At 59.6% G+C, this 57,378-nt stretch carries 53 protein-coding genes and 2 tRNA genes (1 of these 55 only partly in view); 30 read left to right on the top strand and 25 right to left on the bottom strand.

The window, feature by feature from the left end; genetic code table 11:
• From Q7C20_RS09200 to Q7C20_RS09185, 4 genes are all read right to left on the bottom strand, one after another.
• Positions 1-780, bottom strand: the 5' portion of a protein-coding gene (locus Q7C20_RS09200) for a class 1 fructose-bisphosphatase (protein ID WP_003237460.1). It extends 231 nt beyond the left edge of the window; the window shows 780 of its 1,011 coding nt (coding positions 1-780); the start codon lies at positions 778-780; its stop codon lies beyond the left edge, outside the window.
• Between the two features lie 96 nt (positions 781-876).
• Positions 877-2,223 (bottom strand): DUF3999 domain-containing protein, encoded by a 1,347-nt coding sequence (locus Q7C20_RS09195; protein WP_375066846.1) that lies wholly within the window; start codon positions 2,221-2,223, stop codon positions 877-879.
• Positions 2,223-5,306, bottom strand: a complete 3,084-nt coding sequence (locus Q7C20_RS09190; protein ID WP_375066845.1) for a DUF2339 domain-containing protein — start codon at positions 5,304-5,306, stop codon at positions 2,223-2,225. Before Q7C20_RS09190 ends, Q7C20_RS09195 begins: the two co-directional genes overlap by 1 nt.
• A gap of 190 nt (positions 5,307-5,496) precedes the next feature.
• Positions 5,497-7,947, bottom strand: coding sequence for a glycogen/starch/alpha-glucan phosphorylase (locus Q7C20_RS09185; RefSeq protein WP_375066844.1), 2,451 nt, complete (start codon positions 7,945-7,947; stop codon positions 5,497-5,499).
• A gap of 239 nt (positions 7,948-8,186) precedes the next feature.
• Here Q7C20_RS09185 and Q7C20_RS09180 point away from each other — a divergent pair, with 239 nt between their 5' ends.
• The gene (locus Q7C20_RS09180; protein ID WP_049710458.1) at positions 8,187-8,621 is read left to right on the top strand and encodes a YkgJ family cysteine cluster protein; all 435 of its coding nucleotides are present in this window, start codon (positions 8,187-8,189) and stop codon (positions 8,619-8,621) included.
• A gap of 193 nt (positions 8,622-8,814) precedes the next feature.
• Here Q7C20_RS09180 and typA read toward each other — a convergent pair whose 3' ends face one another.
• Together typA and thiI are read right to left on the bottom strand one after the other, a co-directional pair.
• On the bottom strand, positions 8,815-10,635 hold the full coding sequence (gene typA, locus Q7C20_RS09175) for a translational GTPase TypA (protein WP_375066843.1): 1,821 nt from the start codon (positions 10,633-10,635) through the stop codon (positions 8,815-8,817).
• 139 nt (positions 10,636-10,774) lie between these two features.
• Complete coding sequence (gene thiI / locus Q7C20_RS09170; RefSeq protein WP_375066842.1) at positions 10,775-12,229, bottom strand: tRNA uracil 4-sulfurtransferase ThiI; 1,455 nt, start codon at positions 12,227-12,229, stop codon at positions 10,775-10,777.
• Between the two features lie 333 nt (positions 12,230-12,562).
• On the opposite strand from thiI, the gene glnA reads away from it, so the two are divergent.
• Positions 12,563-13,969: a glutamate--ammonia ligase gene (gene glnA, locus Q7C20_RS09165; protein WP_017138628.1), complete on the top strand. Its 1,407-nt coding sequence runs from the start codon at positions 12,563-12,565 to the stop codon at positions 13,967-13,969.
• Positions 13,970-14,040: 71 nt separating this feature from the next.
• Here glnA and Q7C20_RS09160 read toward each other — a convergent pair whose 3' ends face one another.
• Positions 14,041-14,280, bottom strand: a complete 240-nt coding sequence (locus tag Q7C20_RS09160; RefSeq protein WP_375066841.1) for a DUF6124 family protein — start codon at positions 14,278-14,280, stop codon at positions 14,041-14,043.
• Positions 14,281-14,655: 375 nt separating this feature from the next.
• On the opposite strand from Q7C20_RS09160, the gene Q7C20_RS09155 reads away from it, so the two are divergent.
• The 4 genes from Q7C20_RS09155 to ntrC all read left to right on the top strand — a co-directional run bounded on the left by Q7C20_RS09155 (position 14,656) and on the right by ntrC (position 18,782).
• Entirely contained in the window at positions 14,656-15,249 is a 594-nt protein-coding gene (locus tag Q7C20_RS09155; RefSeq protein WP_375066977.1) for a chorismate mutase, read from the top strand.
• Positions 15,250-15,383: 134 nt separating this feature from the next.
• Positions 15,384-15,989 carry a hypothetical protein gene (locus Q7C20_RS09150; protein ID WP_375066840.1) on the top strand — a complete coding sequence of 202 codons (606 nt, stop codon included), beginning with the start codon at positions 15,384-15,386 and terminating at the stop codon, positions 15,987-15,989.
• 274 nt (positions 15,990-16,263) lie between these two features.
• Entirely contained in the window at positions 16,264-17,349 is a 1,086-nt protein-coding gene (gene glnL, locus Q7C20_RS09145; RefSeq protein ID WP_034117295.1) for a nitrogen regulation protein NR(II), read from the top strand.
• Positions 17,346-18,782: a nitrogen regulation protein NR(I) gene (gene ntrC, locus Q7C20_RS09140; RefSeq protein ID WP_348054848.1), complete on the top strand. Its 1,437-nt coding sequence runs from the start codon at positions 17,346-17,348 to the stop codon at positions 18,780-18,782. The genes glnL and ntrC overlap by 4 nt, the downstream gene beginning before the upstream one ends.
• Before the next feature lie 553 nt (positions 18,783-19,335).
• Here ntrC and Q7C20_RS09135 read toward each other — a convergent pair.
• Positions 19,336-19,776 (bottom strand): hypothetical protein, encoded by a 441-nt coding sequence (locus Q7C20_RS09135; RefSeq protein WP_348054850.1) that lies wholly within the window; start codon positions 19,774-19,776, stop codon positions 19,336-19,338.
• Here Q7C20_RS09135 and Q7C20_RS09130 point away from each other — a divergent pair.
• Positions 19,775-20,230: a tRNA (cytidine(34)-2'-O)-methyltransferase gene (locus tag Q7C20_RS09130; protein ID WP_003171120.1), complete on the top strand. Its 456-nt coding sequence runs from the start codon at positions 19,775-19,777 to the stop codon at positions 20,228-20,230. The genes Q7C20_RS09135 and Q7C20_RS09130 overlap by 2 nt on opposite strands.
• 126 nt (positions 20,231-20,356) lie before the next feature.
• On the opposite strand, the gene secB is transcribed toward Q7C20_RS09130, so the two are convergent.
• From secB to Q7C20_RS09115, 3 genes are read right to left on the bottom strand one after another with little or no spacing between them, the layout of a single operon-like run.
• On the bottom strand, positions 20,357-20,836 hold the full coding sequence (gene secB, locus Q7C20_RS09125) for a protein-export chaperone SecB (RefSeq protein ID WP_348054851.1): 480 nt from the start codon (positions 20,834-20,836) through the stop codon (positions 20,357-20,359).
• A 34-nt stretch (positions 20,837-20,870) separates the two neighbouring features.
• Entirely contained in the window at positions 20,871-21,122 is a 252-nt protein-coding gene (grxC, locus tag Q7C20_RS09120; RefSeq protein ID WP_375066839.1) for a glutaredoxin 3, read from the bottom strand.
• Position 21,123: 1 nt separating this feature from the next.
• Positions 21,124-21,537 (bottom strand): rhodanese-like domain-containing protein, encoded by a 414-nt coding sequence (locus tag Q7C20_RS09115; RefSeq protein WP_348054853.1) that lies wholly within the window; start codon positions 21,535-21,537, stop codon positions 21,124-21,126.
• 151 nt (positions 21,538-21,688) lie between these two features.
• Between Q7C20_RS09115 and gpmI the strand changes: the two genes are divergently transcribed.
• The 5 genes from gpmI (at position 21,689) to Q7C20_RS09090 (ending at position 28,280) form a co-directional block, all read left to right on the top strand.
• Positions 21,689-23,215: a 2,3-bisphosphoglycerate-independent phosphoglycerate mutase gene (gpmI, locus tag Q7C20_RS09110; RefSeq protein ID WP_375066838.1), complete on the top strand. Its 1,527-nt coding sequence runs from the start codon at positions 21,689-21,691 to the stop codon at positions 23,213-23,215.
• A gap of 258 nt (positions 23,216-23,473) precedes the next feature.
• Positions 23,474-24,769, top strand: coding sequence for a murein hydrolase activator EnvC family protein (locus Q7C20_RS09105; protein WP_375066837.1), 1,296 nt, complete (start codon positions 23,474-23,476; stop codon positions 24,767-24,769).
• A 30-nt stretch (positions 24,770-24,799) separates the two neighbouring features.
• The gene (locus Q7C20_RS09100) at positions 24,800-26,116 is read left to right on the top strand and encodes a S41 family peptidase (RefSeq protein ID WP_348054856.1); all 1,317 of its coding nucleotides are present in this window, start codon (positions 24,800-24,802) and stop codon (positions 26,114-26,116) included.
• A 1-nt stretch (position 26,117) separates the two neighbouring features.
• Positions 26,118-26,903 carry a divergent polysaccharide deacetylase family protein gene (locus Q7C20_RS09095; RefSeq protein ID WP_375066836.1) on the top strand — a complete coding sequence of 262 codons (786 nt, stop codon included), beginning with the start codon at positions 26,118-26,120 and terminating at the stop codon, positions 26,901-26,903.
• 63 nt (positions 26,904-26,966) lie between these two features.
• The gene (locus Q7C20_RS09090) at positions 26,967-28,280 is read left to right on the top strand and encodes a Vps62-related protein (RefSeq protein WP_375066835.1); all 1,314 of its coding nucleotides are present in this window, start codon (positions 26,967-26,969) and stop codon (positions 28,278-28,280) included.
• On the opposite strand, the gene Q7C20_RS09085 is transcribed toward Q7C20_RS09090, so the two are convergent.
• The 7 genes from Q7C20_RS09085 to Q7C20_RS09055 form a co-directional block, all read right to left on the bottom strand.
• Entirely contained in the window at positions 28,233-28,988 is a 756-nt protein-coding gene (locus Q7C20_RS09085; RefSeq protein ID WP_375066834.1) for a substrate-binding periplasmic protein, read from the bottom strand. The genes Q7C20_RS09090 and Q7C20_RS09085 overlap by 48 nt on opposite strands.
• 66 nt (positions 28,989-29,054) lie before the next feature.
• Positions 29,055-29,825, bottom strand: a complete 771-nt coding sequence (hisF, locus tag Q7C20_RS09080; protein ID WP_017138643.1) for an imidazole glycerol phosphate synthase subunit HisF — start codon at positions 29,823-29,825, stop codon at positions 29,055-29,057.
• Positions 29,826-29,834: 9 nt separating this feature from the next.
• A complete protein-coding gene (gene hisA, locus Q7C20_RS09075; RefSeq protein ID WP_029295899.1) occupies positions 29,835-30,572 on the bottom strand; it encodes a 1-(5-phosphoribosyl)-5-[(5-phosphoribosylamino)methylideneamino]imidazole-4-carboxamide isomerase in 738 nt (245 codons plus the stop codon).
• A 39-nt stretch (positions 30,573-30,611) separates the two neighbouring features.
• Complete coding sequence (locus Q7C20_RS09070) at positions 30,612-30,869, bottom strand: DUF2164 domain-containing protein (RefSeq protein WP_375066833.1); 258 nt, start codon at positions 30,867-30,869, stop codon at positions 30,612-30,614.
• Positions 30,870-31,508, bottom strand: a complete 639-nt coding sequence (gene hisH / locus Q7C20_RS09065; protein WP_375066832.1) for an imidazole glycerol phosphate synthase subunit HisH — start codon at positions 31,506-31,508, stop codon at positions 30,870-30,872.
• Entirely contained in the window at positions 31,508-32,101 is a 594-nt protein-coding gene (gene hisB, locus Q7C20_RS09060; protein ID WP_375066831.1) for an imidazoleglycerol-phosphate dehydratase HisB, read from the bottom strand. Before hisB ends, hisH begins: the two co-directional genes overlap by 1 nt.
• Before the next feature lie 306 nt (positions 32,102-32,407).
• Complete coding sequence (locus Q7C20_RS09055; protein WP_375066830.1) at positions 32,408-34,069, bottom strand: OFA family MFS transporter; 1,662 nt, start codon at positions 34,067-34,069, stop codon at positions 32,408-32,410.
• Positions 34,070-34,393: 324 nt separating this feature from the next.
• Between Q7C20_RS09055 and Q7C20_RS09050 the strand changes: the two genes are divergently transcribed.
• From Q7C20_RS09050 to Q7C20_RS09020, 7 genes are all read left to right on the top strand, one after another.
• A complete protein-coding gene (locus Q7C20_RS09050) occupies positions 34,394-36,610 on the top strand; it encodes an AsmA family protein (RefSeq protein ID WP_375066829.1) in 2,217 nt (738 codons plus the stop codon).
• Complete coding sequence (gene mutY / locus Q7C20_RS09045) at positions 36,607-37,674, top strand: A/G-specific adenine glycosylase (protein ID WP_375066828.1); 1,068 nt, start codon at positions 36,607-36,609, stop codon at positions 37,672-37,674. Before Q7C20_RS09050 ends, mutY begins: the two co-directional genes overlap by 4 nt.
• Positions 37,671-37,943 (top strand): oxidative damage protection protein, encoded by a 273-nt coding sequence (locus Q7C20_RS09040; protein WP_375066827.1) that lies wholly within the window; start codon positions 37,671-37,673, stop codon positions 37,941-37,943. The genes mutY and Q7C20_RS09040 overlap by 4 nt, the downstream gene beginning before the upstream one ends.
• 103 nt (positions 37,944-38,046) lie before the next feature.
• Positions 38,047-38,122 (top strand) — tRNA-Phe (locus Q7C20_RS09035).
• Between the two features lie 326 nt (positions 38,123-38,448).
• Entirely contained in the window at positions 38,449-38,910 is a 462-nt protein-coding gene (locus tag Q7C20_RS09030) for a hypothetical protein (protein ID WP_375066826.1), read from the top strand.
• Positions 38,911-38,964: 54 nt separating this feature from the next.
• The gene (locus tag Q7C20_RS09025; protein WP_348054868.1) at positions 38,965-39,264 is read left to right on the top strand and encodes a hypothetical protein; all 300 of its coding nucleotides are present in this window, start codon (positions 38,965-38,967) and stop codon (positions 39,262-39,264) included.
• 91 nt (positions 39,265-39,355) lie between these two features.
• Positions 39,356-39,676 (top strand): hypothetical protein, encoded by a 321-nt coding sequence (locus tag Q7C20_RS09020; protein ID WP_375066825.1) that lies wholly within the window; start codon positions 39,356-39,358, stop codon positions 39,674-39,676.
• 105 nt (positions 39,677-39,781) lie between these two features.
• On the opposite strand, the gene Q7C20_RS09015 is transcribed toward Q7C20_RS09020, so the two are convergent.
• Together Q7C20_RS09015 and Q7C20_RS09010 are read right to left on the bottom strand one after the other, a co-directional pair.
• Positions 39,782-41,389, bottom strand: coding sequence for an ArnT family glycosyltransferase (locus Q7C20_RS09015; RefSeq protein ID WP_375066824.1), 1,608 nt, complete (start codon positions 41,387-41,389; stop codon positions 39,782-39,784).
• Positions 41,390-41,477: 88 nt separating this feature from the next.
• Positions 41,478-42,443, bottom strand: a complete 966-nt coding sequence (locus tag Q7C20_RS09010) for an arsenic resistance protein (RefSeq protein WP_375066823.1) — start codon at positions 42,441-42,443, stop codon at positions 41,478-41,480.
• Positions 42,444-42,678: 235 nt separating this feature from the next.
• Between Q7C20_RS09010 and Q7C20_RS09005 the strand changes: the two genes are divergently transcribed.
• Positions 42,679-43,092, top strand: a complete 414-nt coding sequence (locus tag Q7C20_RS09005) for a hypothetical protein (RefSeq protein WP_375066822.1) — start codon at positions 42,679-42,681, stop codon at positions 43,090-43,092.
• Between the two features lie 116 nt (positions 43,093-43,208).
• Here Q7C20_RS09005 and gabP read toward each other — a convergent pair whose 3' ends face one another.
• Positions 43,209-44,600 carry a GABA permease gene (gene gabP, locus Q7C20_RS09000; RefSeq protein WP_375066821.1) on the bottom strand — a complete coding sequence of 464 codons (1,392 nt, stop codon included), beginning with the start codon at positions 44,598-44,600 and terminating at the stop codon, positions 43,209-43,211.
• Between the two features lie 554 nt (positions 44,601-45,154).
• Between gabP and Q7C20_RS08995 the strand changes: the two genes are divergently transcribed.
• From Q7C20_RS08995 to Q7C20_RS08975, 5 genes are all read left to right on the top strand, one after another.
• Complete coding sequence (locus Q7C20_RS08995) at positions 45,155-45,928, top strand: ABC transporter ATP-binding protein (RefSeq protein ID WP_375066820.1); 774 nt, start codon at positions 45,155-45,157, stop codon at positions 45,926-45,928.
• Positions 45,929-45,941: 13 nt separating this feature from the next.
• On the top strand, positions 45,942-46,694 hold the full coding sequence (locus Q7C20_RS08990) for an ABC transporter substrate-binding protein (RefSeq protein WP_375066819.1): 753 nt from the start codon (positions 45,942-45,944) through the stop codon (positions 46,692-46,694).
• A 74-nt stretch (positions 46,695-46,768) separates the two neighbouring features.
• Positions 46,769-47,464 carry an ABC transporter permease gene (locus Q7C20_RS08985; protein WP_375066818.1) on the top strand — a complete coding sequence of 232 codons (696 nt, stop codon included), beginning with the start codon at positions 46,769-46,771 and terminating at the stop codon, positions 47,462-47,464.
• Between the two features lie 38 nt (positions 47,465-47,502).
• A complete protein-coding gene (locus Q7C20_RS08980) occupies positions 47,503-48,192 on the top strand; it encodes an ABC transporter permease (RefSeq protein ID WP_375066976.1) in 690 nt (229 codons plus the stop codon).
• The gene (locus Q7C20_RS08975; protein WP_375066817.1) at positions 48,173-49,360 is read left to right on the top strand and encodes a methyltransferase; all 1,188 of its coding nucleotides are present in this window, start codon (positions 48,173-48,175) and stop codon (positions 49,358-49,360) included. The genes Q7C20_RS08980 and Q7C20_RS08975 overlap by 20 nt, the downstream gene beginning before the upstream one ends.
• A gap of 241 nt (positions 49,361-49,601) precedes the next feature.
• Here the strand turns inward: Q7C20_RS08975 and bcsQ (Q7C20_RS08970) are convergent, their stop codons facing one another.
• Complete coding sequence (gene bcsQ / locus Q7C20_RS08970) at positions 49,602-50,501, bottom strand: cellulose biosynthesis protein BcsQ (protein WP_375066816.1); 900 nt, start codon at positions 50,499-50,501, stop codon at positions 49,602-49,604.
• A gap of 188 nt (positions 50,502-50,689) precedes the next feature.
• Positions 50,690-51,640, bottom strand: coding sequence for a cellulose biosynthesis protein BcsQ (gene bcsQ, locus Q7C20_RS08965; RefSeq protein ID WP_375066815.1), 951 nt, complete (start codon positions 51,638-51,640; stop codon positions 50,690-50,692).
• A 289-nt stretch (positions 51,641-51,929) separates the two neighbouring features.
• On the opposite strand from bcsQ (Q7C20_RS08965), the gene Q7C20_RS08960 reads away from it, so the two are divergent.
• From Q7C20_RS08960 to Q7C20_RS08940, 5 genes are all read left to right on the top strand, one after another.
• Positions 51,930-52,097 carry a hypothetical protein gene (locus tag Q7C20_RS08960; protein ID WP_348054878.1) on the top strand — a complete coding sequence of 56 codons (168 nt, stop codon included), beginning with the start codon at positions 51,930-51,932 and terminating at the stop codon, positions 52,095-52,097.
• A 138-nt stretch (positions 52,098-52,235) separates the two neighbouring features.
• Positions 52,236-52,311, top strand: a tRNA-Thr gene (locus Q7C20_RS08955).
• 172 nt (positions 52,312-52,483) lie between these two features.
• The gene (locus tag Q7C20_RS08950) at positions 52,484-53,806 is read left to right on the top strand and encodes a tyrosine-type recombinase/integrase (RefSeq protein WP_375066814.1); all 1,323 of its coding nucleotides are present in this window, start codon (positions 52,484-52,486) and stop codon (positions 53,804-53,806) included.
• 905 nt (positions 53,807-54,711) lie between these two features.
• Positions 54,712-55,692 carry an integrase gene (locus tag Q7C20_RS08945; protein WP_375066813.1) on the top strand — a complete coding sequence of 327 codons (981 nt, stop codon included), beginning with the start codon at positions 54,712-54,714 and terminating at the stop codon, positions 55,690-55,692.
• The gene (locus Q7C20_RS08940) at positions 55,689-55,964 is read left to right on the top strand and encodes a hypothetical protein (protein ID WP_375066812.1); all 276 of its coding nucleotides are present in this window, start codon (positions 55,689-55,691) and stop codon (positions 55,962-55,964) included. The genes Q7C20_RS08945 and Q7C20_RS08940 overlap by 4 nt, the downstream gene beginning before the upstream one ends.
• A gap of 234 nt (positions 55,965-56,198) precedes the next feature.
• Here the strand turns inward: Q7C20_RS08940 and Q7C20_RS08935 are convergent, their stop codons facing one another.
• Entirely contained in the window at positions 56,199-56,792 is a 594-nt protein-coding gene (locus Q7C20_RS08935; RefSeq protein WP_375066811.1) for a hypothetical protein, read from the bottom strand.
• A gap of 215 nt (positions 56,793-57,007) precedes the next feature.
• Positions 57,008-57,268 (bottom strand): effector-associated domain EAD1-containing protein, encoded by a 261-nt coding sequence (locus tag Q7C20_RS08930; protein ID WP_375066975.1) that lies wholly within the window; start codon positions 57,266-57,268, stop codon positions 57,008-57,010.
• Positions 57,269-57,378 lie beyond the last annotated feature (110 nt).

Raw genomic sequence — 57,378 nt, 5'->3', positions numbered from 1 at the left:
ACCACGGGTGAGGATGCGGTGCACGTCAGCGACCATCGCGGCGACCCAGCGCATGTTGAAGTTCTTCTTCAACGGGCCTTCTTCGCCAGCCATCAACTCGCCGACATAGCGGGTAACCGGCTCTTCCCAGTGGCGCTGGTTGGACATGTTGATCGCGAATTCCTGGGTGGACGCAGGAATGGTGATGTCTTCGTGGGTGAGTACGAAGCTGCCCATTTCGCGGTCCAGGGTGAAGCCTTTTACGCCGTCGCCCAGGGTGAGTACCAGCATGGTCTGTGGGCCGTAGATGGCGTAACCGGCAGCGACCTGCTCGGTGCCTGGCTGCAGGAAGGCCTTTTCGTTCAAGGCTTCGTTCTGGCTCAGGTATTCGTTCGGGCAACGCAGTACCGAGAAGATGGTGCCGACCGGTGCGTTGATGTCGATGTTGGACGAACCGTCCAGTGGGTCGAACACCAGCAGGTAGGCGCCTTTGGGGTACTTGCCCGGAATCTGGTAGGCATTGTCCATTTCTTCGGACGCCATGCCGGCCAGGTGACCGCCCCATTCGTTGGCTTCGAGCAGGATCTCGTTGGAGATCACGTCGAGCTTCTTCTGCACTTCGCCTTGGACGTTTTCAGTGCCCATGCTGCCCAGGACACCACCCAATGCGCCTTTGGACACGGCGTGGCTGATTTCCTTGCAAGCACGCGCCACCACTTCGATAAGGAAGCGCAGATCGGCAGGCGTGTTGTTGCTGCGGGTCTGCTCGATCAAATAGCGACTCAGGGTAACGCGGGACATGTAAGGCTCCGGAGAATGGGGGGCTTGAAAACCCGCGCAGTTTAACGCGAGTCGAGGGTTATTTCCTCTAATCAGAGGATTTAACCCCAATAGAGTTCACGGTCTGGCCATAGGCTTGCGCAACAAACTGTAGGCCATCGCCCCCAGTGCTGCCACACCCAGCAGGAGCACGGCCCATAAGCCGAGCTTCTTCCAGTCGGTGCCGACAGCGGGCGACGCGGCAACAGCGGGCGGCTTGACCATCACCTCCCCCGCTAAGGCAGCCGTGCCCAGGGTTTTGAGACGCTCGGCGCTGGCGTCAGGGATCAGCGTGGACAGCGGCAGGTTCGCCGCCTTCACCGACGCATTGCCCACTGCCAGGGTAAACGGCGGCTCACCCCGCGTCAGGAACACCAACTGCGTGGCGCGCACGGCAAATCGCAGTGCCGGCGCTTCGACGCCCAAACCGCCTCCGCGCTCGTCCACTTGCAACTTGAGTTCGGCCACCGTCTGACCCGGCAACTGCAATTCATCCTGCACCACGTCCTGGCCGTTCTGGGTCAGGCGGTACAGCAAGCCATTGCTCAGCGGTTGCCAAGCTTGACCGGCTTCACGGCGGCCCGACAGGCTCACCGGCGCCAGCGTGTTGGGTTGCTTGAGGTCGATGCGCAAACGCTCGACATTCAGCCCGGTGGGCAACTGCCAGCTGTATTCCCCGGCCTTGAGCGGCGTGCCCGCCAACGGCTGCGACCACATCAACGGCGCCGGCAAACGGCTGCTGGTGGCGCTTGTCAGTTTGGCGGAGGTCAGTTGCGGCGCTTCCTGGCCCTGCCACACCAGGCGCAAGTAGCGTGCCGATTGGCCCGGCAAACTCACGTCGTGTTGCTCCACCCGTTCCTCGGCGAAGGACAGACGCGCCACCTGGCCATCGCCCCAGGATGCCCAGTGCTGCAAGTCATCGCTGGCTTCAATGCTGAAGCGCTGAAAGCCGTCGCGCTCGCGGCTCCAATCCAGGCTCAATTGCTGCAACGGCGCCTTGATCGCGCTGGCGTCCAACACCCAGCCGCGCAGCACCTGCTTTCCTGATGTGGAGGGGCGCACTTCCAGCAGCGTGCCCTCGGCAGTCGACTTCATGACCACATCCGGCAACGCCTCGCGGGTATCGGCGGCGTACAACGCAAACCACTTCACATCCGCCACGTTACGACTCTCCGAGCGCTGCGCGGATTGGCGGGATAACGCATAGGCCTGTGGCTCGCCGGCCGCGTTGAACACGCGCACATCGCTGAGATCCGCCTGGCGCGCACTCAACTGCACGGCCAACGGCAGCTCAAGGCGATACCAAGGGCCGCTGCCACTCACAGTCAGCGGCACGTGCGTGGTGAAGTCCGCCGGACCTTCCTGGGCGTAAGCCGCCGAACACACCAGCCACACCGCCAACCCGCTCAGACTCAGCTTGCCCATCAAGAAGACGCTCCTTCGGTTTCAATCACAGGTTCGGCACGTTTGGGCGGCAGCGGCGCAAAGTAACCCACCACCAGCAACAGCCCGCCCACGCCGATAAACGACACGATCCGCGCCAGCCCGCCGCGGTTGCTCAGCTCGACAAAGAACAGCTTGGCCACCACCAGCGCAATCAGCGCCGCGCCAATCAGCCACACTTCGCGACGATGGCGCAGGTGACCGCCGATCATCAGGCCGAGTGCGATCAGGGTCCACACAATCGACAGGCCCGCCTGCACCAGCATCGACGCCAGCAATGCATCCAGGTCAAACGGCACGCCACCCCAGTGGTGAGCCGTGCGCATCACCAGCGCGGTAAAGAACGCGAACAGCGAGATACCCGCAACGCCCTGGGCAATCAGCTCGGCACGCGGCCCGCGCTCCGGCGCCACGCTGCGCGACCACAGGTAAATGCCCAGCAGCGCGAACAGCAAGCCCAGGTCCAGCGGGTTGAGCAGCGGCACATACGGCAGCGGTTCTGCCGTGCCGTCACTGAAGATATTCGCCAGCCAGAACCAGCCGAGCATCAGCACCGCCAGCGGCAAGGCCGCCAACACGCGGTATTCACGCGGGTACGCCGACACCGGCCACGGCCACGTACGCGGCGCGGCGGCCAGCACCAGATACAGGCTTGGCAGAATCGCCCAACCCAACCAGCGCCACGCGTTGTACTCGCTCGACAGCAACAGCAGGCCGTAACGCAGCTCCAGCGCCAGCACGCCGGTCAACATCCAGCAGCCCAACACGTGCGCCACACCCAACACCTTGGCCGGAACCAACGCGGCCAAACGGAGCAGCGAAATAAAGTGCACAGCAAACACCGCCAGCCAGGCCAGCCAGCCAAAGTGCGCCGCCGGGTGGTAAAACTCAGTCCACGCACCCCACAACACGAGACCCGCCGCTGGCATCAGCAACGTACTGGCGACACCCAGAGCCACCCAGCGCAAACGCAGTGCCAGTGCCGTCCAAATCGCCACGCTCAGCGCAGCCGCCAGCACCAACAGCGGAGCGTGCAACGCCGCAGGCGCCAGGCGCCACACTTCAATGATCACCGCCAAGGCCCACCAGGCCACGCCCCAAGCCAGCAAACCTGTAGACAGCCGGCCACGGGGCAAGCGCCACGCGCCGAGCATGGCTGCCAAGGCAATGATCAGCGGCGTCCAGGCGTTGGCCACTGGGTCGAGCGCAAAGAGCGCGCCGCCCAGCACCTGCCCAACCACACCACAACGCACAACCGCTGGCGAGCCGATACGCTGGCCCGCCCACAGGGTCGCCAGGCCAGCAACGGCCCAACTGACGATGCTGCCTTGCGTCGAAAATAACAGCGGCGCCAGCAAGTAAGCGCAGCCCAGGCCAAGTACGGCGAGCCAGGGCGCACCCAGCCGTTCCCAGCGCCGGGTATGTTCCGGCGCAGCGGTGTGGAGTTGATAAAAGCTGAACAACAGCGCCGCGCCCAACAACAACGCCCCCAATGGCGGCCCCTGCAGCAACGTGTCCTGGCTGTCGCGCAGTTCGCCGAGGAAGGCGAGCAATGAACCCAGTTGCAGCAATAAAGCGAACGCCCGCGCCAATGGCCGCTGCTGACGCAAGCCGAGCCAAAAAATCCCGGCGCCTTCCACGGCCCAGGCGGCGGCGGTCCAGCGTGCGTCGAAGCCTAACGGAATCGCGAGGCTGGCAAAGATCACGCCCAGCGCCAGGCAGGTTTCGGCCAACAACAAAGCGCGGCCACCACTGAGCAGTCGCGCCAGCCCCATGTAGATAATGCCAAGGCCAAGCGCACTGAACGCGGCGGCAAACTCAAGGTGCTGCACCAGCGCGAACTGCAAGCCAAAACCCACCAACGGCGGGCCGAACAACATGCTGCCGTCGACGTAATCGCCCTTGGCCGCCGACCAGCGCAGCAATGCGTCACGGCCTTCAGGCGCGTCGCCCCGCTCCAACAACTTGCGCCGGGCGAACAACAAACCGATGGCCAGGTACATCAGGAAAAACAGCATGAGGAACGGCTCGGTACTCCACAGCAACTCCGGCGTGTAGGACCGCATGCCCCAGGCGAAGCCGATGCCGAAGGTGCCGACAAAGCCGATCAGGTTGAGCAAGCGCCAGGCCTTGAACCAGGCGATGGCGAGGATGCCGGCGTTGAGCAAGGCGAAGTAGCTGAACAGCGCGACGTGATTGCCAGCGCCGGTGGACGCCAGGATCGGCGCGGCGAACCCGCCGAGAGCCGCCGCGCACGCCAGCCCCAAGGCATCCTGGGTAATCGCCAGAATCGCCGAAAACACCGTGACGGCCACCAGCAATCCCAGCGCCGCGCCGGGATCGATCAGCGGGTGCAAACGCATCGCGGCAAACACAGTGAGGTACAGCACTGCGATGCCGGCGCCTTGCAGCATCAGGCCGTAATTGCTGTTACGCAGGCGCAACCACCAGCCCAGGCCCAACAAGGCGATGGCGGCTGCGGCCACACCGGCATAACGCAGTTCGATCGGAACTACCACGCCTTCGGTGGCATACCGCAGCAGAAAAGCCAGGCCGAGGAACAACAGCACCACGCCGACGCGCAGCACGGTATTGCCGCCAAACAGCCACGCGCGCGCGCCGCTGATGGCGCGTTCGATCAGGTTCGGGCCGCGCGGGATGGCCGTATCAGTAGGGCGAGGGGTTGCAGCAGGTGCCCAAACGTCAGCCGGCAGTGGCTGGCTGGGGGCGGTTTCCATGGCGACAGGCGCCAGTTCGGCGGGCAGCTCCCAAACCAGGTCGGGCACCTTGGCAGCAGTCGTCGGTTCAGGGGTAGGCGGTTCGACGATGACGTGGTGTGTCGTCGCGGGCACTTCCAGCAGCCGCAGGCGTTCACCCAGGGCTATCAGCGCCTTCTGCGTGGTTTCCAACTGGCGGGCCTGCTGTTCTGTTTTGGTCGACAGCATCGACAGGCGAATCGCCTGGCCAATGCCCAACCCCAACAGCGCACCGAAACCGGCATCGGTGAACGACTCATCGAGCGTCCAGCCGAGCGCCAGGCCAATCAGCATGAAAATCCATTGCATGGTCGATATCCCTAAGCAAACCGAGGCCTAGTATATCGACGCGGACCTAATGTGGGAGCAGCCTTTTGTGGCGAGGGAGCTTGCTCCCGCTGGGGTGCGCAGCGGCCCCAAAAAACGGGAGCGCTACGCACTCCAGCGGGAGCAAGCTCCCTCGCCACAAGAGCCCGCTCCCACAGGGGTTACTCGGTGTTTAATCGAGCGCTTTCCAGATCTCGGTGGCGTATTCGCGGATGGTGCGGTCAGAGCTGAACCAGCCCATCCGCGCCGTATTCAGTACCGCCGAACGCCACCACGCCTTGGAGTCATGCCAATGCTTCTCGACCGCCACCTGGGCGTCCCAGTAGGAGTCGAAGTCGGCACACACCAGGAAGCGGTCGTAGTCGATCAGCCCGTCGATCAAACCCACGTAACGGCCCGGATCATCCGGTGAGAACACGCCGCCACGAATCGCTTGCAGCACATCGTTCAACCGATGGGACGCGGCAATGTCCGGGCCGGCGTTGAACTCGCCGGCGTGCTTGCGGGCTTCCACCTGCTGCGCGCTGAGGCCGAAGATAAACATGTGCTCGGCGCCGACGCGCTCGTGCATCTCCACATTGGCGCCGTCCATGGTGCCGATGGTCAGCGCGCCGTTGAGGCCGAACTTCATGTTACTGGTGCCCGAGGCCTCAAAGCCGGCGGTGGAGATCTGCTCCGACAAGTCCGCCGCCGGAATGATGCTTTCCGCCAGGCTGACGTTGTAGTTGGGCAGGAACACCACCTTGAGCAAACCGCGCACGGTCGGGTCGTTGTTGACGGTGCGGGCGATGTCGTTGGTCAGCTTGATGATCAACTTGGCCTGGTGATAACTGGCCGCCGCCTTGCCGGCGAAGATCTTCACGCGAGGCACCCAGTCGGTGCCCGGCTCGGCACGGATCGCCTGGTACAGCGCCACGGTGTGCAGCAGGTTCAACAGTTGGCGCTTGTACTCGTGGATACGCTTGACCTGCACGTCGAACATCGCCGCCGGATTCACCGAAATGCCCAGGCGCTCGTGAATGATGTCGGCCAGCGCACGCTTGCTGTGCAGGCGTTGATCGGCGAAGGCTTTGCGGAAGGATTGCTTCTCGGCGAAGGTTTCCAGCTCCGTGAGGCGGGTTTCCATGGTGTCGAGAATGTCCGGGCCCAACGCCTCCACCAGCATTTCGGTGAGTTGCGGGTTGGCCTGGTACAGCCAGCGGCGGAAGGTGATCCCGTTGGTTTTGTTGTTGATTCGCTCCGGGTAGAGCTTGTGCAGTTCGGAGAACACGGTGCTGCGCATCAGCTGGGTGTGCAACCCGGACACGCCGTTGACGCTGTGGGAGCCCAGGAATGCCAGGTTGCCCATGCGCACGCGGCGGCCGTTGTCTTCTTCGATCAGCGACACGGCGCGCAGTACGTCGAAATCGTGGATGCCTTTGGCGCGCAGCGAATCGATGTGCTGGGCGTTGATCAGGTAGATGATCTGCATGTGCCGCGGCAGCATGCGTTCCATCAGGCCTACGGGCCAGGTTTCCAATGCTTCGGGCAACAGCGTGTGGTTGGTGTAGGAGAGGGTTTCGACGGTGACGTCCCACGCCGCTTCCCACGGAATATCGTGCAAATCCACCAACTGGCGCATCAACTCGGCCACGGCGATGGACGGGTGAGTGTCGTTAAGCTGGATCGCGGCGTGTTCGCCCAGGCTCAGCACTGAGCCGTGCATGTTCTTGTGGCGGCGCAGCAAATCCTGCAGCGAAGCAGAGACAAAGAAGTATTCCTGGCGCAGGCGCAGCTCCTGCCCCGCTTCGGTGCTGTCGGCCGGGTAAAGCACACGGGAAATACTTTCGGCGCGGGCCACTTCGGCAACGGCGCCAAGGTGGTCACCGGCGTTGAAGCGCTCCAGGTGCAGGTCTTCCACGGCTCGCGCACGCCACAGCCGCAGGGTGTTGACGCTGGCACCGCGCCAACCGACCACTGGGGTGTCGTAGGCGACGGCGCGTACGGTTTCGCCGGGCGTCCACACTTGGATCATCTTGCCGGAGGTGTCCGGCAGGGTTTCAACGCTACCGCCAAAGCCGATCGGGTAGATCACTTCGGCCCGCTCGAACTCCCACGGGTTGCCGAAATCCAGCCAGCGCTCGGTTTGCTCCTGTTGCCAGCCATCGACAATCGCTTGGCGGAACAAGCCGTGCTCGTAACGAATGCCATAGCCGTGACCGGCGATGCCCAGGGTCGACATGCTTTCCATGAAGCACGCCGCCAGACGGCCCAAGCCACCGTTACCGAGCGCCGCGTCGGGCTCCAGCAGGCGGATGCGCTCAAGGTCCACACCCAGTTCAGCCAGCGCCTCGCGAGCGATCTCCAGCACGCCGAGGTTGCTGAGGCTGTCGTAGAGCAAACGGCCGATTAGAAATTCGAGGGACAGGTAGTACACCCGCTTCTGACCTTTGCGGTAGATGCGTCGGGTGTGGTTCATCCAGTGGTCGACCATCTGGTCGCGCGCGGCCAGGGCAATGGCTTCAAACCAGTCGTGGTCGAAAGCGTGGTCGGGGTCTTTACCCACCGCGTAAGTGAGTTTGGTCAAGACAGCCTCGCGAAATGCGGCTACCTCTGCTTCTCGTGCAAGCGGTTCCTGAGACATCAATGCGACCTCGAGCGAGATTGAAGGAGTTGCTAGAGCCTAGTCGGTCTGACAGACGGTAGACGCGCTGGTTCGGCAGTTTTTTAACTCATTCACGTTTATCGTATTTAGATGCAGGGGCCGTGCCCGATCACACACTTGCGGCGCCTTTGAGCTGAAATCCGCAAAATATTGTTCAAAAAACCACCAATCCCGGTATGATCGCGCGCCCAGATACAGCACCACCTTTTGGAACCCTGATGAAGCCTCAACTGATCGCCGCCGCGGAACTCGACCGTCTTGAAACGTGGCAGAAATACTCCGCACACATGTGCGGCGGCTGCGTGTCCAGCTGCTGCACGCTGCCGGTCGAAGTGAAGATCAAGGACCTGATCCGCATTGGCATCGTCGATGAATTCGAACTCGGCGACCCGGCGAAGAACATCGCCAAGCGTTTGCAGAAAGAAGGCATCGTGGAGCGCTTCAATTCCAAATCCGAAATTTTTACCCTGCAGCGCATGAGTAACAACGACTGCCTGTACCTGGATCGTAAGACGCGCTTCTGCACTATTTATGACAAGCGCCCGGATACCTGCCGCAACCACCCGAAAATCGGACCGCGGCCTGGGTATTGCGCGTATAAGCCAAAGGAAGTGGTGCGCGAGACCAAGTTCAAGACCCTCGACAAGTTCTGATCCGGATTTTGTGGGGATCTAACTGGCCCTATCGGGAGCAAGCCCCCTCCCACATTTTGAAGCGTGAACACAGTCAAATGTGGGAGGGGGCTTGCTCCCGATGAGGCCAGCACCGTCACCGCTTAATCTGCAGGCATAAAAAAACGCCCCCGGCCTTTCGACCGGGGGCGTTTTTCATTCAGCCTGAGTTAACTCAGTTCTTGGCTTTCTTGGCAGCGCGGGTACGCTCGCCTTCGTCCAGGATCTTCTTACGCAGGCGGATCGACTTAGGCGTAACTTCGCACAGCTCGTCGTCCTGGATGAATTCCAGAGCTTGTTCCAGGGTGAACTTCACCGGTGGAACCAGAGCGATGGTTTCGTCTTTACCCGAAGCACGCATGTTGTCGAGCTTCTTGCCTTTGGTTGGGTTGACGCCCATGTCGTTGTCACGGCTGTTCAGACCAACGATCTGACCGTTGTAGATCTCTTGACCGTGTTCAACGAACAGCTTGCCACGCGCCTGCAGAGTTTCCAGGGAGTAGGTCAGCGCCTTGCCGGTTTCTACCGATACCAGAACACCGTTCTGACGGCCGGACATGTCGCCGGACTTCATGGTGTCGTAGCGATCGAAGATCGAGGTCAGGATGCCAGCACCGTTGGTCAGGGTCAGGAACTGGTTACGGAAACCGATCAGACCACGAGCAGGGATGTTGTATTCCAGACGCACACGGCCTTTGCCATCCGGCACCATGTTGGTCAGGTCGCCGCGACGCAGGCCCATCTCTTCCATGACCTTGCCCTGGGATTCTTCCGGGGTGTCGATGGTCACGTCTTCAAACGGTTCCTGCTTCACGCCGTCAACCTGACGGATGATAACTTCTGGACGACCAACGCCCATTTCGAAGCCTTCGCGACGCATGGTTTCGATCAGTACCGAGAGGTGAAGCTCACCACGGCCGGAAACCTTGAACTTGTCAGCCGAGTCGCCTTCTTCAACGCGCAGAGCAACGTTGTACAGCAGCTCTTTGTCCAGACGCTCCTTGATGTTACGGGAGGTCACGAACTTGCCTTCTTTACCGCAGAAAGGCGAGTCGTTTACCTGGAAGGTCATCGAAACGGTTGGCTCGTCAACGGTCAGAGGCTTCATCGCCTCGACGGTGTCCGGCTGGCACAGGGTGTCGGAGATGAACAGCGAGTCCATACCGCTCACGCAAACGATGTCGCCGGCGAACGCTTCTTCAACGTCAATACGGTGCAGACCGTGGTGACCCATCAGCTTCAGGATACGACCGTTACGCTTCTTGCCGTCGGCGCCGATAGCCACAACCGGGGTGTTCGGCTTGACGCTACCGCGAGCGATACGGCCAACGCCGATAACACCCAGGAAGCTGTTGTAGTCCAGTGCCGAGATTTGCATCTGGAACGGGCCTTCACGGTCAACCTTCGGCGGTGGAACGTGGTCAACAATCGCCTGGTACAGCGGGGTCATGTCTTCAGCCATGTCGGTGTGTTCCAGACCGGCAATACCGTTCAGGGCCGAGGCGTAGATAACCTGGAAGTCCAGTTGTTCTTCGGTAGCACCGAGGTTGTCGAACAGGTCGAAGATCTGGTCCAGAACCCAGTCCGGACGCGCGCCTGGACGGTCAACCTTGTTGATGCACACGATCGGACGCAGGCCGGCTTCGAAGGCCTTCTTGGTCACGAAACGGGTTTGCGGCATAGGGCCGTCTTGAGCGTCAACCAGCAGCAGAACGGAGTCAACCATCGACATTACGCGTTCTACTTCGCCGCCGAAGTCGGCGTGGCCCGGGGTGTCCACGATGTTGATGTGGTAGCCGTTCCAGTTGATAGCGGTGTTTTTAGCCAGGATGGTAATACCGCGCTCTTTTTCCTGGTCGTTGGAGTCCATCACGCGCTCGTCGTTGAGCTCGTTGCGCTCCAGGGTGCCGGATTGACGCAGGAGTTTGTCTACCAGGGTGGTTTTACCGTGGTCAACGTGAGCAATGATGGCGATGTTACGTAGATTTTCGATCACTTGTGTATCTCGATCAGAGGATTCGGTGTGCTGACAGGTCGTGGCAGCGATTAACAGTAGAGTCAGGCCTTGCCGTTACAGCTTGACGGCAGAGTCGGGGGGCCGGTGACGCAGGCCACAGGCAAACAGCCCCGGGCTCTTAGCTCGGTCGATAAACGCGCACATTGGCATGCCCCTCACTGAGCAAATGGTGGGCATGCAGGCGACTCATCACGCCTTTGTCGCAATACAACAGGTACTGACGGCTGTTATCCAGTTCCTTGAAACGCGCGTTCAGTGCGTAGAACGGCAGCGTTTGCACGTCGATGCCAGCGATTTCCAGCGGCTCATCTTCCGTGGCATCCGGGTGACGGATGTCGACGACGATCTGGCCCGCCAGGGCTTCGCTGACTTCTTCGATTTTTACGTCCTGGCCCAATTCGTCGATAACGCGATCGATCGGGACCATTTTGGCGTTCTCGAGCGCACGCTCCAGAACCGCCATATCGAACTGTTGTTCTTCATACTCCACGCGGTTGCGCTTGGCGTGGGTCTTGGGGTTCACCGAGATGACCCCGCAATATTCAGGCATGTGCTTGGCGAAATCCGCCGTGCCGATTTCTTCGGCCAGGTCGATGATGTCCTGCTTGTGACTGGCGATCAGCGGGCGCAATACCAGCTTTTCGGTCACGCAGTCGATCAAAGACAGGTTCGGCAGCGTCTGGCTGGCCACCTGGGAAATCGCCTCACCGGTCACCAGTGCGTCGATCTGCAACTGATCGGCGATCCTGGACGCGGCGCGCAACATCATACGCTTCAATACGACGCCCATATGACTGTTATCGACTTTGCCGAGAATTTCGCCGAGGACTTCCTCAAACGGCACACTGACAAATAACACGCGCTGGGAGCTGCCGTACTTCTTCCAGATGAAGTGCGCGACTTCCATCACGCCCAATTCATGTGCACGCCCGCCCAGGTTGAAGAAGCAGAAGTGACTCATCAGGCCGCGGCGCATGATCTGGTACGCGGCCACCGTGGAATCGAAACCGCCGGACATCAATACCAGGGTCTGTTCCAGGGCGCCCAGCGGGTAGCCGCCGATGCTGTTGTGCTGGCTGTGAATCACGAACAACCGTTGGTCGCGAATTTCCATGCGCACTTCAATTTGCGGTGCTTTCAGGGAAATTCCGGCGGCGCCGCACTCGCGACGCAGCTTGCTGCCGACGTATTTTTCGATGTCCATGGAGCTGAACGAGTGCTTGCCGGCGCGCTTGCAACGCACTGAAAAAATCTTCCCCTCAAGCTCACTGCCAAAGTGCTGTTTGCACTTTTCGGTGACGTCGTCGAAGTCGCCCAGCGGGTACTCGTCGACCTGCAGAAAATGCGCGATGCCCGGCATGCAGCTCAGGCGTTCGGTCATGTCCTTCAAGGCTTTGGCGTCGGTCAGGCGGGTTTCCAGCTCGAGGTTGTCCCACACGCCATTCACCACCACAGCCGGGTCCAGGTCTCGGAGCACGGCACGGATGTTCTTGGCCAACTGACGGATGAAACGCATCCGTACCGGTCGGCTCTTGATGGTGATCTCGGGGAAGACTTTTACGATTAATTTCATGGAAACAGTGCGCGCTGGGCCTGCCGAAAAAGGGGGGCGCGGATTATAGCGGAAATCGCTCAAGGTTTAACCAGTTAATATGCACTGCACGTCACGCGCACCAAAACGGGTCATTTGCGCAAATAAGCGCTACATTGCAGTGCGCTTTTTATTCCGTTTCAACGGATTGCACCTTTATAGGGGCCATTTTGACGCAATAAGGCCATGTTGGCGCACTGGCATGCAATTTGCTCTCTTGTGAGGCAGGTTGCCTTGGTCGAGTATTCGCGCCGGCATCACCAACATTCTAAGGGCTAACTCCACTACCCAGCCCGAAGCCACCCGGAGGACACCATGTCGAAGTCGGTTCAACTCATCAAAGATCATGACGTTAAGTGGATTGATCTGCGCTTCACGGACACAAAAGGCACTCAGCACCACGTGACCATGCCGGCTCGCGATGCGCTGGATGATGCTTTCTTCGAAGAAGGCAAAATGTTCGACGGTTCCTCCATTGCTGGCTGGAAAGGCATCGAAGCCTCCGACATGATCCTGATGCCGGACGACAGCACTGCCGTTCTCGACCCGTTCACCGAAGACCCAACTCTGATCATCGTCTGCGACGTGATCGAGCCTTCGACCATGCAAGGCTACGACCGCGACCCACGTGCGATCGCCAAGCGTGCCGAGGAATACCTGAAGTCGACCGGTATCGGCGACACCGTATTCGTAGGCCCGGAGCCAGAATTCTTCATCTTTGATTCGGTCAAGTTCAAGTCCGACATCTCTGGCTCCATGTTCAAGATTTTCTCCGAGCAAGGTTCGTGGATGTCCGACCAGGACATCGAAGGCGGCAACAAAGGCCACCGTCCAGGCATCAAAGGCGGCTACTTCCCGGTTCCTCCGTTCGACCACGACCACGAAATCCGTACCTCCATGTGCAACGCCATGGAAGAAATGGGCCTGGTCATCGAAGTTCACCACCACGAAGTGGCGACTGCCGGCCAGAACGAAATCGGCGTGAAGTTCAACACCCTGGTGGCCAAGGCTGACGAAGTTCAAACCCTGAAGTACTGCGTACACAACGTGGCTGATGCCTACGGCCGTACCGCTACCTTCATGCCTAAGCCGCTGTACGGCGATAACGGTTCGGGTATGCACGTTCACCTGTCCATCGCCAAAGATGGCAAGAACACCTTCGCTGGCGAAGGCTATGCCGGCCTGTCCGACACCGCCCTGTACTTCATCGGCGGCATCATCAAGCACGGTAAGGCCCTGAACGGCTTCACCAACCCGTCGACCAACTCCTACAAGCGTCTGGTCCCAGGTTTCGAAGCGCCGGTAATGCTGGCCTACTCGGCCCGTAACCGTTCCGCCTCGATCCGTATTCCTTACGTGTCCAGCCCGCGCGCTCGCCGTATCGAAGCTCGCTTCCCGGACCCGGCAGCCAACCCGTACCTGGCCTTCGCTGCCCTGGTAATGGCCGGCCTGGACGGTATCCAGAACAAGATCCACCCAGGCGACGCCGCCGACAAAAACTTGTACGACCTGCCGCCTGAAGAGGCCAAAGAGATCCCACAAGTGTGCGGCAGCCTGAAAGAAGCCCTGGAAGAACTGGACAAGGGCCGTGCGTTCCTGACCAAGGGCGGCGTATTCAGCGACGACTTCATCGATGCTTACATCGAGCTGAAAAGCGAAGAAGAAATCAAGGTTCGCACCTTCGTACATCCACTGGAATACGAGCTGTACTACAGCTGCTGATCCGGTAGCGCCGCGTAAAGTGGCGTGATGAAAAAAGACCGCCTTCGGGCGGTCTTTTTTTTGCCCGGAATTTAGCTGGCCGGGACGTGGCGATCGAGCATCCTGGCGGCTATCTGCGTGCCCATTGCACTGAGTTGGTGAATGGCCAGGGCAGCATCGCGGTGCTTGCCGTGCAGGTTTTCGGACAGGTCCAGCAGCAGGGTGCTGACGGAGGAGAAGGTTTCAAAACTGTTGATCATCAAGGCTTCGTCGTCGGCGTCGGGGGCGATGATGAAGACGGATGGGGGTGGATTGGGTGTTGGCTTGAACATGTCTTAACTTCCTCAATGAGGCCGCCAAACACTCGCTACTAAACGATAGGTGGCAGCTGTGCGCAGGTTAGTAGACCGGGGAAGTTAAGCAAAACCGGCGCACCCGAAGATGCCCTGCGCACAGCCGCCATAAAGATCGGCGCTGTACGAGCTTAACTTTACCCTCAGGCTACTAAACCTGATCGCTGATGAGCAGCGACCGAGCAACCTTAGAGACGACAAGCCAGTCGTACAAGCCGGCGGATTCTGGCGTAACTGTAGGCAACCGCGCAAGGCAGAGTAGCCCGCGCCTTACACCCCTACCCCAGCACGTGTAGGAACGCGTTCGATTATGAAACTTTCAAAGCCAACGCATTTCTTCAATATTTACGCGTTATCGTTAGTCACCTTCGCGAGCAAGCTCGCTCCTACAGGAGATTAACGTTGAAACATCAACTTTTATTTGCCTTGCTGTTCGCCACTGTCAGTGCAAACGCCGTCGCTGCACCGCCTCCCACTCTCGCCCCGCTGCTGGACAGTATCGTCGAGCGCCTGAGCATCGCCGACCAGGTGGCCCTGAGCAAATGGGACAGCCACAAACCGGTGGAAGACCGCCCACGGGAACTGGACGTGATCGCCAGCGTAAAAGCCCAGGCCCCAAGCTACAACCTGGCGCCAGAGGTGGCCGAGCAGTTTTTCGCCGCTCAAATGGAAGCCAACAAAATGGTGCAATACAGCCGCCTCTCCGATTGGCACTTAAAGGGCAAGGCACCTGACACCCCGCGCCCGGACCTGGTCGGAAAAATTCGCCCGCAGCTCGATGAACTGCAAAAACGCCTGCTGCAACAACTCGCCGACTTCAGCCCGGATCGCAGCAACCCACAGTGCCCGCTATGGGTGGCGATGGCCGTGCACGAAGCGCGTCACGACCCACTGATTCAAATAGCAATGGCCCGCGCCACCGGCGAACTGTGCATTTACCAGCCTTGATGCGAACAGGGCCTGCGTCATTCCAGGCCCTTTCCCACATGATTATTGGAACACCGGAATTGTCTGATTCATCTCGGGCATTCATCCCTCTACGATGCGGCCCCCTCAACCGCCAACCGCTGACGGATTTTGTGATGAACCTCACCTGCAAGGCCCTATGCTCACTGGCGTTTGTGTGTAGCCCGCTGAGCGCAGCACAACCCGACAGCGACTCCGACGCCTGGACGGTTGAAGCGCCTTACCCCGGCAGCACAATAATCAATGCGCGCATCATCGGCGCCGCCGGTCACGCCGACAAAACCAGCATCGCAATCCTGCAGGTCGCCTGCTACAGCTCGCCGCCACGCCCGATGATCTCGTTGCTCACCCACACCGACAAGCTGCACTTCAAGCCCGACATTTATGAAGGCCCCGACGCCCGCTCCACCGGCCCGCTGAGCCTGACCACCGGCTCCCTGCCCACTCGCACCTATCGCGTCAACGGCTACTACAGCGCAGAGCCCAGCCAGCAACATGGCGTACTGTTCAAACTCACTATGCCCGCCAATCGCCAAGAGTTGCACGAGTGGATAGCCGGCGACATGCGCGGCCAACGCATCAAGATGACATTACCCTCCGCCATCCCCGGCGACTTTCCTTTGACCGCCGAGTTTGTCCTGCCCCATGACAATGACGACCTGCACGACGTCATCAAACCCTGCCTGAACGATCGCAAAAAGACCCCCAAAAAACCGTCCTGAATGCTCACAACCGCCTCAACCCCTCCCATGAGCTGTTCCTGAACAGACTTCTTCAAACTGCACTATATTGGTGCGGCGCGTTGCACCCTTCCCACCTGATCAGCCCATTTTGGTTCGAAACTTCCCGAGCAGGCTGGCAGAACGCCACAGATTCGCGCTCAAAACAGCCATTTCAGGGCTTTCGCGCTTCTTTTCGGAGCCTTGGTTTGGTTTTTGCATTTTCCTTGTATCAGCGTGTGCCTCAAGCCCGCGCCTTGCTCCAAAAGAGGTCCTGATGACCATTAGCGATGCACTGCACCGTTTGTTACTCGACAACCTGACCACCGCGACCATCCTGCTCAATGCCGACCTGCGCCTTGAGTACATGAACCCGGCGGCGGAAATGCTCTTGGCCATCAGCGGCCAGCGCAGCCATGGGCAGTTCATCAGCGAATTGTTCACCGAGTCGGCCGAAGCCTTGAGCTCGCTGCGCCAGGCGGTGGAGCAGGCACACCCGTTCACCAAGCGCGAGGCGATGCTCACCGCCCTCACCGGCCAGACGCTGACCGTCGACTACGCCGTGACCCCAATCCTGAGCAACGGCGCGACCCTGCTGTTGCTTGAAGTGCACCCGCGCGACCGCCTGCTGCGCATCACCAAAGAAGAAGCGCAGCTGTCCAAGCAGGAAACCAGCAAGATGCTGGTGCGCGGTTTGGCGCACGAGATCAAGAACCCGTTGGGCGGGATTCGCGGCGCGGCGCAGTTGCTGGCCCGCGAGCTGCCGGAGGAGCATCTCAAGGACTACACCAACGTCATCATCGAAGAGGCCGACCGCCTGCGTAACCTGGTGGACCGCATGCTCGGCTCCAACAAGCTGCCGTCGCTGGCGATGACCAACGTGCACGAAGTGCTGGAGCGCGTCTGCCAGCTGGTGGAAGCCGAAAGCCAGGGCTGCATCACCCTGGTGCGCGACTACGACCCAAGCATTCCCGACGTATTGATCGATCGTGAGCAGATGATTCAGGCGGTGCTCAATATTGTGCGCAACGCCATGCAGGCCATCAGCAGCCAGAACGAACTGCGCCTGGGCCGCATCAGCTTGCGCACCCGCGCCCTGCGCCAGTTCACCATCGGCCACGTGCGCCATCGCCTGGTGACCAAGGTCGAGATCATCGACAACGGCCCGGGCATTCCCGCCGAACTGCAGGAAACCATTTTCTTCCCCATGGTCAGTGGCCGCCCGGACGGTACCGGGCTGGGCCTGGCCATTACCCAGAACATCATCAGCCAGCACCAGGGTTTGATCGAATGTGAGAGCCATCCCGGCCACACGACCTTTTCGATCTTTCTGCCACTGGAACAAGGAGCCCCATCGACATGAGCCGTAGTGAAACTGTCTGGATCGTCGATGACGACCGTTCTATCCGCTGGGTCCTCGAGAAAGCCTTGCAACAGGAAGGCATGACCACCCAGAGCTTCGACAGCGCCGATGGCGTGATGAGCCGTTTGGCGCGCCAACAGCCGGACGTGATCATCTCTGATATCCGCATGCCCGGCGCCAGTGGCCTGGACTTGCTGGCGCGGATTCGCGAGCAGCACCCGCGCTTGCCGGTGATCATCATGACCGCGCACTCGGACCTGGACAGCGCGGTAGCGTCCTATCAGGGCGGCGCCTTTGAATACCTGCCAAAACCGTTCGACGTGGACGAGGCGGTGGCACTGGTCAAGCGCGCCAACCAGCACGCCCAGGAACAACAGAGCCAGGAAGCCCCACCGGCCCTGACCCGCACCCCGGAAATCATCGGCGAAGCGCCGGCGATGCAGGAAGTGTTTCGCGCCATCGGGCGCTTGAGCCACTCCAACATCACCGTGCTGATCAACGGCGAGTCGGGCACCGGTAAAGAGCTTGTGGCGCATGCGCTGCACCGCCACAGCCCGCGAGCGGCTTCGCCGTTTATCGCGCTGAACATGGCGGCTATCCCGAAGGACTTGATGGAATCCGAGCTGTTCGGCCATGAGAAAGGCGCGTTCACCGGTGCAGCCAACCTGCGTCGCGGCCGCTTTGAACAGGCGGACGGCGGCACGCTGTTCCTCGACGAAATCGGCGACATGCCAGCCGACACCCAAACCCGCTTGCTGCGTGTATTGGCAGACGGCGAGTTCTATCGCGTTGGCGGGCATACGCCGGTCAAGGTGGACGTGCGCATCATCGCGGCGACTCACCAGAACCTCGAAACCCTGGTGCACGCGGGCAAGTTCCGTGAGGATTTGTTTCACCGCCTCAACGTGATCCGCATCCACATCCCACGCATGTCGGACCGCCGCGAAGACATCCCGACCCTCGCCCGCCACTTCCTCAGCCGCGCCGCGCAAGAACTGGCGGTTGAGCCGAAGTTGCTGAAAAGCGAGACCGAGGAATACCTGAAGAACCTGCCGTGGCCGGGCAACGTGCGCCAGCTGGAGAACACCTGCCGCTGGATCACCGTGATGGCGTCCGGCCGCGAAGTGCACGTCAGCGACCTGCCGCCGGAGCTGTTGAGCCTGCCGCAGGATTCGGCCCCGGTGACCAACTGGGAACAGGCGCTGCGCCAATGGGCCGATCAGGCCCTGGCACGTGGCCAGTCGAACCTGCTGGACAGCGCCGTGCCGGCCTTCGAGCGGATAATGATCGAAACCGCCCTGAAGCACACCGCCGGCCGCCGCCGCGACGCCGCCGTGCTGCTGGGCTGGGGCCGCAATACCCTGACGCGCAAGATCAAAGAGTTGGGGATGAAGGTGGATGGTGGGGATGATGATGAGGGTGATGAGGCTTAACACCTCTTCCTGATCCACTGAAGATCTAATGTGGGAGGGGGCTTGCTCCCGATGGCGGAGTGTCAGTCGACCTCTATTTGACTGATACACCGCCATCGGGAGCAAGCCCCCTCCCACATTTGGATTTCCTACAGTTTTCGATCTGTACAAGGTTTCAGGAGCGTGCACCGCTTCAACGCACCACGAACCGGCATTGGGCACGCACTCACTGCCTGAAATCTCAGCCGGACTGAAAAAACCCTGAAACTCAAAAACACCAAAGCCCCGTATTCCGGGGCTTTGCGCTTTCTGGCGAATTTTTTTGGTACGCATTGCCAACTCTGGCACGCGCCCTGCAACAAACCCGGTACTACCCAGTTTCGGGGACCTTGGTACAGGCAGGCCGAGACTCCCCTCTTTACACCCGGGGTGCTTGATGCGGATCGCGTCGCGCCCCACACCCGTTTCGGGAACCTCGGTACAGGCAGGCCGGGGATTCCCTCTTTAACACCGAAGCCTTTGGCTTCACCCCGTTTTGGGAGCCCTGGTACAGGCAGGCCGGGAACTCCCTCTTTTATTGCTCTTGGAGATGGACCTCCAGCCGCCAGCGGCCATCGACTTTTTCCCCCTTCCATTCCCCGCGCAACGGCCGAGCCGCCACCAGGTTCAGCAGCAAGCCGCCATCGGTCTTGCGCACGCGCCAGTTCACGTCCTTGTAATTGACCTTGAGTTGCCCTGCGGCGGCCTTGCCCTGCGCGTCGAACAGCAGCGCCACGGTGCCATCAATATGCTCGCCGTGCAGCTTGGGTTCGTTGTTGAACCACACCACCACGCCGTCCACTGCGGTCTCGACCTGTTGCAACTCGGTGGGGTCAGGCGTGGTCAGGCGGCCGATCATCAAGCCGATCATCAGCCCAACAATCGCCAAAGAACCCAACACCCTGGGCAATAGCTTCGGCCTTGGGTCGTCTTCAGGGGTAGAATGCAGCGCATCTTTGCCTTCGGAGCCGTGCATGTTTCACGTCATCCTTTTTCAACCAGAAATTCCGCCGAATACCGGCAACGTTATCAGGCTGTGCGCCAACAGTGGCTGCCACCTGCATTTGATCGAGCCTTTGGGCTTCGACATGGACGACAAGCGCCTGCGCCGCGCCGGGCTGGACTACCACGAGTACGCCACGCTCAAGCGCCATGCCGACCTGGCGAGCTGCCTGGAAAGCCTGGGCCACCCGCGACTGTTCGCGTTCACCACCAAGGGCTCGCGGCCGTTTCATGATGCCAGCTTTGCCGAGGGCGACGCCTTCCTGTTCGGCCCCGAGAGTCGCGGCCTGCCAGCCGAAGTGCTTGACGCACTGCCCGACGGCCATCGGCTGCGTTTGCCGATGCGCGAGGGTTGCCGCAGCTTGAACCTGTCCAATACCGTGGCGGTTGCCGTCTATGAAGGATGGCGCCAACTGGGCTTCAAATAACACACATAACAAATGTGGGAGGGGGCTTGCTCCCGATTGCGGTCGCTCAGTCAAATAGAGATCGACTGACACACTGCTATCGGGAGCAAGCCCCCTCCCACATGGGGTTCTACGTCAGGTTCGAGATTACTGAACCGTCGACGAACCTTCGGTTTGCATGCGCTGCAGCTCTTGCGCGTACAGGGCATCGAAGTTCACCGGAGCCAGCATCAGTGCCGGGAACGAGCCACGGGTGACCAGGCTGTCCAGGGTCTCACGGGCATACGGGAACAGGATGTTCGGGCAGAACGCGCCCAGGGTGTGGCTCATGGACTGCTCGTCCAGGCCCTGGATCAGGAAGATACCGGCCTGTTGCACTTCAGCAATGAACGCCACTTCTTCACCGTTCTTGACGGTAACCGACAGGGTCAGCACGACTTCGTGGAAGTCGCCTTCCAGGGCTTTTTGACGGGTGTTCAGGTCAAGCGCAACGCTTGGGGTCCATTCCTGACGGAAGATGGCCGGGCTTTTCGGCGCTTCGAACGACAGGTCACGCACGTAGATGCGCTGCAGCGAGAACTGTGGGCCTTGGTCTTGCGCAGCGTCGGTGTTCTGTTGGTCAGTCATCGCAGATCCTTGTGATCTTGGGGTCTTTTAGGGATTAGGCGAGCAGCGCATCAAGCTTGCCGGCGCGCTCCAGGGCAAACAGGTCGTCGCAGCCACCGATGTGCCTTGCGCCGATCCAGATCTGCGGCACGGATGTGCGCCCCGCCTTCTGGGCCATTTCGGCGCGCACCTGGGGTTTGCCGTCGACCTTGATCTCTTCGAAGGCAATGCCCTTTTTCACAAGCAAGGCCTTGGCCCGCATGCAGTAAGGGCACCAATCGCTGGAATACACGACAACCTGGCTCATATCACTTCACCAGCGGCAGGTTATCGGCCTTCCAGCTGCCGATACCGCCGGACAGTTTGGCGGCGGTGAAACCGGTCTTGAGCATTTCGCGGGCATGGGTACCGGCGTGCTGGCCTTGGGCGTCGACCAGAATAATGGTCTTGGCCTTGTATTTTTCCAGCTCGGGCAAGCGCGCGATCAGCTTGTCTTGAGGAATGTTCAGAGCGCCGACGATATGGCCAGCGGCAAAATCCTTAACCGGGCGAATATCCACGACAACGGCCTCATCCTTGTTGACCAGTGCGGTCAGCTCCGACGTGCTCAGGCTGCGGCCACCGCGGCTCATTTCGTGAGCGATCAGCAGCGCCAGCAGGATGACAAAGGCACCCGCGAGCAGGTAGTGGGCAGTGGCAAATGCAATCAGGTGATCAACCATCAAGGAGGTTCCAGGGCGTTAAAATGGCGGTAAGTATACACAGCCGTCCGGGGGGGCCAACCCCCGTAAAGCGGTGACGTGGTCGGAACTTCGCTTTAAACTGCTACTCCCTTTTCAATTGCCTTTCTTTATTACCGCCTCGAGAGGATCTATGACTACTACGCCCAAACCTTTGGTCCTGATAATTCTCGATGGCTTCGGACACAGTGAAAGCCACCACGACAACGCCGTGTACTCGGCCAGCAAGCCGGTACTCGATCGCCTGGCCGCTACCGTACCGAACGGTTTGATCTCCGGTTCCGGCATGGACGTAGGCTTGCCGGACGGCCAGATGGGCAACTCGGAAGTCGGCCACATGAACCTGGGCGCCGGACGAGTGGTATACCAAGACTTCACACGCGTGACCAAATCGATCCGCGATGGCGAGTTTTTCGAGAACCCGGCCATTTGCGCAGCGGTCGATAAAGCTGTCGCCGCCGGCAAAGCCGTGCACTTTATGGGCCTGCTGTCCGACGGCGGCGTCCACAGCCACCAGGACCACTTGGTCGCCATGGCCGAACTGGCCTTCAAGCGCGGTGCCGATAAAATTTACCTGCACGCCTTCCTCGATGGCCGTGACACACCGCCGAAAAGCGCGCAGTCGTCCATCGAATTGCTCGACGCCACCTTCGCCGCCCTCGGCAAAGGCCGCATCGCCAGCCTGGTCGGCCGCTACTTCGCCATGGACCGTGACAACCGCTGGGACCGCGTGGCCCAGGCCTACAACCTGATCGCCGAGGGCCAGGGCGAATTCCACGCCGCCACCGCCCAGCAAGGCCTGGAAGCTGCCTACGCCCGTGGCGAAAGCGATGAATTCGTCAAGGCCACCACCATCGGCGAGCCGGTCAAAGTCGAAGACGGCGACGCTCTGGTGTTCATGAACTTCCGCGCCGACCGTGCCCGTGAGTTGAGCCATGTGTTCGTTGACGCCGGTTTCAAAGACTTCGAACGCGCGCGCCAGCCCAAAGCCGAGTTCGTGATGCTCACCCAATACGCCGCCAACATTCCGGCCCCGTCGGCGTTTGCGCCGGGCAGCCTGGAAAACGTGCTGGGCGACTACCTGGCGAAAAACGGCAAGACCCAACTGCGCATTGCCGAAACCGAGAAATATGCCCACGTAACCTTCTTCTTCTCCGGTGGCCGTGAAGAACCGTTCCCGGGCGAAGAACGCATCCTGATCCCGTCGCCAAAAGTCGCCACTTACGACCTGCAGCCGGAAATGAGCGCGCCTGAAGTTACCGACAAAATCGTCGACGCCATCGAGCACCAGCGTTACGACGTGATCGTGGTCAACTACGCCAACGGTGACATGGTTGGCCACAGTGGCAACCTGGAAGCTGCGGTGAAGGCCGTGGAATGCCTGGACCTGTGCGTCGGTCGCATTGTTGAGGCGCTGGAAAAAGTCGGCGGCGAAGGGTTGATTACCGCTGACCACGGCAACTGCGAGCAGATGTCCGACGAATCCACGGGCCAGGCGCACACCGCGCACACCACCGAGCCGGTGCCGTTCATCTATGTGGGCAAACGCGATTTTAAAGTGCGCCAAGGCGGCGTGCTGGCAGATGTGGCGCCGACCATGCTGATGCTGATGGGGCTGGAGAAGCCTGCCGAGATGACCGGCACTTCGATTCTGGTCTAAATCTCGGATACACCACAAAACAGTGTGGGAGGGGGCTTGCTCCCGATTGCGGTGGATCAGTCGAATAGATCTCGACTGACACTCTGCTATCGGGAGCAAGCCCCCTCCCACATTGGTTTTGCGCTGTTTGGAAGATATCTTTTCGTTATACCATCGCCACTCGGCGCCTAACTTGGCCTCCAGCCCGAATTGGGCGTTTTTTTTGCCGCGCTTGCCGGGCATACTAGGCCGTCCATTTCCCTGGTGTCGCCCGCCTCTATGCTTCGCGCCTTGATTACCCTTGCTCTTGTCTGCCTGCTCCAACCGGCATTTGCCGATGAGCGCGCACAAACCCAACAACAGTTGGACGCTACGCGTCAGGACATTACCGAGCTGAAGAAACTGCTCGGCAAGCTCCAGGAAGAAAAATCCGGTGTGCAGAAAGACCTGCGCGGCACGGAAACCGAGATGGGCAAGCTGGAGAAGCAGGTCCAGGAGCTACAAAAAGAATTAAAGAGGAGCGAGTCGGAACTGGAGCGACTCGACGCTGAGAAAAAAAAACTCCAGAGCGCACGCGTTGAACAGCAACGCCTGATCGCGATCCAGGCCCGCGCCGCTTACCAGAGCGGCCGCCAGGAATACCTCAAGCTGCTGCTCAACCAGCAGAACCCGGAAAAATTCGCCCGCACCCTGACTTACTACGATTACCTGAGCAAAGCGCGCCTGGCGCAATTGAAGGGGTTTAACGAAACCCTGCGTCAGTTGGCGAACGTGGAGCAGGAAATCACTGACCAGCAGTCACAACTGAATGATCAGAAAATCGCTCTGGACGCTCAGCGCGACCAGCTCGACAAGGTGCGTAAAGAGCGCCAGGTGGCACTGGCCAAGCTCAATGATGATGTAAAAGCCCGCGACGCCAAGCTGCAAGCCCGCGAGCAAGACCAGGCTGACCTGGGCAAGGTGCTCAAAACCATCGAAGAAACCCTGGCCCGCCAGGCACGTGAGGCCGAAGAAGCGCGGCAGAAAGCGCTGATCGCCCAGCAGGAAGCGGAAAAAAAGCGCCAGCGTGAGGCCGAACTGGCAGCCACTACCGACGCGCCGGCCCCTCGTAAACCGGCGCATGCAGCGCCTGGCCCGGTGGTTTCCAGCAGCGGTGAGTCGTTCGGCGGCCCTTTTGCTTCAGCCCGCGGAAAACTTCCATGGCCTGTTAATGGTCGACTGCTGGCACGCTTTGGTGAAACCCGTGGTGATGACACCCGCGCCAAGTGGGACGGGGTGATGATCAGCGCCGCCGCCGGCAGCCAGGTGCACGCCGTTCACGGTGGGCGCGTGGTGTTTGCCGATTGGCTGCGCGGTGCCGGTTTGTTGGTAATTCTCGACCACGGTAATGGCTATTTGAGCCTTTACGGCCACAATCAGACTTTACTCAAGTCGGCAGGTGATGTTGTAAAAGCCGGTGAATCCATCTCCACTGTCGGTAACAGTGGTGGCCAGGACACCCCGGCGCTGTACTTCGCTATTCGTCAGCAGGGTCGCCCGAGCGATCCCGCACAATGGTGCCGTTCCCAAGGATAGGGCCGCATCTACATTAGGAGTTCGTTCGACATGCTGGATTTGTCCCGCCTCACTTCGCTGGCCCTGACGATCGCCCTGGTGATCGGCGCGCCTTTGGCTTTCGCTGACCAGGCCGCACCGGTTGCGCCCGCCGCTACAGCCGCGACCACCAAGGCGCCGCTGCCGCTGGACGAGCTGCGCACCTTTGCCGAGGTCATGGACCGGATCAAGGCAGCCTATGTCGAACCCGTAGACGACAAGACCCTGCTGGAAAATGCCATCAAAGGCATGCTCAGCAACCTCGACCCGCACTCCGCCTACCTGGGCCCGGAAGATTTCGCCGAGCTGCAGGAAAGCACCAGCGGTGAGTTCGGTGGCCTGGGCATTGAAGTCGGCTCCGAAGACGGCCAGATCAAAGTGGTCTCGCCGATCGACGACACTCCGGCTTCCAAGGCGGGCATCCAGGCGGGTGACCTGATCGTGAAGATCAACGGCCAGCCGACCCGTGGCCAGACCATGACCGAAGCTGTCGACAAGATGCGCGGCAAGCTCGGCCAGAAAATCACCCTGACCCTGGTGCGCGACGGCGGCAACCCGTTTGACGTGACCCTGGCCCGCGCGACCATCACGGTCAAGAGCGTGAAGAGCCAGTTGCTGGAGTCGGGCTACGGCTACATCCGTATCACCCAGTTTCAGGTCAAGACCGGCGACGAAGTGGCCAAGGCCCTGGCCAAACTGCGCAAAGACAACGGCAAGAAGCTCAACGGCATAGTGCTCGACCTGCGTAACAACCCGGGCGGCGTGCTGCAGGCGGCGGTGGAAGTGGTCGACCACTTCATCACCAAAGGCCTGATCGTCTACACCAAAGGCCGTATCGCCAACTCCGAGTTGCGCTTCTCGGCCACCGGCAACGACCTCAGCGAGGGCGTGCCACTGGCAGTGTTGATCAACGGCGGCAGCGCCTCGGCCTCGGAAATCGTCGCCGGCGCCCTGCAAGACCAAAAACGCGGCGTGCTGATGGGCACCACCAGTTTCGGCAAAGGCTCGGTGCAAACCGTGTTGCCGCTGAACAACGAGCGCGCGCTGAAGATCACCACGGCGCTGTACTACACGCCGAACGGTCGCTCGATCCAGGCTCAGGGCATCGTGCCCGACATCGAAGTGCGCAAAGCCAAGATCACCAACGAGATCGACAGCGAGTATTACAAAGAGGCCGACCTGCAAGGTCACCTGGGCAATGGCAACGGCGGCGCCGACGAGCCTACCGGCAGTCGCGCCAAAGCCAAGCCGATGCCGCAGGATGATGACTACCAATTGGCCCAGGCGCTGAGCCTGCTTAAAGGCCTGAGCATCACGCGCGGCCGTTGATATGCGCGTTGCCCTGATCATCGCTGTGTTATGCAGCCTGGCCGGCGTCGCCCACGCGACGCCGGCCAGCGAGCCACGCAAGGCCTACCTCACCCTCATCATCGACGACCTGGGGCAAAACCTGCCCCGGGATCGTCGCGTGCTGGCCCTGCCAGGGCCGGTGACCACGGCGATCATGCCCGACACGCCCCACGCCGCTGAATTCGCCCGCGAAGCGCACAAGGCTGGCAAAGTCGTGATCCTGCACATGCCCATGGACCCGGCCACCGGCCCTTTTGCGTGGCACCCCGAGTTGCCCATCGAAGAACTCGGCAAACGCCTCGATGCCGCCTTCAAGGCCGTGCCCTACACCGCCGGCATCAACAACCACATGGGCAGCCGCATGACCGCGCAGCCGCAAGCGATGGCCTGGCTCATGGCGGAGCTGCAGCGGCGCAACAAGTTCTTTGTGGACAGCCGCACCAGCGCGCAAACCGTCGCCGCCGCCGAGGCTCAAAAGATCGGTTTGGCCCACCTTTCGCGGGACGTGTTCCTCGATGACGAACGCACCGAAGCGGCGATTACCACTCAGCTGCAAACCGCGATCAAACTGGCGCATAAACAGGGTTCGGTGGTGATGATTGGTCACCCCTATCCGCAGACGCTGGCGGTGCTGGACCGCGAGTTGCCGAAGCTCAAGGCCCAGGGCATCGACTGGATTGATATCAAGTTGATGATCAGCGTGCGCAGCAATCAGGCGATGGCGGCCCATGGCAAAAACGGCACGTATCTTCCGGCGCATAGATAGATACCGCTCGGCACCGCGCTCGCTGCTCGATAGTTGAGGCTCCAATCAACTGGAGAGTCCTCCATGAAGCCTCTGCAATTCAAAGACCTGCTCATCAGCTTCACCAGCGAATTTTTACCTCTGTGGAACGACAAGGGCTCGGGCGCACACAATGCCGTTGGCCTGTGGCGACCGAGCACGGCATCCGATGCACTGAGCCCGTTTTTTTGCCTGGGCGATATTGCGGTGGGTCACTATCGCAACATCAACCACAGCAAAGTCGTCGCAGTCGTCAGTGATGCGAACAAGACCGGCGGCACCGCATTGCGTGCGCCGCTGGATTATCAACGGGTGTGGCATGACGAGGGCACGGGGGCACGAAGTAATGCCTCCATCTGGCGCCCGGTGCCGCCAGAGGGCTATGTGGCGCTGGGGTTGGTGTACGGCGTGAACTACGAAAAACCCTCGCTTCATGCCGTGCGCTGTGTACGAGAAGACCTGGTGATAGCCTCCCAAGTGGGCTTCCTGATCTGGAACGATAGGGGCAGCGGCTCCGCCCACGATTTAAGCGCTTGGTCGATTACCGCTCCCGATGCATCCGCCGGGGAAATCTACCTGGCCCCCGGCACGTTCATCGGCAGTGACAGCTACGCCAAGCCAAGCCTCACCGCCTATTCGCTGCGACTGACGCTCACAGCGCAGCTCAACGAGCTGCCGCGACCGCCCGCCCTCGCAGGGCCTGAAGGCCCAACGCTGGATGAAGTCAGCCCCACGATTCAGGTGTGCGAGCTGCCGTGGTTCTGTGTAAGAGACCCGGAATTGACGCCGGTCGAACAGTTTCAGTCCTCGCCCACCTATCGACTGGAGCGCGCGGACCGCCACCTGTTCGCAGGCTTCGGGCGTAACACTGAAGCGACCAGTCAGCCGGTCATGTGGACGGCCACCAAAGGCGAAATCGGCGCACATGCACGGGCTCTGGCCGCTAACACCTGCATCGATCTTTGCAAGGAATGGCCGGCGTATGCACAGGCTTTCGAGTTGAATTTTTCGGCGCATCTGGATCGCGACTTCACCCATACGCAACGCTCGGCAAAAGGCTGGAGCCAGGCCTCGCCACTGGAAATCATCACGTATGTTCCGCCCAAGAAAGCCGTGGCGGCTTACCTTCTGCACAGCGAATACCGCCTGTTGCGCCAGGACGGCAGCCAGGTCTCAAGCACGGTCAGCTACACCAATGGCGATCACGTGTACATGAGCGAGTCCGCCGATGCAGAGCCGCTGCCGGACGAGGTGCCTGCAGCTGAAGCGCCTCAATTGCAGCCGGAGGAACCCACTCAAGCGGCCCCTGAGCTAGAGGTAACGGGCCATGATTTGATCGACAACACCGTCATTGCGTAACCCGTCGAGCGCCGCCTGAAGCTTCGCGACCACGGCGTCCGGCACGTCTTTGTTCAGCGCCAGATACAGCTGGGCACTGTTAAAGCGCAACACGGTTTTGAGTTGGGTCACCCCGACCTGACGGGCCAGATAACGGCCCGCCGGGTCGCCGGTGGCCCACAGGTCGATCTGGCCCTCGACCAGTTTTTGCGCGTTGTCCTGGTCACGCAGCGCAACGATCGGGTTGAGCCCCTCCTTCTCGAGGGTCTCGGCAATCGCATCACCTTTATAGGCGCCGATCTTGTAGCGACGGGCTTGCTCAAGGTCGGCGAGCTCGATCTTGCTGTCAGCCTTGGCCAGCATCACCCAATCATCCGGGCCGATGGGGCCGACCCATTTGAACAATGCTTCGCGATCCGGCAGGCGCGCCATCACGAATACGCCGTAACCGGGTTTTTCCAGGGCGAGTTTGTAGATTCGCTCCCAGGGAAAACGCAGGGTCAGGTTGTAGGAGATGCCGGCACGCTTGAAGGTCTCGCGCACGATGTCCACGGCGATGCCTTCGATGTTCTCGTCTCTGGCGAAGTTCTTGCCGTTTTTCGCCATGTTGTAGGGCGGGAAGTTTTCCGTCAGCAACACCAGTGAGGCGTCAGACGGTTCTTCGGCACGGGCCGAGCCTGCCAACAAAAGGCAAGAACTGGCGAGCGCGAGCAGCAGGTGTTTGAACATGAAGGTTACCGAAATCCATGGCAAGCGCAGAGAGTGCCGCGCGCCTGCCATGGTGTCCAGCAGCGTTTAGCGAACGACAATACCGCGCGCCGCCATGTAGGCCTTGGCCTCTGGGACGGTGTATTCGCCGAAGTGGAAAATACTCGCCGCCAGCACTGCGCTGGCGTGGCCTTCGATCACGCCGTCGGCCAAGTGCTGCAGGTTGCCAACGCCGCCGGAGGCGATCACCGGAATACCCAGTGCATCGCTGATGGCCCGCGTCACACCCAGGTCAAAGCCGTTTTTCATGCCGTCCTGGTCCATGCTGGTCAGCAGGATTTCACCGGCGCCCAGCGCTTCCATCTTCATCGCCCACTCCACCGCGTCCAGGCCGGTCGGCTTGCGACCGCCATGGGTGAAGATCTCCCAGCGCGGGGTTTCGCCCGGGCCGGAGACTTTTTTCGCGTCGATGGCGACCACGATGCATTGCGAGCCAAAGTGCTGCGCGGCTTCACCGACGAACTCGGGGTTGAACACGGCAGCGGTGTTGATCGAGACCTTGTCCGCGCCGGCGTTGAGCAGGTTGCGGATGTCTTGCACGGTGCGTACGCCACCGCCCACGGTCAGCGGGATAAACACCTGGCTGGCCATGCGCTCCACGGTATGCAGCGTGGTGTCGCGGCCGTCGACGCTGGCGGTGATGTCGAGAAAGGTAATCTCGTCGGCACCTTGCTCATCGTAGCGACGGGCGATTTCCACCGGGTCGCCGGCGTCGCGGATGTTCTCGAACTTGACGCCCTTGACCACGCGACCGTTGTCGACGTCCAGGCAAGGGATGATGCGTTTGGCCAGCGCCATGGTCAGTCCTCAGCCGTTGTAGGCATCGCAGTAAGCCTGGGCTTCCGCGACGTCCAGAGTACCTTCGTAAATTGCACGGCCAGTGATGGCGCCGATGATACCGGGGGCCTTGGCGTCCAGCAGCGACTTGATGTCGCCCAGGTTGTGAATGCCGCCGGAAGCGATCACCGGAATCTTCGTCGCTGCCGCCAGTGCTGCGGTGAACGGCACGTTGCAGCCCTGCATCATGCCGTCTTTGGCGATGTCGGTATAAACGATGGCGGACACGCCGTCGGCCTCGAATTGTTTGGCCAGGTCGATCACCTGGATGGTGCTGATTTCAGCCCAGCCGTCGGTGGCGACGAAGCCGTCTTTGGCGTCCAGGCCGACGATGACTTTGCCCGGGAACGCGCGGCAGGCTTCAGCAACGAACGCCGGGTCTTTCACGGCCTTGGTGCCGATGATCACGTAGCTCACGCCAGCCTTGACGTAATGCTCGATGGTCTCCAGGGAGCGAATACCGCCGCCGATCTGAATCGGCAGGTTCGGGTAGCGCTTGGCGATTGCGGTGACCACTTCACCGTTAACTGGCTGGCCTTCGAAGGCGCCGTTCAAGTCCACCAGATGCAGACGACGGCAGCCCCCTTCTACCCATTTGGCAGCCATGCTCACCGGGTCATCGGAGAACACGGTGGAATCTTCCATGCGGCCTTGGCGCAGGCGTACACAAGCGCCGTCCTTAAGATCGATAGCGGGGATAATCAGCATCTGGCAAACCTTATTCGATAGTCAGCAATGCTTGGGAAATCAGGGTTTCTCAAGCGACCACAAGTCGCTTTCGATGCTTTCGAACCTTTCTTTAAGGAGCGTCTGCGTGTCGAAAATCGCCTTGTTGTAATAGTGCGGCGCAACTTCGGTGGTAAACAGCTCAAGAATCTCGGCGACTTCGAACGAACCCAGCTTGAGTTCGAAACGGTCCTCCATGAAGCGCTGGATCTTGAGGGTAGCTTCACTCTCCTGTTCAGGCGTGAGGCTCAAGACCGGCACCTTCGGCTTCCTGGCCACTTACCAGCGACCATCCCACGCGGCGAAGTTCTGCAACAATTGCAGGCCGTGGGTATGGCTCTTCTCCGGGTGGAACTGCACGGCAAAGCGCGAACCTTCGGCCAGCGCTGCGGCGAAATCGACACCGTAATGCCCGCCGCCCACCACCTGGCCCGGCTTGCCGGCGGCGATGTAGTAGCTGTGCACAAAGTAGAAACGCGCCATGTCCGGCACGTCGTGCCACAGCGGGTGATCCACGGTTTGGCGCACTTCGTTCCAGCCCATGTGCGGGACTTTCAGGTGTTCGCCGTCTTCGTGCAGGTCTTTGCCGAAGAACTTCACCTGGCCCGGAAACAGGCCGATGCAGTCCACGCCCTCGTTCTCTTCACTGCTGTCGAGCAAGGCTTGCATGCCCACGCAGATGCCGAGAAACGGGCGGTCCTGGCTGACTTCGCGCACCAGGCTGTCAAAGCCCAGGCGGCGGATCTCGGCCATGCAATCGCGAATCGCGCCGACGCCCGGAAACACCACCCGGTCGGCTTCGCGAATCACGTTGGCATCGCTGGTGATCAGCACCTTGCCGGCACCTACGTGCTCGAGGGCCTTGGCCACCGAGTGCAGGTTACCCATGCCGTAATCGATAACCGCGACCGTCTGCATTACAGAACGCCCTTGGTCGACGGCATTTGCCCGGCCATGCGCTCATCCAGCTCCACGGCCATGCGCAGCGCGCGGCCGAAAGCCTTGAACACGGTTTCGATCTGGTGGTGGGTGTTGGTGCCGCGCAGGTTGTCGATGTGCAGGCTGACGAGTGCGTGGTTGACGAAACCCTGGAAGAATTCCTGGAACAGGTCGACGTCAAAGCCGCCCACGGTGGCGCGGGTGTAGGGCACGTGCATCTGCAGGCCTGGGCGGCCGGAGAAGTCGATGACTACGCGCGACAGCGCTTCGTCCAGCGGGACATAGGCGTGGCCGTAGCGACGGATGCCTTTTTTGTCGCCGATGGCCTTGGCAAATGCCTGGCCGAGGGTGATGCCTACGTCTTCCACCGTGTGGTGGTCGTCGATATGCAGGTCGCCCTTGCTGACGATATCCAGGTCGATCAGCCCGTGGCGGGCGATCTGGTCCAGCATGTGCTCAAGAAAAGGTACGCCGATATCAAATCGGGCCTTTCCGGTGCCATCCAGGTTGATCGAGACTTTAATCTGGGTTTCCAGAGTGTCGCGCTCGACGGATACCTTACGTTCGGCCATCACCAGCTCCGCAAAATCATTGGGCGAAAAAGGCAGCCATTATAGGGGCGCGGGCGCTAAACAGAAACATCGGAGGGGATAAGACTGACGAGTTGAAGAGAGGAATGTCGGGGATAGACATGTGTGTACATGTGGGTACCCGCTTATGTGGCGAGCGGGCTTGCCCCGCGTTGGGCTGCGAAGCAGCCCCAAAACTTACCTACGCGTTTTGACTGAAAAAACGCGCCGGGCTCATTGGGGTCGCTTCGCGACCCGACGCGGGGCAAGCCCGCTCGCCACAAAAAGCCGGTCCCTACAGACATTGCATCAGTGGAACAGGACAGCCGTTTTCTGCAGGGTCACCCACACACCCCACGCCAACGGAATACCCACCACCAGCCAGGCAGCGATCGCCATTGGCACAGTGCCGGATGCCGCTTTCCACTCAAGCGAGGTGGAAGCGTCAGCGCCCTTGTCATGGCCCAGCGCTTGTTCAGCCGCCAGTTCGGCGTCGGTCATGAAGTACTTGTCGGCCACCGGGCGCACCAGCAGGTTGCAGATGAAACCCAGCACCAGCAGGCCAGAGAGAATGTACAAGGTGATGTCGTAGGCCGCAGCGCGTTCAACGCCGATGCTCAGCTGATACTCACGCAGGTAGTTCACCAACACCGGGCCGAGCACGCCGGCTGCGGCCCAGGCGGTCAACAGGCGACCGTGGATCGCGCCGACCATCTGCGTACCGAACAGGTCGGCCAGGTAAGCCGGAACCGTCGCAAAACCACCGCCGTACATCGACAGGATGATGCAGAACGCCGCCACAAACAGCGCCACGTTGCCCAGGTGACCCAGGTTCGGGATCAGCGCGTACAGGGCAAAGCCCAGGGCGAAGAACACGAAGTAGGTATTTTTGCGGCCCAGGTAGTCGGAGAACGACGCCCAGAAGAAGCGGCCACCAATGTTGAACAAGCTCAACAACCCGGTGAAGCCCGCCGCGATGGCCGCAATTGAAGCCAGTTGCCCGGCATCAAGCTGACCGAACGGCACATCAACTCCCAGCAACTTGCCACCGAATACTTCCTGCAACAGCGGCGAAGCCATGCCGAGGATGCCGATACCGGCGGAAACGTTCAGGCACAACACCAGCCATACCAGGCGGAATTGCGGGGTTTTCCAGGCCACGTTCACGTGCACGTGACGGTGAGTGATCATCGCGTTGCTGGCTTTTTTCGCCGGTGCGGTCCAGCCCTCAGGCTTCCAGCCGGTCGGCGGAACGCGGTACGAGAGTGCGCCGCCGATCATGAACACGAAGTAGATCACGGCCATGACCGCGAAGCTCTGCCACACGCCCACGCTGGTCGGCGAAGCAAAGTGGCCCATCAAGGCTGCAGCCAGTGGAGCACCTACCATCGCGCCGCCGCCAAAGCCCATGATCGCCATGCCAGTGGCCATGCCGCGCTTGTCCGGGAACCACTTGATCAGCGTCGACACCGGCGAGATATAGCCCAGGCCCAGGCCGATACCGCCGATCACGCCGGAGCCGATCCACATCAGCCAGATTTGGTGGGTGTACACACCCAACGACGAGATCAACAGGCCGCCACACCAGCACAGCGCCGATACAACGCCAGCCTTGCGCGGCCCGGCATGTTCCAGCCAGCCGCCCCAGATAGCTGCCGAGCAGCCCAGGAAGATGAAGAACAGGGTGTAGATCCAGCCCAGCATGGAGATGGGCCAGTCGCACTGGGACGAAAAGACTTGGGTGATGAAGCTCATGTCCGGCGCGCAGGCGACCGGTGCGGTGATACCCAATGCTTTGGAGAGTGGCAGCCAGAACACGGAGAAACCGTAGGCCATGCCGATGCACAAGTGAATGGCCAGGGCGGCCGGTGGAACCAGCCAGCGGTTGAACCCGGGCTTGGCGATAATGCGCTCCTTGGACAGGAACGCAGGCTGTGCGGCAGTGGAACCTGCCACAGTGCTAGTGCTCATTAGTGTTTACCCCAGTTATTAGTATGTGCCCGTCATGCGCTCTCTCCCTCGGCCTTGCACGCAGAGCGTGGCCGTTGTTGTTGAGTAAAGCTCCATTTAACGCGACGTTGTGTCGCAGACGACAGACGAACCTGCGCAGATTAGCACCTGTGAGTGACAGAAAAACCAAACTGACATCACCTTTTTCATGTCGCCTGATTTTTTTGACGTCAAATTCCCGTTTTGCCGGCGCTGGATACAATGTAACGATGGAAGAACCGACGCAGGCCACCTGGCGTTATACTCTGCGGCTAATTTTTGAAATCGACATACAAGGACTCGCCCATGAAAGCGTTCGGCAAAATCCTGGGTCTGGTACTTCTCGGGCTGTTGCTGATCATTGTGGCCCTGGGCTTTGCCCTGACCCACCTCTTCGATCCCAACGATTACAAAGACGAGATTCGCCAGATTGCCCGCGACAAGGCCCACATCGAGCTGACGCTCAATGGCGATATCGGCTGGAGCCTGTTCCCCTGGCTGGGCCTTGAGTTGCATGAAGCCAGCGTGGCGACCATGACCAACCCGACCCAACCGTTCGCCGACCTGCAGATGATTGGCCTGTCGGTGCGCGTGCTGCCACTGCTGCGCCGCGAAGTGCAGATGAGCGATGTTCGCGTGGAAGGCCTGAACCTGCGCCTAAACCGCGACAAGCAGGGCCACGGCAACTGGGAAGACATCGGCAAGAACGTGACCGAAACGACAGCCAACGCGCCTGTTCCCGGAACCGTGCAACCGCCTGCCGAACCCGAGCCGGAAAAACCGCCTAAGCCGATTCGCCTGGACATCGACAGCCTGACCATCAACAACGCCCGCGTTGAATACAACGATGAGCTGACCGGCAAGCAATACAGCGCCGAAAGCATCCAGTTGAGCGCCGGCGCGGTCCATGAAGGGGCGAGCATTCCGCTGAAACTCACCGCATTCCTGGGCAGCAACCAGCCGCTGATGCGCGTCAAGACCGAGCTTAACGGCAACTTGCGCATTCAGCGTGCGCTCAAGCGCTACCAGTTCGAAGACATGAAGCTCAGCGGCGAAGCCACGGGCGAGCCACTGCAAGGCAAGACCGTCACCTTCTCCACCCAGGGCCAATTGCTGGTGGACCTGGCGGCGAACATCGCCGAATGGACCAACATCAAGCTGTCTGCCAACCAACTGCGCGCCTTGGGCGAAGTGAAGGTCAGCGACCTGAGCAAAGCCCCGCAACTGAGCGGCGCCTTGTCCATCGCTCAGTTTGACCTGGCCAAGTTCCTCGACAGCGTCGGCCACCCGCTGCCACCAATGGCCGCAGGCAGCCTGAGCAAAGTCGAACTGGTCAGCCGCCTTAAGGGCACCTCGACCAGTGCAGCCCTGGAAGACCTCAACCTGAAGCTCGACGGCAGCACCTTCACCGGTCGCGTCGCCGTGGATGATTTCGCCAGGCAATCCCTGCGCGTGCAGCTCAAGGCCGACACGTTCAACGCCGACAACTACCTGCCAGCCAAGTCCGAGTCCGCCAAAGGCGCAGCCGCTGCGCGTCAGGTCGAAGTGCAGAACAGCGAGATGGGCGCCATGGCCGCCGGTGGCACCACACCGCTGCCGGATGCGCCGACCAAAGCCGCGTGGAGCAGCGACAAACTGCTGCCGTTGACACGCCTGCGCACGCTCGATGTGGATGCTGACCTGGCGTTCGGTCAACTGACCCTGAGCAAATTGCCGATCCAGAACGCGGCACTCAAAGCCTCCGGCATCGACGGCCAGCTCAAGCTCGACACCCTGAGCGGCGGCCTCTACAACGGCACCTTCCAGGCCAACGGCACCCTTGATGTGCGCCAGGATATTCCGCTGCTGGCGCTGCAAACCCACATCAAGCAAGTGCCGGTTGAACGCATCCTGCAAGCCCAGGGGCAAAACCCGCCGGTGAAAGGCCAGATCACCCTGGACAGTAACCTCAGCGGCCGTGGCAACAGCCAAAAAGCGCTGATCGACAGCCTCAACGGCACGGCCAACGTTGTGATCAACAACGGCGTGCTGCTCAATGCCAACCTTGAACAGCAACTGTGCACCGGCATCGCGTTGCTCAACCGCAAAACCCTGAGCAGTACGCCACAGGGCAAGGACACGCCGTTCCAGGAACTGCGCGGCAACCTGACCTTCCGTAACGGCGTGGCGAGCAACCCGGACCTGAAAGTGCGGATCCCGGGCCTGACGGTGAACGGCGACGGTGACATCGACCTGCGCGTGCTGGGCATGGACTACCGCGTGGGCATCATCGTCGAAGGTGACCAGCGCGACGTGTCGGACCCGGCCTGCCAGGTCGGCGCCAACTTCCAGGGCATCGAAGTGCCGCTGCGTTGCCGTGGCCCGCTGGAACTGGGCGCCAAGGCCTGCCGCCTGGACAAGGACGGCTTGACCCAAGTGGCCGTCAAAGCGGCCGGCAACAAGTTCAGCGAGAAGCTGGAAGAGAAGCTCGACAAGGTCAACCCACAGCTCAAAGATGCTTTGAAAGGCCTGTTCAAACGATGAGAGACGAGCAGTTTTCGCAGGCGGTGCTGGACTGGTACGACCGCCACGGTCGCCATGACCTGCCCTGGCAACAGGGCATCACGCCTTACCGGGTGTGGGTCTCGGAGATCATGCTGCAGCAAACCCAGGTCAGCACCGTGCTGAACTATTTCGACCGTTTCATGGCTTCCCTGCCGACGGTCGAAGCCCTGGCCGCCGCGCCGGAAGATGAAGTGCTGCACCTGTGGACCGGCCTGGGTTACTACACCCGCGCGCGCAACCTGCAGAAGACCGCAAAAATTGTGGTCGCCGACTACGGCGGCGAGTTTCCCAAGGATGTGGAAAAGCTCACTGAGCTGCCGGGCATCGGCCTATCCACCGCCGGTGCGATCGCCAGCCTGAGCATGGGCCTGCGCGCGCCGATTCTCGACGGCAACGTCAAGCGCGTGCTGGCGCGCTTTACCGCGCAAGAGGGCTACCCGGGCGAGCCAAAGGTGGCCAAGCAGCTGTGGGCCACCGCAGAGCGCTTCACGCCGCAGACCCGCGTCAACGCCTACACCCAGGCGATGATGGACATGGGCGCCACACTCTGTACACGCAGCAAGCCCAGCTGCCTGCTCTGCCCGCTGGAAAAAGGCTGCGAAGCGCACATGCTCGGCCTGGAGACGCGCTACCCGATCCCCAAGCCGCGCAAGACCATTCCGCAAAAGCGCACGCTGATGCCGATGCTGGCAAATGCCGAAGGCGCGATTCTGCTTTATCGGCGCCCCTCAACGGGCCTGTGGGGCGGCCTGTGGAGCTTGCCGGAGCTGGACGACCTGCAAGACCTCGAACACCTCGCCCACCAGCACGCGCTCGAACTGGGCAAGCACCACGAACTGCCGGGGCTGATTCACACTTTCAGCCACTTCCAGCTGGCCATCGAGCCGTGGCTGGTGCAGGTCGAGGAATCCGCCCATCACGTGGCCGAGGCCGACTGGCTCTGGTATAACCTCGCCACCCCGCCGCGCCTGGGCCTTGCTGCCCCGGTCAAGAAGCTGCTGAAGCGCGCGGCCGACGTATTGAACGCAGGAGAGTTGTCATGACCCGCACCATCATGTGCCGCAAGTACAAAAAAAAATTACCGGGCCTGGAACGCCCTCCGTACCCGGGCGCCAAAGGTCAGGATGTGTTTGATCACGTCTCGGCCGATGCCTGGGATGCCTGGATGAAACACCAGACCCTGCTGATCAACGAAAAACGCCTGAACATGATGAACGCCGAAGATCGCAAATACCTGGCGGGCGAGATGGACAAGTTCTTTTCCGGCGAGGATTACGACAAAGCTGACGGTTACGTGCCACCTGCTCAATAAGTGATCAAAAACCGGGGTCGGCACGTAAGCGACGGTAATAATTAAATATTTTTTGAAAACTTGCTTGACGACCCCCTGAAAAACCAGTTTAATGCGCCCCGTTGCCCAGATAGCTCAGTCGGTAGAGCAGGGGATTGAAAATCCCCGTGTCGGCGGTTCGATTCCGTCTCTGGGCACCACTCATTAGTTTCAGGTGGTGCAAGCATCATCTGAAACACACAAAAAACCCGCCTAGTGCGGGTTTTTTGTTGCCTGCGATTTGTTGCTCGTTGAATACCACCGCCTATGCCGCCCAGTGATGGCATCGTGATATGATTCAAAATATGCCAAGGCCGGCGAGTCACACGATGCGGATGCATCCCCTCCTGTAACCGTCAGCCATTGCATATCCATTCGCGAAGGCAAAACGACGGACTTATACCTCCCCGTGCTTCCCCCTTCAAAAAGCTGCAGCCCTTCGCGAACCAACCCTGAAGCCTGTCGACGCCATACACACGGAAGAGTTATGTCCACCATCAACGAATTAAAAGACAAAATCGACACCAAGACCCTCAACATGGTGTTGCTGGCAGCCGCCACGGCGGGCCTGTACCTCTTTCTCTGGGTGTACAGAAGCAACCTGATCCTCAGCGAAACCACAAAAAAACAGGTGGTAGACAACACCTACATCATCTGGCTCGCGGTGTGTCTTGGCCTGGGTGGCGCGCTCTCCGGGACGGATAACGTGTTGCAAAATACCATTGCGATGATTCTGCTCATCGCCTCCAACGTCATGTACATCGTGTGGGCCTTCAAGGCTAAAAGCGCACTGTCTGAATACGCCCTCAGCGAACATAAAATCGATCTGCGGATGAACGCGTTCTACACCTTCTTCCTGAATATTTTCTACATCAACTACTGCGTCAACGACCTGCCGGAAGAACAGAGAAAGCAAAATATTCTGCGCGGTCACACCCAGCAGGCCTAAGACTTCACAGGGCGCAGGTGTGCGCCCGGTATCGCCGCCTCCAAGGAGCACGAGATGAAGTGCACACGCACTCGCCACAAAGTGGCACTGACACTGCTCGCGTCCCTGCTTTGCCTTGGCACTGCTCATGCAGCCAATGAAGAGCTGGCCCAAGAGGTGAAGGAAAGCATGCAGGAGACGTGGGACAAGGACACGTCTCCCGGCGAAAACACCATCAAAGACCTGACCTTGATCAGCAGGGGCAAAAACAAATATCGCGGTTTGGTTGAGGTCGATGGCCCGGACGGTCACGAAACCTTGAGCGTGGATGTCATGGTCGACGAAGACAATTTGATCTGGGAAATCGCCGACTGACGTATACGTCTCCACCCTTCCTTGCTTGGCAATATCCCAGCGTTACGTAGCCCAACGTATCGCTTACTCATTTGGGCATACGGAGAAACAAATGGCTTACACATCGATTATTTTCAAAAACCCAAATACGGGCGCCATGAAAGAAGCCCCTGTTGGCTTTTCGTGGACGACCTTTTTCTTTGGCTGTTTCCCGGCGCTGTTTCGCGGTGATCTGAAATACGGCCTGATCCAGTTCGTTATTGCAATGATCACGATGGGGCTGAGCAATATCGTTTTTGCATTCCTTTACAACACGCTCTACATCAAGGATCTAATTGGCCAAGGCTTCAAGGCCCAATCCATTGCCAGTGGCGATATCAACTTTGCCTCGGCAAAAATCGGCATGCAGATCCCGATGCTCGAAGCGGCTTGATACACAGCTGCACGCACACGCATTAATAAAAAGCCTCCTTATCGGAGGCTTTTTGTTAACTGAAATTTTAAACCGTGAAAGGCAACACCTCTCAAGGCCACCCGCCTACTGAAGCAAAAACACCATCAGCGGATTGTCATTCAGCCGGTCTTCAAAGTCTGGCGCCTGTTGCTCCAACGGCGTGCCTTTAAGCAACTCAACTTCCTTGCGCGCCACGATCACCCAGGATGGCCGAGGCAACGCGGCCAATTGCTCAGGCTCTTTACCACTCAAAAACAGCGGCTGCTCATCGTGATCCAGGTTCATCATGTAGCGCACCGCCCAGGTGTCGCGGCCCAGGTCGACAAACACCAACGGCCCCGGTTGCGCATCGCGCAGTGCTTCCACCTGGCTGACAAACGTGCGGGTATCGAATTGCAAGTCTTTGGCCGGATCAATCACTACCACCAGCAGCAACCACTGCGCGGCCAGGGCGATTACGCTGAGCGATACAAGGCGCAACGCACGGCGCCAGGCGATCAATGCCGCCACTTGCAGGACCACCATCACGCCAATCAGTAGCGGCAGCGACACGTCAGGCCAGTAGCCGTGTTTCTGCCAGGCATGCCGACACACAAACAGCACTACCACGCATAACGCCGGTAGCGCAGCGACAAGCCATTCATAGCAGCGGCGCACGCCCACCAGCCAGTTTTGCGCTTGCAGCAGCCCATAGGCGGCGACAGCGGCAAACATCGGCACCATCGGCAGAATGTAATAAGCGCGCTTGAAGTGTGGCACCGACAGCCCGAGCAAGATCATCAAGCCGCAAGCCGCGAGCCGAACCAGCAACTGCACATCGTCATTCACCCAACGCTCCGACCAGCGATGACGCAGCGCGATCAAGGTCAGCAGCGCCAAGGGCACCACCGGGAAATACCGGTACAGACTCAATTTGAAGTAGAAGTAGAACGGCTCGCCCGACTCGTCGAGCCGCCCGCCCACCTGCATCCTGAACACTTCATCGGCAAACGCGTCGCCACCGCTGAACCGCGCCAGCTTCATCAGCACCCACCAGCAGACGGCGAGCAACACCAACCCGACGATGCCGTGAATCAGCACCTGTTTGACCCGCGCCCCTGGCCGACCCAGCGCCCAGTACACGCACACCACACCACACACCTCGATCAGCCCCAGCGGCCCGCGGATCGCGAACGCCAGCACAAACAGCGGGAACACGGCCAGTTGCCTGGCGCGCGAGCCCAATTGCTCACCGCTGTGCAGCAGGTAAAAACTGCCTACGCACAACAGCGCGACCATCTGATCCAGGCATACCGAACGCGATTTATCGAGCAGCTGAGTGGTGAGCAGCGTCAGCAAAACGGTCAGCAGCGCCCAGGGCCGACCGGACGGCGCCAGCAAGCGATAGATCAGCGCAATGACGCCTGCCGACGCCAGCGCCGTCGGCAGCACGTTCGCCAAGTGGTTCGGCGCACCAAACAATCGCGCAAATACGTAGCTGAAGAAGGTCGCGGTACCGGGATAATCCGCGTACGGCTGACCGTAAGTCGTCGGGAAAAGGCTTGCACCGTGGCGAAACATTTCCTGCATGAACAGCGCCCAGCGGCCGTCAAACCCTTGGGGCACCTGATCCCAGATACCCAGGGTAAACAGCAGCAGAGCGATCAGGAAAATGCCCAGGGACTCCAGGCGAAAACGACTGCGATGGTCCATCAGTATTCCTTCCAGGTAGGGTACGCCGCCGCCATGGTGCCGACTCACCGCCTGAATAATGCCTGAACAAACCCGAAGATTTTCGGGCTTATCGACGGGCGCGCCACACCAGCGCCGGGATCAGCCGGATGTAGACCAGCTCGCCGACCAACTCCACCAGGGTTTGCAATATCACCGCCGTCGCGGCCAGCCCGCGCACATCCTCAGGCAACGCCAATGCCAGGGGCAGTACCACCAACGAATTGCGGGTCGACGCACTGAACGTGACTGCCCGCGCCGTCGCAGCAGGCAACGCGAACAGCCGCGCCGCCAGCACGCCCATCAGCGGCGCCAGTAACAAAAAGCCTGCGTAGACCGGGATCACGGGCAACAACAACCCGATATCTCGCACCACCGAGTTGATCTGCGAGCCGATCACTACAAATAAAACCAGCGCCATTGCCGGTACCGGCAGCCAGGCCCAGGCGTTGCTCCAGGCGCAGGCAACTCTTGAGCGTCGCGCCAGGGACGCAGTCAGCACCGCCAGCACCATCGGCAGCACAATCAACAACAGGAACGCTTCGACAAACGGCCCCACCGCCACCACCCCTTCCGATTGCGCGCCCAACATGACGCTCAAGTACACCGGCAGCAGCACCAGTTGCAGCAGCAACAGAATGGGTGTGGCAGCGAGCATCAGCCGCGAATCGCCTTTGCCGATATGGGTGAACACCACCACATAGTCGATGCAAGGCGTCAGCAATACCAACAACGCTCCCATCAGCAGCGCCGGGCGCTCCACCAGGCCACGGGTCAATGCCCAGACCAGCAACGGCACCAGAATAAAATTGGCCAGCAGCAAGGCGTAAATAAAGCGCCTGTTGCCCAGGCCTTCGCGCAGATCAAGAAAGGGTATTTGCAGGAACATTGCGTACATCAGCACGGCAATGGCAGGCGTGACCAGTACGCCGAGGCCTTGGGCTGACAAGGGTGCGAGCACGCCGAACGTAACCGCCAGGAGGATGGCGACGAAGTAGATCGGGATCTGGTTGTGCTCGAGGGTGTCGCGGGTCATGGAAACGCTCTGTTGGGCCGCAAGGGTGCAAGCCTATGCAGCTACCGGGGCACAGTCGAGCGCTAAACTCGGGCGAGCAGTGTGGCTGATTGCATTGGCATGGCTGCAACAAGGCGCGCTGGTGCACGACATACCGGGGCGCCGCGTGACGGATCGCAGCTAGATTCCCTTGGGATTTCCCCCAACCTGCGCTTCAATACCCCACCCAGATTCATACCCCAAGGACGTTGAGCCCATGGCCTCGCCGAACAAGCAGCAAAAACGTGCCCACCGGGCAAAGGCCAAGGCCAAGCAAAACCGCACTCAACGTGCCGTCGCGACCAAGCCGGATGCATTCGCCGGTGATGACAGCCGCATTGACCTTGAGTCAGTGGATTTGACCGAGTTGTTTGTGGAAATGCGCACCGCCGGCGAGACCAGCCAGCAGGCATTGTGTTCGGCTTTCCTGGCGCACCCGCTGCTGGCGGTGGTGCTGGAGCAGGAAGGTGAGGAAGAAGCCACCGACTTTATCCTGACTGCGCTGATTGAGTATCGGCAGTGGGCCACGGACAGCGATGATGAGGCGGCTGCGCTGGCGTGGATTGAGTCGCCGGAGTTTCAGGCGGATTACGTGGCAGCGTCGCAGGCGCTGGCCAACTCCCAGGACTGATCACAACCAAATGTGGGAGCCGGGCTTGCCCGCGATGGCGGTGTATCAGTCAAAGAATATGTCGACTGATACACCGCCATCGCGGGCAAGCCCGGCTCCCACATTGACTTACGCCATCAATTCAACACCGCAGCGCCTGTCTTCTGCGCCTTGCGACGACTCGACACATAAAGCCCCGCCGCCACCACCAGCACACTCAAAATCCCGGTCGCGATGATCTCGACCCGGTGCGCTTCCTGGAACAGCATGATGGTCAACGTACCGACGATAAACACCATCACCGCGTAGGTCAGGCCCGGAAACAGCCACATCTTGAACACGATCTTCTCGCCAGCAGCCGTGCGCTTCTGGCGCATGCGCAGTTGCGACACCGCGATTACCAGGTACACCAGCAAGGCGATGGCGCCGGAGCTGGCCAGCAGGAATTCGAACACCGCCGCCGGAGCCACGTAGTTGGCGAATACTGCCAGGAACGCTGCGCCTGTGGACAACAGCACAGCCCAGTAAGGCGTGCCGCTTTTGTTGGTGCGCTTGGCCACTGCCGGTGCGTCGCCGCGACGGCCCAGCGAAAACAGCATGCGCGACGCGGTGTACAGCGCCGAGTTCAGGCAACTGGTCACGGCAACCAACACCACCAGGTCGACGATCAGCTTGGCATTCGGGATGCCCATACGCTCCAGCACGGTCTGGTAGGAACCTACCGCTGCGAGGTTAGGATCGTTCCATGGCACCAGGGACACGACGATGAAGATCGACAGCAGGTAGAACAAACCAATCCGCCAGATCACCGAGTTGGTGGCCTTGGTGATTTGCTGGCCAGGGTTCTTCGATTCAGCCGCCGCAATGGTGACGATCTCGGTGCCCATGAACGAGAACATGGTGGTCAGGATCGCCGCCATGACTGCGCCCATGCCATTTGGCATAAAGCCCTGGGTGTCGAACAAGTGCGATACGCCACTGACTTGGCTGGTCGGCAGGAAGCCGAAAATCGCGGCCAGGCCGAGGATCACAAACGCGACGATGGCGACCACTTTGATCAGCGCAAACCAGAACTCGAACTCACCGTAGTTCTTCACGCTGAACAGGTTGGTCGCGGTCAGCAGCAACGTGATGATCAGGGTAAACGCCCAAATCGCCACGCCGGGGAACCAGGCGTGGAGGATGGTCGCAGCGGCGTTGGCTTCCAACGGAATCACCAGCACCCAGAACCACCAGTACAGCCAGCCAATGGTGAAACCGGCCCAGTGGCCAATTGCGCGGTCGGCGTAGGTGGAGAACGAACCGGTGTCCGGCGAGGCCACGGCCATTTCGGCGAGCATGCGCATCACCAACACCACCAGCGTGCCCGCAGCGGCATACGCCAGCAGTACGGCCGGGCCAGCGGCAGCAATCGCGTGGCCGGAGCCGACGAATAAACCGGCACCGATAACGCCGGCAATCGACAGCATGGTGACGTGACGCGGTTTGAGCCCTTGTTCGAGGTCATTGGAGCTTTGCGTACTACTCATTGACACACCTTTACGAGGATTTGCGAAAACGGTCCGCCCGGCCTGCGATCTTTCTCGTGAAAAGAAACCAACGGGGCGTTCTTTATTTTTTACGCAAGATTTGCGCCAAAATGTTACAAAACCACGATTGACGCGGGCTATAGGACAATTCATTAGTCGTTGCAAGTCATTGAGAACAATGGCATTCCGCTATTGCGTTACCGACTGACTCACTTTCAAGACGAATAAACGCACCATAAACACACACAAAAAGTACGTGACGCCCCATTAAAGGGCTGATATGCGCCGTTTGCCCGGTTAACCCTTCCAACACCCGGCCAAAGCTGGCACCATCGCGCCCTTTTTTACGCGAAGCCTGCGGTTTTCCGGGTTCAAACGGCTGTTCGGTTGTTCATGGCGCGACACACTGCTGCGCTGATGCGACACCCTGCCGCGCGCCCCCGTTAACCGTCTGCAGGGCTGTTGGCTGTCATCCAAACGCTATGCTAGGTTGGCGCCTCGCAGGGAAGGCCGCCCAACAGCGCCGAACGCAACGAACACAATGAGGACCGCACATGGCCGAGGCCGCGCCCGCGCTTGAAATTCGCAACTTGCATAAACGCTACGGTGAGCTGGAGGTACTTAAAGGTATCTCGCTGACCGCTCGCGACGGCGACGTGATCTCGATCCTGGGTTCCTCCGGTTCCGGCAAGTCCACCTTTTTGCGCTGCATTAACCTGCTGGAAAACCCGCATCAGGGCCAGATTCTGGTGGCCGGCGAAGAGCTCAAGCTCAAGGCCGCGAAAAACGGCGAGCTGATGGCTGCCGACGGCAAACAGATCAACCGCCTGCGCAGCGAAATCGGTTTTGTGTTTCAAAACTTTAACCTGTGGCCACACATGAGCATCCTCGACAACATCATCGAGGCGCCGCGCCGTGTGCTCGGCCAGAGCAAGGCCGAGGCCATAGAAGTGGCCGAAGCCTTGCTGGCCAAGGTCGGCATCAGCGACAAGCGCCACGCCTACCCGGCGCAATTGTCCGGCGGCCAGCAACAACGGGCGGCCATCGCGCGCACCCTGGCGATGCAGCCCAAGGTCATCCTGTTCGACGAGCCGACCTCGGCCCTTGACCCGGAAATGGTTCAGGAAGTACTAAGTGTGATCCGCGCGCTGGCCGAAGAGGGCCGCACCATGCTGCTGGTCACCCATGAAATGGGCTTCGCCCGTCAGGTCTCCAGCGAAGTGGTGTTCCTGCACCAGGGCGTGGTCGAAGAGCAAGGATCGCCACAGCAGGTATTTGATAACCCGCTTTCGGCGCGCTGCAAACAATTCATGTCGAGCAACCGCTAACGGAGCAACATGCATGCAGACCTATAAAAAATTCCTTCTGGCTGCGGCCGTCTCAATGGCGTTCAGCGCCACGGCCATGGCAGAAACCTTAAAAATGGGGATTGAAGCGGCCTACCCGCCCTTCAACAATAAAGACGCCAGCGGCAACGTGGTCGGCTTCGACAAAGACATCGGCGACGCGCTGTGCGCCAAGATGAAAGTCGACAAGTGCGAAGTGGTTACCTCCGACTGGGACGGCATCATCCCGGCCCTGAACGCCAAGAAGTTCGACTTCCTGGTGTCCTCGCTGTCGATCACCGATGAGCGCAAGCAAGCCGTCGACTTCACCGACCCGTACTACTCCAACAAGCTGCAATTCATCGCGCCCAAAGCCACCGCCGACTTCAAACCCGACGCGGCCTACCTGAAGGGCAAGATCATCGGTGCACAACGCGCGACGCTGGCCGGCACCTACCTGGAAGACAAGCTGCCGGACACCACCGCCAAGCTCTACGACACCCAGGAAAACGCCTACCTTGACCTGACGTCCGGGCGCCTGGACGGCATCCTCGCCGACAAGTACGTGCAGTACGAATGGCTCAAGAGCAAAGACGGTTCGGCCTATGAATTCAAGGGCGACCCGGTTGTAGAAAGCGACAAGATCGGTATCGCCGTGCGCAAGGGCGACCCGCTGCGCGAGCGCCTGAACAAAGCCCTGGCAGAGATCAAGGCAGACGGCACCTACAAGAAGATCAACGACAAGTACTTCCCGTTCAGCATCGAATGATCTGAGCGACTTGCCCGACGCGCTCACCTGAGCGCGTCGGCTTTTAGCAATGCCTGCCGCGATATGAAAACACCATGAATTTCGATCTCTACGGATTCGGCCCGGCGCTTGCCGCTGGCGCGCTGATGACCGTCAAACTAGCGCTCACGGCCCTGTGCCTGGGGCTGGTGCTCGGCCTCGCCGGCGCCCTTGCCAAAACATCCCCATACAAGCCGTTGCAATGGCTTGGCGGCGCTTACTCGACCCTCGTTCGCGGCATTCCCGAGCTGCTGTGGGTGCTGTTGATTTACTTCGGCACGGTCAACTTGATGCGTGCCCTGGGGGAGTTTTTTGGTAACCCCGACCTTTCCTTGAGTGCCTTTGCCGCCGGGGTTATCGCCCTGGGCCTGTGCTTTGGCGCCTACGCCACGGAAGTGTTTCGTGGTGCGATCCTCGCCATTCCCAAGGGCCACCGCGAAGCCGGTGTGGCGTTGGGCCTGTCGAAGTTTCGAATCTTTACCCGGTTGATCATGCCGCAGATGTGGCGCATCGCCCTGCCCGGCCTGGGCAACCTGTTCATGATCCTGATGAAAGACACTGCGCTGGTGTCGGTGATCGGCCTGGAAGAAATCATGCGCCATGCGCAGATCGGCGTAACCGTGACTAAGCAACCGTTCACCTTCTTTATGGTCGCAGCCTTCATGTACCTGGGCCTTACCGTGCTGGCGATGATCAGCATGCATTTCCTGGAAAAACGCGCCGCCCGCGGCTTCGCAAGGAGCACCCAATGAGCGGTGATTACAGCTGGCTCTCGCATTTCGACCTGGGCCTGAACTGGGCGGTGATCATCAAGTGGCTGCCCCGGCTGGCGCAGGGCGCGACCCTGACGCTTGAGCTGGTGGCCATTGCCGTGATCGCCGGTTTGCTGCTGGCCATTCCGCTGGGCATCGCCCGCTCCTCGCGCCGCTGGTACGTGAGTGCCCTGCCCTACGCCTACATTTTCTTCTTCCGTGGCACGCCGCTGTTGGTGCAGCTGTTTCTGGTCTACTACGGCCTGGCGCAGTTCGATACGGTGCGCGCGAGCTTCATGTGGCCGTACCTGCGCGATCCGTTCTGGTGCGCCACCGCGACCATGACCCTGCACACCGCCGCTTATATCGCCGAGATCCTTCGCGGCGCGATCCAGGCCATTCCGCCGGGCGAAATCGAAGCGGCGCGGGCCTTGGGCATGTCCAAACCCAAAACGCTGTTCTACATCATCCTGCCGCGCGCCTCGCGCATCGGCCTGCCGGCGTACAGCAACGAAGTGATCCTGATGCTCAAGGCCAGCGCCCTGGCCAGCACAGTGACCTTGCTGGAACTGACCGGCATGGCGCGCACGATCATCGCGCGCACCTACTTGCCGGTTGAGATCTTCTTCGCCGCAGGGCTGTTCTACCTGTTGATGGCGTACATCCTGGTGCGCGGTTTCAAACTGTTGGAACGCTGGCTGCGCGTTGATGCTTGCCAAGGACGTTGAGGCGCGCTTCCAGGCGCTGGATGCGTTTCTAATTGAGCACCAGGGGCTGTGGAAACCACGGCCCTTTACGCATCTGCACCTCCCCTGGGAAAGCGCGCACCCCGAGCTGGCCCAGTGGTTGCGCAACCGTTCACTGGCTGATGCCGAAACCAGCCATAACAGGCCCCATGAACTGCTGGCGCCTGCGCCTTTTCCACAGCTGGCGGAGCAAGCGCTGCGTTTGAGCGCTGTGGATAGGTTACCTACCCACGAATTGAAGCCTGCGCACCATCGCCTGAATGTCGATGTGCCTGGTCGCAAATGGCAACAGATCGAAGCCTTCAGCGCTGCCCTGCAGTGTGTGCAAACGCCCACGCACTGGCTGGACTGGTGCGCCGGCAAAGGCCATCTTGGCCGCCGCTTGTTGCAACCCGGCCAACAACTGACATGCCTGGAATACGACCCGGCACTGATTGCCTCGGGCCAAGCCTTGAGTGATCACCACGGTTTAGCCGTTACCCATCAGTTGCAAGACGTAATGGCGGACATGTCGATCGACCCCGACCACAAGCCCGTTGCCCTGCATGCCTGCGGCGACCTGCACGTGCGCCTGCTGCAACTCGCCAGCGCTGCCGGCTGCAAGCGACTGGCACTGGCGCCCTGCTGCTACAACCGTATCAATGCCGACAGCTATCAAGCCCTGTCCCAGGCTGGCCGCGCGTCGCACCTGCAGTTGTCGATCGACGACCTGGGCCTGCCGCTGAGCGAAACCGTCACCGCCGGCACTCGCGTGCGCCTGCAACGGGACACTTCCATGGCCCGCCGCTTGGGTTTTGATCGGCTGCAACGACAAGTGCGCGGCTGCGACGACTACCTGCCCACACCGTCCCTGCCGGCGAGCTGGCTGGACAAACCCTTCGCCGACTACTGCCGGCAACTGGCGAGCCTCAAGGGTTTATCCACAGGTGAGCAAGACTGGTCAGCGCTGGAGGCTTACGGCTGGCGCCGCCTGGCCGAAGTGCGCAACCTGGAGTTGGTTCGCGGCATGTTCCGCCGCCCATTGGAAATGTGGCTGGTGCTGGACCGAGCGCTTTTTTTGTCGGAAAAAGGCTACAAGGTCGAGATAGGCAGCTTCTGCGAGCCCACGCTGACACCACGCAACTTGATGCTGTTGGCCGAGCGCGATTAAGGGGCAAAATCCACTGCGCGCGCCCTGTGGATAAGTCTGTTGATGGATTCTTTACAGAAGCTGTAGCCATAGGCGCCAGAGGCCAAAAGCCACGCTGGTCATTTTTTGTTCACAGAATAAAATGCACACAAAACAGGCAGTTGCAGCGTGTTGAGAACGGCTCCACAAAATGGCCTTTTCGTGACAGCAGTAACCAACCGATTGTGCATAAGCGTCTGGCACTAATCGTATAAACCGCGCTTTAAGCCTGCCTTTTTGGCGCCTTCAACAACTGGCAAATTTGATTGAAATCATCACTGACCAGTCGACTCGCGACGTTGTCCAGCGGGTCGGTGGCAAACGCCAACGCCTCGTTAATTTTCATGTCGCGATGAACCTCCAGCGGCGCTTTGCCCAGCCGCTGTTTCAACGCCTCGAGCATGTCCAGGCTGAAGGCACTGCTTTCATCCACTTGGTTGACCACCACATGCACCGCCGGTGGGCGTTCGCACTCAAGGTGCGGGGCGAGCAATACGTCCAAATGGTCCAGCGTGCCAAGGCACGCGGCATCGGCCTGCACAACCACCAGCACTACGTCGGAAACGCTCAGCGCTTGATGAAAGTAGACATTATTACCCGCTGGCGTATCGATGATCACCGTCTGGCGCTCGCTCAAGCCCATCGAGGCGAGGCGCCGTGCCAGCCACTGCGGCTCGTGCTTGAGCCAGCGCTCAAGACTTTGCTGCTGCTCGATATCGACAGTGCCAAAGGGAATCACCTGGCAACCGGCGAAACCTGGCTGCTGCAACGGCGCCCATTGCCCATGCGCCAAGCTGGTGCGGCCAATGCCGGGAGATGACGAATTGACGCCGAAGTGATGGAGCAGAGCGTTTTGCGGGTCCAGATCCAACGCCACTACCGATTCGCCGTGGCGCTGCAACCCGCTGCTCAAAGCCGTTACCAATGTGCTGCGACCCACACCGCCATTAATGGACACCAACGCCACCACTTTCGGGCGCAGCGCAGCAGGCTCAATCTGTCGGGAATGGGAATTTTCGTTGGCAGGCACGCTGCCGAAGAAGTGCATGCGCGCATTAATGCCTTGGGCATCATGGGTAACGTTTTTGCCGAACAGTGCCAGCAGTTCTTCACTAAGGCTCATAACCCATTCCTCACGACGCAACTTAAAGACGTGAAGTTCGACAAGCAGGCACTTGTCGCAGGTCTTTTTTATAGGCGTCCCTGTCGACGCATTCTGTGACAGCAATGAGGGAGTGTCATTATTTTGATGTTTTAGCGGACCGTTTTTTAGACAAGCGGTAAATGGTCAAATTAATGGCCGGTAAATGCTCAGTTAAGGCGCGCCTTCAAGGCACGGCAAAGCGCATTAACATCCTGGCAGCCCACACTGTTGAGCGCGGGGTCGAGCGGATCCAGCCCATAGGCCGGCGCCTCACAAAACGCCGGGTCACGGCGCACCTCACCCAATACGGCATCGCCAAGGCGCAGCTTGAATACCTCGGCCATGTCCTGGCTAAAAGCGTGAGAGGCATCGACTTGATTGATCGCATAGAAGCGCTGTGGAGCCGACTCACCTTCAAGGTAAGGCGCAAGCACCGCGTCCATATTGGCCAAGCGGCGGAACGACGCGGCGTCGGGCTTGACCACCACCAACACCACGTCGGCCACCGACATAGCCTGGTTCAGGTACACCGTACTCCCCGCCGGCAAATCGATGACCACCGTGTCCTGGCCATTCAGCCCCAGCCCGGCCAAGCGCTTGCCGAGAAACTCGAGATCCTGGCCCAACCAGCGAGTCAGGCTTTGTTGCTGCACCAGGTCCGTTTCACCAAAAGCCACCAAGCGGCACCCGGCAAAACCGCGCTCGGGCAACGCCTCCCAGGTTTGATTAAGCAAACTGGTCGCGCCGATGCCCGCGAGATCGCCGCCCAGGCACAGGTGATGACGCAACGCGTTTTGCGGGTCCAGATCCAACGCCAGCGCCGGATGCCCCTGACGCTGCAACCCACTGGCAAGCGCCGCCACCAACGTGCTGCGCCCCACACCGCCCGTCGCAGAAACCACCACAACGACCTTCGGCGCCAGCGGGTCCGAATACACCTCGCCACGCGGGCCTTCCACCAACTCGGCCGGGCGCAGAGCGCCCGCTGCGCCTTGACTCAACTGATCCAGCAAACGCCGCAAAGGCGCCGACGCCGATTCGAGCGCCACGGCCGGCTCGATAAACGAATTCGCACCCAGTGCGGTGTAAAGTTTTGAAATGTGATCTGCACGCCCCACTGACTGCTCCTCCCGTTCTATCCACAGGTAACTAAGGCGCGCATTGTGTGATATCAGAGTGATGGTGTCAGTATTTTGATGTTTGTAAGGAAATGCTTTCAGATGAGCGGCTTGACGTCATTTTTATGGCTCAATGCTAAGGTTTATATATTTGCTTTTAAATCAATTTGATACTGTATTTTTGTGCGATTTTTGATCGAATTCTTCTTATTTTAGCCAGCTCACCTTTGCCCTCGTATCGACGCGTATTTATGTCCTCATGCCCTACAAAATCACTCCCAGGCGTTTAATGGCCTTACCCACCATTGACCTCGAAGACTACACTCATCGAACCTCAACACTGCAAAACCCCATCGCCGCCAGCTTCACCGCCGACCTTACCTACATCGACTCCAAAGGCCAGCAGCACGTGCTGGAATACATGAAATTCACAGACGCCTGTGAAGACCGAAATTGACCCGTCGAGAGGCCCTGTGAAGCACCTTTGAGGCAGGGAAAAAGCAGCGTTCGCAAAGAAACCTCTGCTTCTGCAAAAATAGTAGGAATTCAGGGGTTTACAGATGCTTGGCAATCGCTATAATCGTCGCCCTAACACGCCGGTATAGCTCAGTTGGTAGAGCAACTGACTTGTAATCAGTAGGTCCCGGGTTCGACTCCTGGTGCCGGCACCATACAAGGTTCCAGAGAAGGCTTTCAAAATCTCTGACCCCCCCAAAAAACCCGCCTTCTGGCGGGTTTTTTCGTTTTAGCGTTCCATCGGTTTCCGTCAGAAACTGGTGGATTCCAACCGTTTTAAGGGTAGCGTTTGGGATACAGGTCACTTCGATAAAAGGGAGTACCCTTATGTCGCGCACCACAGCTCCGCTCTCCGACGCAGCTTGCCGCTTGGCAAAACCTACAGACCGCGCCTACAAGCTTTTCGACGGCGACGGCCTCTACCTCCTAGTCCAACCCAATGGCCGCAGAGGCTGGCGGCTCCGTTACGTCAAACCTGACGGACGCGAAGGACTGACCTCGTTCGGCAACTACCCCGCCATTGGCCTCGCCGATGCGCGCCGCAAGCGCTTGGAGGTCCAGCGAATGCTGGCGGATGGCGTTGATCCTATAGAGACGAAACACCAAGCTAAGGCGGAAGCCGTAATCAAAGGCAGAACCTTTGAAAGCGTTGCGCTCGACTGGCATACGGAAATGTCGGCCAAGTGGGCACCAGGCCATTCCAAGACAGTGATGAGCCGCCTCAAAACCCACGTATTCCCGCTGATCGGCGCACGCGCCATTGTTGATCTCGACACCCATGACCTTATGCAGCCCTTGGAAGCGATCAAGAAGCGCGGAACAATAGACGTTGCTTTAAGGGTACAAAACTACCTGCAGAGCATCATGCGTGAGGCAAAGCGCCTCCGGCTTATCACCATAAACCCTGCTTACGACCTCGAAGGCTCGATCAAGGCCCCGCGGGTGGTGCATCGCCCCGCTCTACCCTTATCGCGACTGCCGGAACTGCAGGAGCGGATCGACACCTATAAAGGCCGGGCACTTACACGTCTGACGGTGATGCTGTCGCTGCATGTATTTGTACGATCCAGCGAGCTGCGTTTCGCACGCTGGAGCGAGTTCGACCTCAAGCGCGGCACCTGGGAGATACCGGACACTCGCCCCGCGCTAGAAGGAGTACCCTTTTCCACAAAGGGTACGAAGATGGCAGGGGATATCCATTTAGTACCCTTATCGCCGCAAGCAGTGGCGCTACTCGAAAAAATCCATGCACTCACAGGCAAATTCGCATTGGTCTTCGCAGGGGATGCCAAACCCTGGAAGCCCATGTCCGAAAATACCGTGAACAATGCGCTTCGGACGATGGGATACGACACCAAAACCGATATCTGCGGACATGGGTTTCGTTCGATGGCCTGTAGCGCACTGATCGAGTCAGGATTGTGGTCGGAGACAGCCATTGAACGGCAGATGAGCCACAAGGAGCGTAACAACGTCCGCGCCGCTTATATTCACAAGGCAGAGTTCATCGAAGAGCGCAGGCTGATCATGAACTGGTGGAGTCGGTATCTGGAGGCCAACCGGCAGGAGCATGTCACTCCACACGAATTCGCCAATCAGACAGGAGCGAACGTCACTCGACTAAAAGCAAAACGTGGCGCAACTGAGTAAGCGCTCGGTCTTCATATCTCAGCGATCCGCTTGTCCATGCGGGTCCATCCAAACAGGGCTGCAAAGCCGCCCTGTTTGGATGGACCTCACTTAAAAAATCTAAAGCCCACGCAACTGTCTGTGGAAAACCACTGGTTTCCACCGGTGGGTAATTTCATCCACAGCCGCAGAACTCCCGAAAATTCGAGCCTTGACCCGAATTATCCACAGGCGTAGAAAAGATCGGGCAAAGCGCTGTCGTTGACAGCAACCCAGGTAGCCAGAACCTTTGAGGCTACGCCACACGGTGGTGGTTCTCCAAAAGTGCGATTAGCGTCCGGTGGCTCGCACGGTCACAGCAATGTGATGGATGCCTACTTTTACCAATGTGCCCACTGCGGCAACCTCCCCCTTTCATAGCTGCCCTGCAGCAACCTATCCGCTTGGCCATTTCACTGCGCCGACCTGCGCCCGTCTCTTTCTTCCGGAAAGAGACGGACGCTCCTACCGCTGCTGCAGCCCAACTCGTACAAGGCTTTGCGGCATTCCCCCTCGTGACAATCGGCGTGACAAACACCGAAATCACCAGCAACAGCGATGCAGATGATGGTGCCGCAGCCCACGGAATGGACTGCACCTGACTGACAGTCAGGCATGCCCCGGTCATCGCATCACTGCTTCACCCGAATCAGGATCTCGCGGCATTGGTCTCGTCAGCCAGCGCAGCCTCCACCCGCCCACTTCTTCGGAAGTGTTCAGGAGGCCAAATCATGAGATGCCCAAGCTCCCGGTCGTAAAGAGCCGCCAGTCCCGCGTTAGTGGACAACCCTCACAGGTCGCAGGGGCCTTGATCCCTGATAACACTCAACATTCTTGGCGGGATGACGTGGGGCGAGGACTGGAGAGCAGAAGATGAGGAGAGCGAGATGGCATTGGTGGGTAGGCGCGATGGTCGTAATTTCGGCTACGGCAGGCAATTGAGTTACGCAGGGCCGCAAGCGCTGAAAGACATGTTCGGCGGCGGTCACTACGGCACGGTCAAGGCGCACTGTGACCGGTGGTTGGCATTCGTGAAGTGGTGCCGCTCCGAACAGGGGCCCGGTATCAATGATGCGCGGCAGATCGATCGGAAGGTGTTGGGCGACTATGCGGCGTATCTGCGCGACGTGGTTGGGCGCGGTGAACTCGCCGTCAGCACCGCACAAAATCGGCTATCCACCGTTAACAGGACCATGGCGGCGCTTCGCGGTGATCAGTACGTGAAGTTGCCAAGTCCGAGCAAGGCATTGGGTATGCAGCGCACCGGAGTTCGACACTCGGTGCCACAGGGCCAAGACCGCGAACAGGTTAAGCAGATCGTCAATGCACTTTGCCGCCATCATCAGCTTCGGGCCGCCGCAATCGCTCTGTTGGCGCGAGCCACCGGCATGCGCTTGCGTGAGGCCATCTTGGCTGACCTGCCACGGCTAAGCCGTGAGGCTGACGACCTAGGCAGGATTAACATTCAGGAGGGCACCAAAGGTGGCCGCGCCGGCGCCTCGGCGCCACGTTGGATTGCGGTGGACGACTATGTTCTAGGTGCACTTGGGTTTGCACCGCAGGCGTCGCCTGCGGGTAGCCGCAACCTGATAGCACCAAGCGAAAGCTACCGGAGCGTTCTCCGGGAAATCGTACGTCCGGCGCGGGATACCCTCAATGCACACAACCTCAAAGGCTTTCATGAGCTACGAGCGGCGTTCGCGTGTGAACGCTATGAGCTGATCACAACGCACCGCGCTCCTATTAACGATGGTCAATGCTGCCAGTTAGATCAGCATCTTGATCATGAGGCCCGACGGCAAATCAGCTATGAACTGGGGCACGGTCGGATTGACGTGGTCGCTGCCTACATTGGGGGGCTGGCATGAGCAAGCCATTCGATATGGAGCTGTTCTTGGCTGGAGTGCTGACGGGATCGCACGCGACCCGGCAACGCCATTTGCACCAGGCGAAAATCATCCAGGCTCAAATCGCCGAGCGCTGGCAAAGAGAAACGCCATGGACTTGGCAGAGAAAGCATGTAGCTTGGTTTCTCAAACATCGAATCAGCCAGCACAGTGAGGCAACGCGGTATTACTACGGACTGACGATCCGGCTGCTCACTCGACGTCTAAAGAAGTCATGGGTTTTCAATCTATAAAAAGGAATTGCTCGAATATTTAGTAATTCATAGTTATGAGTCATTCTTCGCTAAGTCATTAGGCTAGGGATGCCAGGTAGACGAAAACACACGCGGCCGGTTTTTAAGATTTTGATTTTATACCATGTTCGACATGGTCAGGCTGGAAACGAGGATCCTATCCGGCGAACCAGCAGTCAATTTTGGGGGGGAGAAGGCCGCACCGGAGGTGGAGGCGGTTCTTTCCTCGGCTGGTTATCTTTTACATAGCGCATTGGTGGTGGAGGTGGCGGAGGTGGTTTTTGGGTCATTATTATTTTGCTCCTGCTGATGTATGTAGAACGGGAGGAATGATAGCACTGAGACGAACAACGCCGTTGTCACATAGTTTGCAAGCGATCGGAGATAACTCCCACGTTTGTCATTGTTTTCAGCATTCACCGTGGCGCCTTCGATGAAGTAGTTAAGCACCACGGCCTTGAAGTGCGCATCGGACTCTTCTGGAGTGTCCCAATATCTCTCGTAATTATCCCGTAAGTTACGCCGATGGGTCTCAAGGTCCATCAGTGTGGGGAGGCCTCTGTCGGAATCCCTCAAGGACCATGCAGCACGGAAATACAGTGCGCCGATCAGAAGCATCAGGCATGTGCTGAGATAGAAAATCCAGAAAAATACGCTCGCGGAACCGTCCTCGGTGGTCGGTGCCTTATTGAGCATATACGAGAGAAACGTCACTATCGCAACTAACATCGCAAGCGGCATACTCAACCTAGCGTAGAGCTTTTCCTTGCGATCGAGCTCCTGATAAAAAACCTTCTCGTAGAAAATAAATCTCTCGTTGTCGTCCATCACTCGAGGTACTACTCTTAGTGGCTTTTGAAGAATCATCAATACTACAAGGCCAGCCACCACGAAACAGGACCACTGCATTTTTTACATGGAGTGACGTGGGGAGTACTGACTGGGTTCTGTCAAAGGAGGCCAATTTGTAAGATCAGGAACCGCCGCCCTCCTAAACTTTGTAGCGGCAGCTTCCTGCGTTTAAACGTTTCTTCTTAAGGTGTCTACAGCATCGCCAGCTGCGGATGGTTTGAAAAATCTTCCTTAGCTGTACTTAGCAAGCTGCCGAAGCTGATACTCCTGCCCCCGCCGCCCTGCTTAAGGGTACGAAGCGCTGCATGCCACGCAGCCTGACCTGAAGGATGGAATTGGAGACGGGACAGGTCACCGCCAGCGCGGCTCCACACTTCTTGATCCCGCGGTCCAAATGGATAAAGCTCGATCAAGATCTTCTCTAGTACCGACCACGCAGGCTCCCCTTGCACCGTTTGCGTTGCCTCAGAATTGTAAGGTGACTTTGTAGTGGTCAACTAATCCCGGACACGACGTTAAGTTTTTTCTCGGCCTGAGCCGGGGCCAGTCCATTGTTGAACTG

Source organism: Pseudomonas sp. AMR01 (assembly GCF_041946035.1).
Taxonomy (GTDB): domain Bacteria; phylum Pseudomonadota; class Gammaproteobacteria; order Pseudomonadales; family Pseudomonadaceae; genus Aquipseudomonas; species Aquipseudomonas antarctica_B.
This window is presented reverse-complemented; position numbering and strand designations above follow the sequence as displayed.

Bases quoted from the DNA above. Each gene is read 5' to 3' on its own strand.
- Q7C20_RS09195 (WP_375066846.1), bottom strand. From the start codon at position 2,223: ATGGGCAAGCTGAGTCTGAGCGGGTTGGCGGTGTGGCTGGTGTGTTCG.
- Q7C20_RS09095 (WP_375066836.1), top strand. From the start codon at position 26,118: ATGCGCGTTGCCCTGATCATCGCTGTGTTATGCAGCCTGGCCGGCGTC.
- Q7C20_RS08940 (WP_375066812.1), top strand. From the start codon at position 55,689: ATGAGCAAGCCATTCGATATGGAGCTGTTCTTGGCTGGAGTGCTGACG.
- Q7C20_RS09160 (WP_375066841.1), bottom strand. From the start codon at position 14,280: ATGTTCAAGCCAACACCCAATCCACCCCCATCCGTCTTCATCATCGCC.
- Q7C20_RS09135 (WP_348054850.1), bottom strand. From the start codon at position 19,776: ATGCACGGCTCCGAAGGCAAAGATGCGCTGCATTCTACCCCTGAAGAC.
- Q7C20_RS08995 (WP_375066820.1), top strand. From the start codon at position 45,155: ATGGCCGAGGCCGCGCCCGCGCTTGAAATTCGCAACTTGCATAAACGC.
- Q7C20_RS09025 (WP_348054868.1), top strand. From the start codon at position 38,965: ATGAAGTGCACACGCACTCGCCACAAAGTGGCACTGACACTGCTCGCG.
- glnL (WP_034117295.1), top strand. From the start codon at position 16,264: ATGACCATTAGCGATGCACTGCACCGTTTGTTACTCGACAACCTGACC.
- bcsQ (WP_375066816.1), bottom strand. From the start codon at position 50,501: ATGAGCCTTAGTGAAGAACTGCTGGCACTGTTCGGCAAAAACGTTACC.
- hisH (WP_375066832.1), bottom strand. From the start codon at position 31,508: ATGCAGACGGTCGCGGTTATCGATTACGGCATGGGTAACCTGCACTCG.
- mutY (WP_375066828.1), top strand. From the start codon at position 36,607: ATGAGAGACGAGCAGTTTTCGCAGGCGGTGCTGGACTGGTACGACCGC.
- Q7C20_RS08990 (WP_375066819.1), top strand. From the start codon at position 45,942: ATGCAGACCTATAAAAAATTCCTTCTGGCTGCGGCCGTCTCAATGGCG.
- Q7C20_RS09105 (WP_375066837.1), top strand. From the start codon at position 23,474: ATGCTTCGCGCCTTGATTACCCTTGCTCTTGTCTGCCTGCTCCAACCG.
- Q7C20_RS08935 (WP_375066811.1), bottom strand. From the start codon at position 56,792: ATGGACGACAACGAGAGATTTATTTTCTACGAGAAGGTTTTTTATCAG.
- thiI (WP_375066842.1), bottom strand. From the start codon at position 12,229: ATGAAATTAATCGTAAAAGTCTTCCCCGAGATCACCATCAAGAGCCGA.
- Q7C20_RS09115 (WP_348054853.1), bottom strand. From the start codon at position 21,537: ATGGTTGATCACCTGATTGCATTTGCCACTGCCCACTACCTGCTCGCG.
- Q7C20_RS09180 (WP_049710458.1), top strand. From the start codon at position 8,187: ATGAAGCCTCAACTGATCGCCGCCGCGGAACTCGACCGTCTTGAAACG.
- Q7C20_RS09100 (WP_348054856.1), top strand. From the start codon at position 24,800: ATGCTGGATTTGTCCCGCCTCACTTCGCTGGCCCTGACGATCGCCCTG.
- Q7C20_RS09085 (WP_375066834.1), bottom strand. From the start codon at position 28,988: ATGTTCAAACACCTGCTGCTCGCGCTCGCCAGTTCTTGCCTTTTGTTG.
- Q7C20_RS09015 (WP_375066824.1), bottom strand. From the start codon at position 41,389: ATGGACCATCGCAGTCGTTTTCGCCTGGAGTCCCTGGGCATTTTCCTG.
- Q7C20_RS09020 (WP_375066825.1), top strand. From the start codon at position 39,356: ATGGCTTACACATCGATTATTTTCAAAAACCCAAATACGGGCGCCATG.
- Q7C20_RS09050 (WP_375066829.1), top strand. From the start codon at position 34,394: ATGAAAGCGTTCGGCAAAATCCTGGGTCTGGTACTTCTCGGGCTGTTG.
- Q7C20_RS09040 (WP_375066827.1), top strand. From the start codon at position 37,671: ATGACCCGCACCATCATGTGCCGCAAGTACAAAAAAAAATTACCGGGC.
- gpmI (WP_375066838.1), top strand. From the start codon at position 21,689: ATGACTACTACGCCCAAACCTTTGGTCCTGATAATTCTCGATGGCTTC.
- hisF (WP_017138643.1), bottom strand. From the start codon at position 29,825: ATGGCGCTGGCCAAACGCATCATCCCTTGCCTGGACGTCGACAACGGT.
- grxC (WP_375066839.1), bottom strand. From the start codon at position 21,122: ATGAGCCAGGTTGTCGTGTATTCCAGCGATTGGTGCCCTTACTGCATG.
- Q7C20_RS09130 (WP_003171120.1), top strand. From the start codon at position 19,775: ATGTTTCACGTCATCCTTTTTCAACCAGAAATTCCGCCGAATACCGGC.
- Q7C20_RS09010 (WP_375066823.1), bottom strand. From the start codon at position 42,443: ATGACCCGCGACACCCTCGAGCACAACCAGATCCCGATCTACTTCGTC.
- hisA (WP_029295899.1), bottom strand. From the start codon at position 30,572: ATGCTGATTATCCCCGCTATCGATCTTAAGGACGGCGCTTGTGTACGC.
- Q7C20_RS09190 (WP_375066845.1), bottom strand. From the start codon at position 5,306: ATGCAATGGATTTTCATGCTGATTGGCCTGGCGCTCGGCTGGACGCTC.
- secB (WP_348054851.1), bottom strand. From the start codon at position 20,836: ATGACTGACCAACAGAACACCGACGCTGCGCAAGACCAAGGCCCACAG.
- Q7C20_RS08975 (WP_375066817.1), top strand. From the start codon at position 48,173: ATGCTTGCCAAGGACGTTGAGGCGCGCTTCCAGGCGCTGGATGCGTTT.
- Q7C20_RS09005 (WP_375066822.1), top strand. From the start codon at position 42,679: ATGGCCTCGCCGAACAAGCAGCAAAAACGTGCCCACCGGGCAAAGGCC.
- gabP (WP_375066821.1), bottom strand. From the start codon at position 44,600: ATGAGTAGTACGCAAAGCTCCAATGACCTCGAACAAGGGCTCAAACCG.
- Q7C20_RS08985 (WP_375066818.1), top strand. From the start codon at position 46,769: ATGAATTTCGATCTCTACGGATTCGGCCCGGCGCTTGCCGCTGGCGCG.
- Q7C20_RS08950 (WP_375066814.1), top strand. From the start codon at position 52,484: ATGTCGCGCACCACAGCTCCGCTCTCCGACGCAGCTTGCCGCTTGGCA.
- Q7C20_RS09055 (WP_375066830.1), bottom strand. From the start codon at position 34,069: ATGAGCACTAGCACTGTGGCAGGTTCCACTGCCGCACAGCCTGCGTTC.
- ntrC (WP_348054848.1), top strand. From the start codon at position 17,346: ATGAGCCGTAGTGAAACTGTCTGGATCGTCGATGACGACCGTTCTATC.
- Q7C20_RS09150 (WP_375066840.1), top strand. From the start codon at position 15,384: ATGAACCTCACCTGCAAGGCCCTATGCTCACTGGCGTTTGTGTGTAGC.
- Q7C20_RS09185 (WP_375066844.1), bottom strand. From the start codon at position 7,947: ATGTCTCAGGAACCGCTTGCACGAGAAGCAGAGGTAGCCGCATTTCGC.
- Q7C20_RS09030 (WP_375066826.1), top strand. From the start codon at position 38,449: ATGTCCACCATCAACGAATTAAAAGACAAAATCGACACCAAGACCCTC.
- Q7C20_RS08960 (WP_348054878.1), top strand. From the start codon at position 51,930: ATGGCCTTACCCACCATTGACCTCGAAGACTACACTCATCGAACCTCA.
- Q7C20_RS08945 (WP_375066813.1), top strand. From the start codon at position 54,712: ATGGCATTGGTGGGTAGGCGCGATGGTCGTAATTTCGGCTACGGCAGG.
- Q7C20_RS09090 (WP_375066835.1), top strand. From the start codon at position 26,967: ATGAAGCCTCTGCAATTCAAAGACCTGCTCATCAGCTTCACCAGCGAA.
- glnA (WP_017138628.1), top strand. From the start codon at position 12,563: ATGTCGAAGTCGGTTCAACTCATCAAAGATCATGACGTTAAGTGGATT.
- hisB (WP_375066831.1), bottom strand. From the start codon at position 32,101: ATGGCCGAACGTAAGGTATCCGTCGAGCGCGACACTCTGGAAACCCAG.